This is a genomic window from Neisseria sicca (assembly GCF_003044565.1).
GTDB classification, from domain to species: domain Bacteria; phylum Pseudomonadota; class Gammaproteobacteria; order Burkholderiales; family Neisseriaceae; genus Neisseria; species Neisseria sicca_A.
Genome location: NZ_POXG01000003.1, coordinates 57,672 through 114,013, shown reverse-complemented (window position 1 = coordinate 114,013; position 56,342 = coordinate 57,672). Strand labels below are relative to the sequence as shown.

Here is a 56,342-nt window from a genome sequence, read left to right as displayed (position 1 = left end):
GCGCCCAACTGGGCAACGGCAAGTCGGTTGCGCAGCAGTTCGATGAACAAGTCTTCGCGGAAGTCGTTTTCGATGACGTTGCCGCCGTTTGCCGCATTGCCTTTGCTGTAAGCGCGGGCAATCAAATCAGTCGGCACAAAGAAGCCTGCCGCTGCGCGACCATGTCGTTTTTCCAACTCTTCCGACACTTCGCGTTCCAAGCCAGCTTTGTCCCATTTGCCGGTTGCGGCGGCAGACATGGCGCGCAGAAGGGAAAATTCACGCTGTTCTTTATCAGTCATGCCGATTTCACCGGCGGTAACGGTCGGCTTCGTCTGCATGTTTGCCATGATGGCGGCGCGTAATTGGGCTTCACTGCCACCCTCTTTAATAACCTTTTCGGCTGCTTCGATACCGCCGTGGGCGGCGTAACTGCGACCAATGGCCAGCAGTTCGGAAACGCGCGCGCGTTCGTTCTGCATACCGCGTTCGGCGGTGTTGTTGGTATCGGTTGCTGCGGCGGCAGGGATTGCAGCAGCGGAAGTTTCCACCGCAGCGGGAATTTGATTTTTATCCATGTTTCGATTTCCTTTTTCAGGGGTTGGGTTTTCAGGGTTTTCAATAAATGGTTCCGCCGATCTGCCGACACCTACTGTCGGGTCTGCCGGAACGGTTACAAAACTGATTTCATACGGCATCCAGCGGGTAACGATGTAACGGTAGTCCTCATCGTCTGCATCGGGATTGTCCAATACCATGTCTTCCACGCGGTAGCCGACGCTGATATGGCGTAGGATGCCGTCTTGCACGTCTTGGAATTTTTCCGCCGCTTTCGCACCGTTGCCAAAACGTACCAAGGCACGGCCGCGCTTGTCGGCATCAATCCAAGCACGTTCGATGACGCCGATTTGGTCGCTCCAGCCATGATTGAACAGCACCGCGCCGCCGTCGTTCAGACGGCTTAAGTCAACGGCACCCGCCGCATGACTTAATACTTCTTCGCCGAACCAGCGTTCTACCGGCTCTTCGCTGGAAAACGCCACTTCGACCGTCCGTTTTTCAATATCAACGCTTTCGCGCTGAAATACGGCAAAGCGGCTCATTTGCTGCATTTGAGCCTTATCAGGCTTCATTTTCTTCATTCGGGTTATCCTCCGATTCCGGTTCTGCCGCCGATGCGGCCGGTTTTACGTCGGCAATGATTCCTTTTCCTGCCAACATCTGGTTTTCCTGTTCGATTTGGGTGATAACATCTTCAAAATCCAAACCCATTTCCGCGCAAATATCGCGGCGGGATTTGACTGCCAGCGCCACTGCCTCTTTATGCGCATTAATATCTTTCAGCGGGTCAACCCACGACCAGCGGCGCCCCTGCCAGTTGCAGGCCTTGAACTTGTCCAGCTTGCCGGCAGGCAGCGATTTGCCGGACGGCATCTTGATTGCGCCCATTAGCAACGCCGCCTCAATCCAGCGGTCGAATACGTCATACAAGAACGCTTCGGCAAACCAGTTTTGCAACGTCATCCATGTGTCGCGTTCCTCCAGCGTCCCGCTGCGGATACTGGAAAAGTTCACGCCCTCAAGGTCGTTCGCCAAACTGTGATAAGCCACGTTCAAACCGCTGGCGATACCGCGCAGGCTGGCTTTGACGAATGCGTCGTAATTGGCGTGCGGATAATCCGGGTCGAACGGCGTAAAGTCGTAACCCTGCGGCAGTTCGTGGAACGTACCCGGCTCGACCGAATCGATTAAATCGATGCTGCCGCGCCCGTTATCGACCTCTTGCCCGTCAATCGGCGGCATGAAGTTGTCGGCATCTTCCGTCTGTTTGAAAAAGCCCATTTTCGATGCACCGACACGGGCAGCGATAATGGCCGCTTCCTGATAGCCCGACAGGTTTTGCAGGCCGATGATGGCCGAAGCCACCCATGGAAAGCCGCGCCGCTGCTCCGGGCGGTCGTGCAGGAAAATATGGCTGATTTGCGCTGCCGGCACCCGTTCGCGTAAATTGCCCGTATTCGTCTGTCCGTATGATTCGCCCGGATGCGCCGTCCGCAACCAGTACGCCACAGGACGGGAATAGCTGTTTAACTCAACCCCCATGCGCACGGCGTTACGCCCGTTTTGCTGCGGAACGTTGTATCCCGTATCCAAACGGTCAATATCCAGCACCTGCAACGCATAGCCGTAATCATTGTCAAACCCTGAAATATGACGAATCAGCACTTCGCCGTCCTGCGCCACGCTGCGAATCAGCAGCCGTTGCAGGTCGGTAAAAGACATCTGGCCGGTAACGTCGCACACGCCGCGCCGCGCCCAGCGGGAAAACGCTGCTTCGATGGCCTTGTTCGCCAAGGCATCGGGCTTTTCGGCGTTATCCAGCAAAACACGCATTTGCAGGGCAAAACCGTCGCGCCCGATAACGTTGCTTTCGACCATGTTCAAAAACTTGCGCATGTAGTCGTTGTCGCGAGCAAGGCTGCGGGCGCGGGCGCGCAGGCGGTCAAGGTCTGACCGCGCCAAAGCGTCCGCCGACCAGTTTTGCGGCTGCCACGAAGCCAGCGACCCGACCGGACGCGCCCCTGCAAAGTTGCGGCGGGCTGTTTTCGGGACGGCTTCCCGCCTGCCGAACAAACGCGCAAAAAAACCGCGCTTTTGCGGCGCGGCATTTGATTGTTTTGCCATAGCTCATCCTAAAATCGCGTGATGATACGGCCTGAACGGCGCGGGGAAAAACCCGCCGCCGCTTCCAGCCGCGTAATTTCCCGCTGCCAGAACCGTATCTGCTTCAATAAATCGGCAAGGCTGGAAAACTCCATTTCGCGGTCTTTGATTTTGTACCGCTTGGTCATGCCCCTGCCTGCCGCATGTTCCTTGTAGGCTTTTCGAAGGCTGTTCAGAATCTCTCGCGCTTCTTCAAGTTCTACCACATACTCATTACCGTTCATTTTCAGACGGCCTCTTTTGCATAAATTTTACTGACGCCTTCCTCGAAACGCTCTTCCACCAAGCCTTCCTCAATCAGCGTATCAATATCGCGGCGGGCAAGAATCCAGCCGCTCCACTTCTGCTTTCCATACACCTCATTGGCAACACCGGTCGATGTGCAACCCGGATGCGTCCGAATGTGTGATAGAACCTGTTCTTTTTCGTTCATGGTTATAGCCGTATAAAGGCCGTCTGAAATCTGCTGTTCAGACGGCCTTTTTCTTGGTTTGCACTTAAAAGGCGGCCGCAAACCTTGACCGCACCCTCTAACTTCGGACAACGTCGTATCAAGCCCTAATCTGAAATGTAGCAGAAAAGCGTTTTCTGACGTCCGGTTGACGCTTAACCGGCTGGACAGCCATCTATTCAGACGGCCTAAATCAATAATTGGTAACGAAGTTACCGCCCTTACGGCGTCTGGTTGCCGCAAAACCGCTACCGCTGTCCGCCCTCGTTTTTTTCTGTACCTGTTCGACGGGTTTCGGTTCGGCAAACAGTTCCGACTGCAACAGCGCGTTTTCGTATAACGCCCATTTTGCCGCCGACATGGTATGCGTGCCGACCGAGCGGGCGGCGTGCAGGGCATAGACTTCGCAGTCCAATGCCTCGTTTCGTACGCCGACTTTTTTCTGCCAAACCTTTTTGTGCTTGTTCATGCGGCTGGGTACTTTGACTTCGCTCAACAACTGGCCGCAGTAGTCGGCGCGGACATCTTTGTAAAAGTGCATCCGCCCTGCCCCGCTTCCTTCCAGATTGATGCGCGCATGCTCGTCTATCAGCAAGTCCTTCGCCCGCGATACGCCGACGCTGTACACCTGAACGCCGAATTTGTCGGCCTTGGTGTTTTTGTGCTTCAAGTCAATCGCCCGCGCCCGACTGAAAATCTCTTTATCGGGGTTGGTGCTGCCCTTGACCGCCATCACATTCACCGCTTTCACGCCGCGACAGCCGCGCACAAAGTGATACACCGCGTCGGAGGTATTGCCGTCCGAACTGTCTATCGATACCGCCGCGATTTTCATTCCCGCGCCGGTTTCGTGCTTGTAGGCCGTCTGAAAAATCATCTCGGCCAGTTTGCGCCACACGTCGGATTTGACGTCCACCGTGGTGCCGTGGATTTCGCCCCACCAAACCAGCCAGCTTTCCTCACCGCGCCCCCATGCGCGGATGATGACGGCCAGCCGGTCATGTTGCACGTCCACGCCCATAGTCAGAATCAGGCCGCCGCGCGGAACGGTGTTTTCGGCATAGTCTTCGCCGCGTTCTGCCAGGTCATCTTCCTTTACACCGTCGTTGGTCATCTCAAACGGGATTCCGATGGACGAATTGACGAAGGCAATCATCGGCGATATATCGCCGTTGTCCGCTTCGTATTGCGCGGTCAACCATTTTTTCATCAGTTCGGAAAACACACTGCCGGGGAACGGGCTGTATAGCTCGTTCAGGTAAAAACCTGCGGTGCCGTGAAAAGGCGCGGTCGCCTGCCACCAACCGCGACGCACATTACGGTTTTTCTGCATGTCGTTCCACACCGCGCCGCAGTTCGGGCAGGTGTAATGCGCCGTTTCCGGCAGCTTTTTGCCGAAAACAGGATGATTGCCGTTTGGGTCTTCGTCGCAAGAAAGGTAATCGAAGCTCAACACATGGGCTTCGCCGCATTCGTGGCACGGCACCATGCCGACGCGCTTATCCGACAACTCCATTTCGGCGGCGATTGTCGAGACGCCCGCAATAGTCGGCGTGCCGCCTAATACGATTTTCGGGCGGCGGTAGGTTTTGGTTCGCTCCTTCGCCAGCTTGATACTGTCGCCCTGACCGCGCAGGTTCAGGTTACAGTCGTCCGGCTCTTCCACACACACAATCGGCACCGGCGACGATTTCACACTGGCGGGGCTGTTACTGCCCACCAGCTTCAGAAAACCGCCGGGGAATTTCTTGAACAACTGCCGCTGCCCTTGCGCACGGATACGGGTATCGACTTTCTCGCGCAGGGCGGGCGTCGCTTCGACCATCGGAACGAATTTTTCGTCCATGTACTCTTTAGCCGCCCCCTCTTTCGGGAATAGAACCAATATCGGACTGGGTTCGGCATCGATGGATTTGCCCAAAAAGTTACCCAGCACACCCGAAGTCCACGCCACTTGCGCCGATTTTTGGCAAACAACCACTTGCACGGACGGGTCGTCCAGCGCATCAAGCGGGCTGTTTTCCCATGCCAGATACGGTGTTACGTCCAAAACGTATTTGCCCGGTCGGGCAGCCTCTATGCTGGAAAGATAGCGGTACTTGTTTGCCCAGTCGCGGGTTTTAATTTTGCGCGGCGGCGCCCATTTCCGGCACGCCTGCCGCAACACCCGCGCCACCGTTTCAGCCATCCGCGCCTGCATGGTTGCGGCTGTCATCTCCATCGTTTTCTGCTCCGTAATTCGATAATTTTTCCAACGCCCTGTTGATGTACGCCGCAATGGTATCAGGGTCTATTTCCACGCCCGACGTCGCCGTCAGTTCAGCCGCCAACTGCTCGGGCATTGTTAAAAATTCCGTCCGTGCCGCTAAAACATGGTCGCCCCATGCGCGCTCAAACATCGCGGCCGGCGCAAGCTGTCCTAATTTTTCGTCCCGCTCCAATTCAGCCAATTCAGCCTTCACCCTGTCCAGCCGGTCACGCGGCTTTTCCTTGTTCAGCCGTTCCAGTTCCCGCTGCAACATCCAGCGGATAACCGCAACGGTATCGTATTCATTCGCAAGCCCGTTTTTATCTGCATAGGCCGCCACCGGCAGACCTTCTTTCTGCCAGTTGGTCAAAGCCTGTTCCGTAACACCGACAATATCGGCAAGCTGTCTTTTATTCACTTTCATGTCAGTTCCTCATTAACCCAGCAAGCAACCCATACAAACCTGTCGCTTAACAGAAATCGCGGCTCGAATTACCCGCGTGACTGAAAGTCCAGGAAGTACCTTATCGGGCTGTGGCGAATGCTTTTTCGAGTTCTTCGGCAAAGACTGCCTGCTGATTACTGACGACAGCTTGTTCAGCAACCTCAAAATACCGGAGACGTTTTTCATACTGTGCCGCTGACACATACACAACCAAGGCTTTTACTTTTCTTTTTTGTCGTTTGTAAATTCCCGCAGGCAGTTTGCCGCGTCGTTTAAGCAGGGCGAAATGCGTACCATCGTTCAATCCGCGCACCATTGACCGAAACGCAGCCAGCGTGATATTGCCGAAACGGTCAAGCCTTACCGCATCTGACGGCACAATCCGATACCCCGCGGGCATCAATCCCCGCGAAACCAGAAACGCCTCGATACCTTTCGCCCGACGGCTTCCACCATAAATTTGCGCCGTCAGATATTTGCCCGCGCTTCTATCCTTTGCACCGTCCTTGAAATCGACCACGGCGGTCAATTCCTCCTTGGTCGCATACTGTCTGACAAACAGACTGTTCAACGTCCACGGCTTCGGGTTGAAGAACGAATCCCTCATTTCATCTTGCAGATTGCCGATTGCCTGTGCAGCAAGTTTGTTCACCGCATTTTTAGCGGCAAACGGGACTTGTCGGCGCCGGACATCATCCAAGCGTGCGACCATTTTGCTGACATCGACACGAATTGCCGGCATGACATCTCCAAAAAGAAAGGTCGTCTGAAATTCAGACGACCTTTAATAACAGATAAGGATTCAACGTTTCAACACACAGGACGACACATAAAGCGTCGCCCTATGTGCCGTCCTGGTTTGGAAGGGGTTACGCCCCTCCCAAATAAATTCTGATTCTACCGCCCTAAAGGGCGGGGTTTCAACCGAAAGGAAATGAGATGAAAAAAAACGCGGCATCGCGCCTGAACGCACGAAACCGCAGTTTTCCATAATTTAAACATTTCACTGCACGAAGCGCAAGCAGTTTTTAACAACCGTTTAACAGCCTGCCCGCTTCACTGCCACTTAAAGCCACACACAGCAAGGCTTTAGCGTCTTTCAAATATTTGTAGAACAAGCGGACGCAGCAGCCGCACTTCTCTGCCATCGCCTTTTCGACGCTGACCTTCTTGTACTCGTCGCCGACACCGCCTGAATAGCGCAACAGCAACACCTCCCGATGGAACGCAGGCAATTCCTTCATCACCACCCTGTCCACCGCAGAAAACACCGAATCCGCGTCCACCCCATAAGGCAGCAACGGACGCGTTCCGCCCGTATTCGCATCGCCTGCCATTGCACGGTTTGCCGCACTGGTTGCATAACCCAGTCCGTTATCATCCCGAACCGAACGCCAAAAGCCCCAACGGGCAAGCAAATCATCAATAGTCATTTATCAGTCGATTTCTTCGCGCACCGACCATCCCTAGCCCCGTCGGAGTCCGCAGGGCTTTAATTTTTAAGCGCATATTATAACAAAAATGCCGTCTGAAACCCATCAGACGGCATAATCGGACAGCAAAAAATCAGCAGCAGGACAGCTCCATCACCGTATTTTTCAGGCGCGCCAATTCAAGCATCGCACATTTGAAATCCTCGTCCGTCAAATTTTGGTTTTCATTGGAGAACATAAAGTTTTCATAGGCGTCGCTGACTACCCTAGACAGGTTGATGATTTCGTTTGCCGCCGCGCATTCCGCCAGCCCGATTGCCGATTTATCTCCGTCGTATGTCAGCAGGCGGGCGATAGCGGATTTGTGGCTTTCCGCAATCTCGCGTTTTCTGCATTGGGCATCGCTTGAATCGGCAGGCTTCTTAGGAGCAGCAGACTGATTTTCTTCCGGCGCGGGCAGCGCATCGCAGTTCAAATCATATCGCGCCTCATCAATCAGGCGGCGCACTTCAGGGCTGCGGTCGATAACCATTTTCGGAATATCCTCAATGATACGGCGGATGACCAGCGACATTTTCCAGAAGTTCAAACCGATGACCCGCTTGCCCGTTTTCCCGTGGCTGTAATCGCGGAACGTATCCGGGTGCATGACACCGTTATCATGCAGCGCAGACTCGATAGTGAAGAATATTTTCTGCATCTCATGGCGCGCATCCTCCTCTTTGATTCGGAACGGATCAGGAATCGCGGGGACGGTAAGCTGTTCGCGCGGGCGGTTGAAATGGTCATTCAATACCCGGAAGCATTCGCGTTGGTAAGTGAGCAGCCGTTCGCGGATTTCCGGTTTCACACGCTGAGCATCCACGCCGAAAAGCCAGCCGTTGAGGTAGTCTAGTGGCAGACAGAGCATTTCACGCTTTTTGCCGTCTTCTGCAACTATGGTCATCATGACCATAGTTGAATTTAAAATTTCGTTGCGTTGGATTTTTTTATGTTGTGAAACCCAATCCAAGCCGATATTTTCAACTATCGGTTTCATGGCAACGTAGTGTTGGTTGTTTTGGGAAAAAACGGCTACGGTTTGGCCGTGAAAAGAGATGTTTTGAACTTGGTTCATGATGAAAGTTTCCTTTGCTATACATTCGAAGTTGCCCGAAACGGGCGGTCGGGAGGTTCGAAAACCCTAGCAAATGGGCCGTGCTTATTCCCCGCTGAAAGCGGGTCTTGTATTCGCAGCCCTCCCGACCATAGGAAACTCCGGTGGTATCAAAACAAACAACAAAGGAAACCAAAGAATCGTATGGACGTAAAAAATTCACGCTGACGGGGTGAATGCCGTTTGCTAAGAGGTTTTCGACGCCTCGTGAAACTAAATGTAAACAGAAAGAAAATGCTTGTCAAGGGAAATATAATTTGGCATGATGAAATTCGATTAAATCACGCAAGGAAATGTAAAGATGAAACGCTTTGCAGCTTTGGTAGTTGGTTGTTTGGTATCTGCTGCTACGGTTGCGCAACCATTGGTGGACGGTATCGGGTTTCTGAAGATTGGTGATTCCGAGCAGTACGTCAAACAAATGATTGCCAAGAAACAGGGTAAGAAGCCGAGGCTTTTGAAAGGAGATGACCTTTATCCGTCGTCTTACAGATGGGTGTATGAAGATTTGGCTTTGACCGAAGATTTTACCGCTCCAATAATATTTATGAAGTTTCATCAAGGCAGGTTGTACCACATAGCAGTACATTATACGCTTGATGCGTATAACCTTAGAGATAGGGGTGATGTTGCAAGGGCTGTTGAAGATAGGTATGAGGTTTTCCATATTGCTAAGGCTTTGGTAGATAAGTACGGTACTGAATTTGCCCAGAAAGAAGAGATAAACAGCCCAAGTTGCATTCATGTAAAAGAGGCGGAGAGATTTAGCATTGTATTACCTTCCATAGAGGGCGTGGATGCGTCCATATTCGAAAACTTTTTAGATAATTTGTCAGGAAATCCGTTAAGTGAGACAGATCTATATTTGTATGATCGAAGAAGATGCCCTGATGATGCAGCATCCATTATGGTTTATGACAGAAATGTATCCGATGAAGTGGAGAAAATAGAGAATAGGCTTCAGGACGAGAAAAAGGAAAAAGAAGAAGCCGAAAAGCGGGCGATTGAGGAGGAGGAGCGTTTGCAGTGGGAAGAAAGTATTAAGAAAATTTAAGGTTAAACAGGCCGTCTGGAAGTTCAGACGGCTTTTTTTATCGACAATGAAGCAGGAAATTTAAAAAAACCTTAAAAATCAAGATTTGGACAGGGCTGGACGGGGTAGGACAACTTTTAAAACACCTTTTTTCCCTTTAAAATCATCGTTTAGACCGTTTGGACATACTTTTTTATAAAAATCCGCGTATAAGAAGAAAAAATAAAAACAAAATATGACAAGGTGTATAAAAAAGAAAAAATAAAAGCGCGAAGATAAATGTATATCTTCGCGCGTATGGGATAACTACCCTGTCCAAACCGTCCAAACGGTCTAAACGATGTTTTTAAAGGGATTTTTTCCGACTCTTACCCCGTCCAAACGGTGTCCAACCCCGTCCAAACGCCTAAAACCGGTCAGAATCCGAGGCAAGGGCAAATGCTTCTATCTGCCTGCCGTAATAATCTGCCTTTGAAACCGACCCTTCAGAACCACGTTCGGTCTTGTCGGTATTCGGCGGCGGAAACTTCTCCTGATTGTCGGGCGACAGCCACGAATGCGGCACGGCGAAAAACCGTACTTTTTTCGGCTGTCCGTGGATTGTAACCGTGCTTCGCAAATCCGCCAAGCGTTTTGCTATATTTGCATAAAAATTCTTCTGCTGCATATGGAAAGTCTTGGTATCTATGCACCATTTCTTGTATGCCGACCACAAATCGCCCGCCGCGCAGGAGATGAAGGGCAAGCCCAAATCGCCGCGCCACCAGTCGTCCAGAAAAGCTTCCCAAGAAGGCTTGTTCAGGTTGATCATCCGCCGTTTGATTTCTGTCGTCAGCGGCTTGGTATGCGGCGTGAATGCCCGCCGCGTATCACCGTCCGAATACATCAGCGGCAGCGCATAGAGAAACCGCGCGAATTCGTCCACTCCGCCATTGTCGATTTCCGCCTGCAATGCCTCGTATTGCGCGTCCGAATACTTGCGGTTGCACGACAAGACCATAAACCGCCTGTCGTTGCTTTCGATGGGGATAGACCGCTCGTCGTTCGAGAAAATGATAAAAGAATTGAAGTCGTTATGTTTTTCCGCATCGCGCCCTTTGCGCTCCACCATAATCACATCCGACGTAATCATGTTTTTCAGTTTGCCGATGACGTTCAGCCGCTCGTCTGACGGACTGATTTCCTCAAATATCGTAACCAGTGCAAACAGCAGCGACGCATTGAAGCGCGATTCCAGCGCGTTTTGGTCGAGTTGGCGCAGATACTCGCCGAAAAGCTCTTTGACGACCTTCTCGCCAAACGTCGATTTGCCCACGCCCTGCGTTTCGGAGATAAACACCAATGCGGTAGCGGGCTTTTCGGCTGGCCGCCTGAAACGGCAGGCAAGCCAGTTCAGAACCCATTCCGTGCAAGCCTCGCTCAAATTGCCGTTGCCCGAACACAAATGCCGTACCAGCCCGATAATGTTTGCACATTTCGGAAAATGTTTTTCCAATTCAGCCAGCGGCGTTTCCGGCGCGAACGGCTTTTCAGGCGCTTCAGCCTTTTTCGGCAAGCCCTTGAACGCATTGATATGGCTTAATTTCTCGTTTTTATACACCACACCTTGCGGCATATCCGGCTCAAACACATAATTGCTCATCGGACAGACGAGGCGAGCGGGCGACTTGCTCCAGTCGTCAAATTCTTCAGGTACGGCAGCCTTGACCGCCGCCAGCGACACGATGGCTTCCAACTGCCTGTCGTAGGCGTCCGTCGTCCCGTCCAGGTAGATATAGCGCGCAAGCGCGTTTTTAAAAACGGGGCTGACATCCGCCATCGCCTCCAATTTTTTCTGTTTGATTAAAATCCCCGCCTCAAGCTCCGATAGCTTGTTTCTATCGTGCAGATGAAACCAAGTCAGCACGGCAGGACGCGAAAACACTTTTTCCAACTGGCTTCGGCTGAAAGATTCCCCTGTTTCCAAGTTCAAAACCTTCTCTTTCAACCCGATTTGCGCGTAATTTTTCAACAATTCCGCCAAACGCGGATTTTCTCCGTCGTATTCCGCATCATCGCCGTCCCCGCCGCCCCCTTTCGTTGCCGTGGGCGCATTTTGCGCCGCACGCTCCTTATCGGATAGGCGCGGGAAAGGCTGCCCGTCAATGTCGTCTGAAAACGGGAAAACCAGCGTATCCGCCATCATTTCACGCACCGTCGTCAGCGGCTCGGTATCCGAAATCACGTCTGCAATATCGTAGCCCGAAGGCCACACGCCCGGATTCGGAATATTCACGATTTTGACCGTACAGCCCGACTCCTTGAGAACTTGGGCAATCCCCAGCGCCGCCTTCATGCCGGGCTGTCCGCGCCACGGCAGATACGGCATATCCGACGGCTTCACACCCGCCGCCTCATCCTTCTTCGACAGCTTTTCCCGCTGGGAATCGCAGTCAGGCCAAATCAGTACATTGCGCCCGGCAAGCGGCGACCAATCCGCCTTTTTCCAGCCGTTGCAACCGCCCAGCCAAGACACGGCAACCCAGCCCTTCAAATCAAAATACGCCTCTGCCGCCAGCTTGCACTTTTCGCCCTCGACAATCAAAACAGGCGCATCAGGCCTTTCCGCCAAAGCATCCAACCCGAACAGCGGCTGTGGATCCTTTAGGCGGCGGCTTGTCCACTTCTCTACACCCTCGCTGTTTTTCGCCCACACAAACGGCAAATCGGATTTCCCGCCGTCCTGGTCGATAAAGCGCTGCACAACGCAAAGCGGCTTGCCGTCCGCATCGCGGTATACTGCCCGCAAGCCTTCCGCCCGCTCATTTTTACAAAGACGGTAAACCTGACTGCCTTCCAGATATTTCAGACGGCCTTCATCGAACGGCGCAATAGGCTGCCAGCTTTCACGTTTCGACTTGCCCGTTTTCGGCTCGCCGTCCCATTCCTTCCTTTCTACCGCTCCGAAATTTCCGATGCGCAGACGCTCGGCGACCGCTTTTAGCGCGTCGCCCTGCCGTCCGTTGCAGAAAAGATAGGCATAGAGGCTGACCAAATCGCCGCCTGCATCGTTCGTCGCATAATCCGCCCACGCGCCCGAATGCGTATTGACCGCAAAACTGCCAAGATGCTTATCCGCGCGCGTCGGATTCAGAGCGAAGAACTCATGCCCTTTATATTTGCCTGACGGAAGCCATTCCGCAAGCAGGTTGTCCACCGCATTCAAAGCCGCATCGGCAACCGTTTTAAAATCCAGTTTGTTTTCCATATCCGTTGTCCTGCTCATTTTTTAGGCGTAAAAAAGACCTGCCCCCCCCTTGAGAGGGCAGGCTGAATCACTGATTGCGCGTTAATCAGTAATGGGGGGAAAATTAGAAATCCGTACCAAGACTACGATCTCGTTTCTGAAATCAGATCGGATACAGAAACCCGACCATTGGTAAGCAAAATTACATTTTCATAGCACCGCTTCGGTGTTACCGCCCTTCGGTTTTCGATTTGCCACAAAAACGACAGAGACAAACCCAACTTTTGGGCATATTCCGACCTTGCTCCACGCTTAGTCGAAAGCGTTTTAATAAATTCAGCGTGAGTCATATCTGCTCCATTTTCAAACATTAAACAAGTTTAGCAGTCATTAAACGCAAAAGCAAATATATTTATTATTTGTTTGTTTAGTAGAAACTAAATAGAATATAAATAATTACTGCTGGGAGATAGCTATGAATAAGTCAGAATTGAAAGAAATACGGATTGAGAATTTAAAAAAATTCTTTGAAGACAAAACCCTACCGACAAAAGACAAAAGCCTCCTGTCTCAATTGATGAGCGGCAAAGCATCTTTTGGCGAAAAAGTCAGCAGACGGCTGGAAGAAGACTACGGCATGGGAAGATATTATTTGGACTCTACGCCAAACAGTCCGATTGGTTCAGATGACGATCAACAAATCCGCTTTGAACGCCTCAACATCGAAGCGGCATGCGGCAATGGTATCGAAAACTTGCCCGCGGAAGTCGTCGATTACGTCAACGTATCGCGCCTGTGGGCAAAAGACAAATTCGGCGGAAACCTGTCCCACATCAAAATTATCACCGCACGCGGCGACAGCATGGCCGGAACTATTGATGAAGGCGACGTTATATTTGTCGATACCGCCGTTACTGAAATGGTGGAAGACGGCGTGTACCTTATTCACGTCTCCGACGGCCTGCGTGCCAAACGCCTGCAACGTACCGTTACCGGCGGCGTCAAAATTCTAAGCGACAACAAACGCTACGAAACCGAAACTGTAGAGAAACATGACCTTGAACAGCTTAAAATCTGCGGCAAAATCAAAGGCGCGTGGAAGCTCGAAGAGATGTAGCAGAAAAAAGACTGTTACCGGCAGAAGGCTATGGATTTAAAATACTTGAACAACTGATTTATTACCGCATATTGCGCGGTATAACTAAAAAGATATAATATATAAAAAAGGGCACGCATGGAGCTGACCGTCCACTTTAACGCCGAGCAGGATTTAGACCGCCTCTTTGAAAAAGACGAAGACGCGGTCGGTTATCTCGATACCGTCATTGAGATGATTCAGGCGGACTCTGCTATTTTTGATGGCTTATACGAAAACAGATACTTCAGAGAATATGGCGAACCCATAGGCCCGATTGACTTGGAAGTGAAACCCATATTGTCATTATGGGAAAAAGACATCAAAGTTTTGCGCGTCCGATTTGGCAGCGAAGAAGCCGCCGGATACAGAATAATTTACGCACCATGCCATGAAAAACAGCCAAACGGCGCGTATATCCGCCGCATAGATATATTGGCTGTTGTAAACAAGAAGACAGACAAATTTGACTATCAGGCAGAACACCCAATCACAAAACGGATTATCAAAGACTATGAAGAACTGTACTCCAACTAACGGCACATGGTTTCAAATGGGTGCAACACTCACTGTTGCCGTGGCCGCCTGCACAGTATCAACACCTACATCCGCCACCCCCGTCACCCACATAAACTGCCTGCGGATAAACGGGCAGATTAAATGCATCAAACCGATCAGCCCCAACACTACCCCCGCCGCAGAGCATATTGAACATGTACGGAAAAATCCGCGCCGCAAAGCAGCGATGGACAGGGCGGCAGCGAAAATTGCCGATAAAATAGCCCTCAAAGCAGGCGGAGAGACATTTGTCAGCCTGAGGATGAAAAAGGGGTTTACCCAGTCTGAATTGGCAGCCGCCGCAGGATTGCCTCAACCCTATCTGTCCCGCATCGAAAACAGCAAACAATCCCTACATAATGAGACTGTACAAAAACTGGCAAACGCATTAGGCGTTTCCCCGCTTGAAGTTCGCGCAGCGTTTGAACAGCAGTACGAATATATGGAGCAGGCATGATTCACTTAAATGTCCACTATTGCGATGAAATCATCCGCCATGCGGAAAATGACAAATACAGTCTGATAGGTATATTTCCCGATATATGCCATATCCCGGCGCAACAATCTATTTTAGGTCGTCTATGCCTGTCTATTTCATTTTACGCCGAAGATGAGTATATGCAGACATTGCAAACCCAACCAATCTTTTTAGAGATTGTTCACAACGACGATGTAATTTCCAATTTTGAAATCCCGCCGTATGATAGTGTCGGTCAAGAAGAAAGTATTTCATTCATGCTGCACCAAACAGTTAGCGGCCTTCCCGTTTCTAACGGTGACCGTATTTATGTAAGAATGAAAACACACAACCATATTCTCTCCGAGAGCCACCCTCTGTTTTTTTCTTGGCTTCCTTACCACTCATAACAATCCCAACACCTCAGCCTAAATTCACTTTGAAAAAACCGCCCACTGGGCGGTTTTCTTTCACCTAGACATCCAAAACCGCCTACCGCCAGTCCCGTTAGGCATTTTTTTTTGCAAATTAAATTCCCTTAAAAATCAGATAATTTAATATTTATTGAACAAACAATAAACTTTTTACTTGACTATGAATTAAGTGTTTACTAAACTACATCCATCGAAACAAACAACAGGACACAGTAATCATGAAACCCATCTACGTTAAATTCGGCACCCACGCCACCGCCGGCAAAGTCGAAGTCGCCACATGGCAGGACGGCAAACTAGCCATTCAAAAGCGCAACAGTTCCCGAGAAGGTGGCGGTATTTACAGCGAAACCGCCCGCCGCGAAGCCAAAACTCTGAAAGATGCAGTGCGACTGGTACAAAACATTTACCCCCACGAAATCGTTTCAACATAAAGCAAAAGGTTGTCTGAAAGCGTGAATCTTCAGACGACCTCCACAAAACCCCACCCCGAAAGACCCCAAAATGACCATCACAGAAGAATACTCTATCGACATCCGCGTAACCGCCGAAACCACCCACACTGCCTACGGCCACCCCGTAGAGCACTACGGTTGCGACATCATCAACACCGACGGCGAACTCATTGTCGGACTTGTTCCCGAGTACAAAACTCCCATGGCGGCAGTCAAACAAGCACTGACAGCCCTAACTCAAAACGATCTGCAAAAAGCCTGCTGATTTAAACGGAGATAAAAATGAAACATTTTTCAATTAAAAAAAATCTTTTGAAAGCCGCCGCTGCCGCAGCAGCAAACAACGACCCAAGACATTACATCAACGGCGTTTTCCTCGATAAGGAAACAGGCGAAATCAAAGCAACCGACGGTCATGTACTTTGCATTATCAAACACGAAGAACTGAAAGAAATCGATGAAGACATCTTCATTCCAAACATTGTATTGGGCGCGGTTTTAAAAGACAGAGAAAGCGACATTGCCAATATCGAAATCAGAGACGACTGCATTGCAGTGGGCGCATTAGAGTTTAAAAAGCCTGACACATCCGACTTCCCCAAAACACAAAGAATCGAAGAATACGCTAAAGATCCAGTCATGATTGAAGACGTGATCAATCAAAATCTGGCCATTGACATCAGCTTGATTAAAAAATTGGATAAATGCCAAAAAAGTTTAGGTTTCAAACACCCCATCTTCTTCCCTTTTTATCTGTCAAACAAAAACAAGGACGGCGGAATATGCTCAATTTTATTTAAATTCAAAAACTGCCGCTTCTACATCATGCTAACAAGAGCGCCGGAAGGCGGACTTTAATTGCATAAGGATTGAAAATGAAAACCCTGCTCACCCCAACCCTACTTGCCATACTTGCAGCCTGCACCACACCTCAACCTTCTCAAGAAACCGAAGCCCAACGCCTCATCCGCCAACAACAGGACGCTGCCGACTTCGCAACCCTGCAACTTGAAAAAACCTACGAACGCATGACCACAGAAGAACGTATGCGTGGCATCGTTTACGGAGAGTAAATATGGAAAACATCATCAACATCGCCACCGCCATTATTATTATTGCCGTACTGATGGCTGCACTCATCATGTTGACAGTAGAAATAATGGTACAGAACCGAATTACAAAAATACTAGAAATCCTCTTCCAAGAAGAAGAATAATGCCGCCCATCATTGCCCTGATACTAATCATCCTTCAAATCATCACCGAGCGCATCACCGGCATTAAATTCAAACGGTGGGCGGACGGCACCACGAAAGACACAAAATGACCCTGACAGACCGCATACAGCATACCCAAATTAACACCCAACCCAATATAGGCTTCCGGCATCACGACGGCAAATGGCAGGTAATCGAATACCAGCCTCCCCAATATAAGAAAAAACACTGGACAAAAAATAACGCAGGCAGACGGCGAAGCACCAAAGTTCTGAAAGAATTCACCACCCGAACAGACGCGGAAGACTACGCAGAAAGAATCAGACAACAACACAAGGCACACTAAAAATGGAAAACCTACCTACCCGCCACCGGCTCATGCTCATCTACGGCAAAACCCATATCACCCTCGAACAGGCCACTGCCGACTGGTTACCGCACATAAACGAAAAAACCGCCCGCCGCCGCGCCAAAACCCAAACCCTCCCATGGCCGGTCATCAATACGGACAACAGTCAAAAAAGCAGCCAATTCGTCAGTCTTACCGCCATCGCCGACTGGCTAGACCAACGCGAACAGCAGGCAAAAACCGAATGGCGGAAAATACATGGATAACAAAAAGGCCGTCTGAAATTCAGACGGCCTCAATTTTATTCAGAACAACCTCAAGATGATTGATGTAGATAAAATCATACAGGCAGTTTTCCTCTGCTTCTTGCCGTTCCATCCCGGATTTCCTTTTCAACCAAAACCTTTTTCCGTTCAAATTCAGCACTATTGCTGGCAGCGGCAGCAATGCCTTCTGCAATCGCTTTTTTTTCCTGACTCCCAACCTTATCGCCGAAATACGCCAAAGCAGCCTTATAAAGTGATTTTTTGAACATAATTTCCTCCTTGCGGAGCATTTTCCAATCAAACAGTTTTAGTTTACTTGGTTTTCTGTACCCAAACAACCGTAACCTGACTGCCTGACTGTATGCAATTTCAGATTCACAATTTTGCAATCACACATCCACAAAACATGCTCATTCGATATGATTTGATAATGGCGTCTTTTTTGAACCATATTTACACCATAATCTTCAATAAAATTACAATTCATTGATTCTATTGAAACATAAAACCCATCTTCAAAGCCCCTGCATGGGCGCAAGGATAAGCTGCATATCGGAGGAGGTCGTCTGAAAAAAGGAAATGCGTATTGTAGCGGTATATCGGTTAAAATACACGCTTTCCACATAGACGGCGCAAGCGATGGCAATGAACGAAAAAATCCGTTTGATTATCGATACCGACCCTGGGCAGGACGATGCCGCGGCCATTTTGGCGGCACACGGTCTGGCACGGCGCGGCTTGGTCGATTTTTTGGGCATGACCGTCGTCGCCGGCAATGTCGGTATGGATTTGACGGCTAAAAACGCGCGCATCATCTGCGACTGGGCGGGCGAGGAAGATTTCCCCGTTTACGCCGGCGCAGTCAAGCCTTTGTTGCGCGGATTGGAAACCGCGGAAGCGGTGCACGGCAAAACGGGCTTGGACGGCACAGCGTTGCACGAGCCGCGCTGTCCTTTACAAAAGCAGCACGCGGTTGCGTATTTGGTGGAAACTTTGAGCCGCGCCGAAGACGCTTCGATTACCTTGTGTCCGATAGGTCCGCTGACCAATATCGCGCTGGCGTTGAGCATCGCGCCGGAAGCCGTCCGCGCCATCAAACGCATCGTCTTGATGGGCGGCAATTATTTTGAAGCGGGCAACATGACGCCTGCCGCCGAGTTCAATTTTTTCACCGACCCGCACGCGGCGCAAATCGTGTTGCAAAGCGGCGCGCCGATTACGGTTTTGCCGCTGGACGTTACCCACAAGGCGCAAATCACTTCCGAACGCATGAATCGCCTACGTCGTCTGAAAAACGCCAACGGCAGCCGTTTGGCGGATATTCTGCAAAGTTTCGAACGTTTCGACATTCAGCAGTTCGGCTTGGAAGGCGGTCCGCTGCACGACCCTTGCGCCGTCATCTGCGCCGTGTTCCCCGAATTGTTTGCAGGCAGGATGTGCCGCGTGGATGTGGAGACGCAAAGCGGACTGTCCACCGGTGCGTGCGCTGTCGATTGGCACGGTACGACCGGCAAAACGCCCAACGCGCTTTGGATCATCGAAGTCGATGCCGACCGTATGTTTGAAGAACTGACCGCCGCCATTGCCGAACTGCCTTGATTTCCCGATTTTGATTTTTCAGACGACCTCTTTTCAGACGACCTCATCATGAACCCGAAAATTCCCGCCACAGCAGCCATGTTGGTCAAAAACTCGGAACGCTATCTGACCGAAGTATTGACCGCGCTTCAAGACTTCGACGAAGTTTTGCTGCTCGACAACGGCTCGACCGACCGCACCTTCGAAATCGCCGAACGCTTCACCAACGTCAGTTATTACAAATACGACTTCATCGGCTTCGGCCCGATGAAAAACCTTGCCGCCCGCCTCGCGCAAAACAATTGGATATTCAGCATAGACAGCGACGAAGTGGCAGACGGCGAACTGATTGCCGCCATCCGCAAAGCCGTAGCGGAAAACAAAGAACAAAACATCTTCTCGCTCTCGCGTCTGAACCACTACAACGGCCGCCTGATCAAAGCCTGCGGCTGGTATCCCGACATTATCCCGCGCCTTTACCACCGCCGTTTTACCCGTTTTTCCGACCGTCAGGTGCATGAATCGCTGATCTTGCCGCCCGATGCAAACGTCCGTCCGCTCGAAGGTCGTCTGAAACACTATTCCTTCGAAAACGCCGAAGGGCTGATTCAAAAAATGCAGCAATACAGCTCGCTCTACGCCGAAGAAAACCGCTACAAAAAAGACAGCTCACCCTTCAAAGCCCTGTTGCACGGCAGCGTATCGTTTGTCAAAAACTACCTGCTCAAACGCGGTTTCGCCTACGGCGCGGACGGTCTGACCATTTCCATCGCCAACGCTCAAGGTTCGTACTACAAATACGTCAAACTTTACGAGCGCAACCGCAACATCAGCGTCGCCCTGATTGTGACCACTTACAACCGTCCCGATGCGCTGGAGCTGGTTTTAAAATCCGCACTCGCGCAAACCCGCCTGCCCGACGAAATCATCGTCGCAGACGACGGTTCGCGCCAAGACACCGCCGAAATCGTCGAATTCATCCGCAGCCACACCGACATCCCCGTCAAACATTCTTGGCGGCCGGACGACGGCTTCCGCGCCGCCGAATCGCGCAACCGCGCGCTGGCGCAGGCAAAAAGCGACTACATCATCCTCATCGACGGCGACATGATACTCGACCCGTCCTTCGTCGCCGACCACCTCAAACTCGCACGCAAAGGCAGGCTGATACAAGGTTCGCGCGTCATCCTGACCCAAGCGCGCACCGAAGAAATTCTAGATTCCGGCGAATTGCCCGATTTATCCGCGTTCAGCCAAGGCATAGAAAAACGCCTGTCCGCCCTGCGCTTCCGCAGCCTGTCCGCCCTGATCGGCAGACAAAGCAGCCGCAAACACAAAGGCATCAAAACCTGCAATATGGGCTTTTTCCGCAGCGATGCGCTCGCCGTCAACGGCTTCGACAACCGTTTCGTCGGCTGGGGACGCGAAGACAGTGAGTTCGTCGCCCGCCTCTTCCATAATGGCATGAAACGCCACAACCTCAAATTCGCCGGCATCGCCTACCACCTCTGGCACCACGAAGCCGAACGCGACGCCCTGCCGCAAAACGACGCCCTGCTCAAAGCCACGCTGTCCGAACAAAAAATCCGCTGCGAAGACGGCATGGACGAGTTCATAAAATAAACCGTTTTGCGAGTATCTCCCCCTCAAACGTCGTCTGAAACCTTTCAGACGACGTTTTACCGTCAAGCAGCCGCTCAACCATCAAATCTTTACTGAAACCAAACACTTGCAGTGTTATACTATCAATACAACGACAAACGATTCACACACTACGGTTACACATCATGTCCCCCCGCCCGATTACCATCACCTCATACAACATGCACAAAGGCATGTCCGCGCTCAACCGCAAAGTCCAAGTGGACAGCATGGCGGAAGAGCTGCACGGCATAGGCTCGGATGTCCTGTTTTTACAGGAAGTGCAAGGTCAACACCTGACCCGCAGCAACAGGCTGCCCGATTTTCCCGAAAAACCGCATTACGACATTCTCGGCGACCGCCTCTCCTACAACCGCAGCTACGGCAAAAACGCCGTATACCCGCAGCGCCACCACGGCAACGCCATCCTCAGCCGCCTGCCGCTGGAAACCCGCCACAACCTCAACATCAGCGTCAACAAACTCGAACAGCGCGGCGTACTCCATTGCGAAGTCCTGCCCGAAGGCTGGGAAACCCCGCTCGTCTGCCTGTGCGCCCACCTCAACCTGCGCGAACCCGACCGCGCCAAACAATACCGCGCCATCTTCGAATACGTCGTGCATCACATCGACCCGCAAAGCCCGCTGATTCTCGCCGGCGACTTCAACGACTGGCGGCAAAAATCCGCCCTATCTTTAGGCAACGCCTTGAACCTGAACGAAGTATTCGTGGACAGCAACGGCAAACGCCCCAAAACCTTCCCCGCCCGCCTGCCCGTCCTCAGTCTCGACCGCGTCTATACCCGCAACCTGGAAGTCCTAGACTCCCAAATCCACAACGGCAAAAACTGGCAACGCCTCTCCGACCACTTACCCTTAAGCGTCAAAGTCAGACCCAAACTGCCTTGACCGCACCAATGCCAAAGGTCGTCTAAAAACCTGAAATCAGGAGTTTCAGACGACCTTTTTATGTCGGTAAATCAACTTCAAGCCATCATTCAATCAACTTTAAACTCAGCAAACTTTTTACGAAATCCAATACAACCCTGGCTCCCCCGAACTCAAAAATATGATTTCCCGAGGTACCAAAATGCCAAAGTTATATTGCTTGGCGTCTGTTTACACATTATCGGGTTTTAGTTAAAATTATTATATAAATAATAATCATAATCAATTTATGTTATTTTGCAGCTCTAAAGAAACAAAGCATTTTGTCCGCCATTCCTTTCCACACAATCGGTAAACTATTTCCTTTGTTTTATCAAAATGCCCTTCCCTTTCGTGAAGCAAGCGCATCCATATCAACGGTTCGAACAAACCGTTTAATCAATTGGCTGCAATCCCATTACATTCGGTTCACGTTTTATTTTCCGATGCCATCTGGAAGCATTTCAGATTTCGCCTATTTTCAAGCTGTTGCGAACAAAGGAAAATCCATCATGAAACCTGTCAAATCCGTCGAATTCCCCTCTACACCCAAAATATTGGTTTTATTTTTGAGTATGCTGTGGCATACACCGTTATGGGCGGAAAATGCTACTCCCACCCAAAGCGTGCATATGGATACCATTACCGTCAAAGCCCAGCGCAACCGGGATAAAAGCGGCCGCAGTCAAGTCTACACCCGCGACATCAGCAACCTGTACAAAGGAAAACAGGAAATCGAAACCTACCGCGGCAGCAGCGTAGCCGATTTAATCGGCGGTATGGCGGGAGTTTACAGCGGCGACGCACGCAACAGTGGCGCGCTCGATCCCAACATACGCGGCATTCAGGGCGAAGGAAAAGTGCCGGTAACGGTAGACGGCACGGAACAGGCAATCAGCGTATGGAGAGGATTTGAAGGCATATCCAACCGCAATTACATCGACCCGAACCTTATTAGCAGCGTGTATGTGGAAAAAGGCGCATCGGCAAACCGCGACATCCGCACCGGCATAGGCGGTTCGGTCAGCATGAAAACGCTGGAAATCGACGACGTCGTGCCGAAAGATCAAAAATTCGGCATGGAAGTCAAGATGGAAACCGGCAACAATACCATCAAACAGCGGGAATACGCCCACGCTGAAACTTGGGGTACGGACTACCGCCGTTATCCCAAACCCTATTCTTTCGACCGCATGGAATGGGCGATTATGCTGGACGATAGCGACCGCCAGGAACAACGTTTCGGCGGGCGAGGAAAATTATTTAAAGACAACGCCTTCCGCATTTCAGCCGGTATGCGCGGCGAAGTGTTTGACGGCTTGATTGCCTATGCATGGCGCGACAAGGGCAATTACTTTGCCGGCAGCAAGGGAGCGGAACGCTACGGCTACATCTCCGACGCCAGCTCCATGACCGAGGAAGAATTTACCAAAAAAGTTACCGATATTCAGCAATATACCGCCAATGTCGGTATGTATTACCATCCGTCCGGCGAAGTGGCCAACACATCCCTGAATATGCGCTCATGGCTGGCAAAAGGCACACTTAAACTGCCCGACAACCAAAAAATACAGCTCGGCATACGCCATACCAACACCCGTTTCGGCGAAATCATGCCGTACAGCATCCTGTTCGGCAACATCGGCGGCAGCAAGCTCAAACCCGACGGTTCCACCGAAACCGATATGAGTAGGCTCACCAAAGGCACGCTGATGGCGGAATGGCCGCAGGCATGGGTAAAACAGACCGCCGTCAATCTCGATTACTCTTGGAAACCCGAAAACAGCCGCTGGATAGATTTGAAGGCGGGGATTTGGGGAACGTTCAACAATTCGCAAACCAACTCCACGGGCGGCTATCCTGCATCGACCCTATTCCTCGACAAAGCATTCAACGACAAATACGCCGAAGACTGGTATTTCAAAGGCAAAGAGCCGGAATGGGACAAACTGCCGCCCAACACCAACAACCGTTTTACCGTCTTCAACGCTGCCGCCTACCGCGCCAAAAACAACCGCTTAGGCATCAATTTGTCCAACCGCATGAAGCTGACCGACACCCTCGAACTGACCCTGACGGGCGATTACCAACGCGAAAAACTCAAAGGCAGCAGCGACACCAGCTGGATACTCGCCCTGCCGCACGACGAATACCGCAAGCTGGTGTGGGACGACCCCGAAACCACCTTAAACTCCAATTTCGCCATGACCATGCCGCGCCAAGGAAAACGCAATGAATGGAATGTCGGCTTCAACTTCAAATACGAACCGACGCCGTGGCTGACCCTGAACGCCGGAGGCCGCTATACCGACTACCGCATGACCGATACCTTCGTCCGCGATTATCTGTCCAAACACCGCGACCGCTTGGAAGCAGAAGGCGAATTTAACGTATTGTCTGAAAACAGCCGCAATGTCGCCGCCATCGGTAGCAGACTGGCCACTCCAGAAGAATACCGCGCCCGCATGGATTTGAAAGCCAGATACGAAGCCGCATTGAAAGCCTATGAAGAAAGCCCCGAAGTGGTGCGTACGCACGCGGCATGGGACGCATACGACCAAAAATTTTGGGCATGGATAAACACCCTGCCCGTCCCCGATTACGCCTGGGCGTTGGAAAATATGCCCGAAGAAACGGAAAGACGGAAAAGCGGCTACCCTGATTTCCTCCCGTGGCCGCAAGAGCTGACCGATTTAAGCGAAGAATACAACAATTCAACCACACTGCCCGCCAATATAGAACAGGGCTATATGCCGCTTACCGACTGCACGACAGACCCTGCGGCAGGAAACTGCATTTATTGGAAAAACGGCGAAAACCCCGTTTCAGACGGCCGTCTGAAACAATTTACCGAAAAAGGCATCAATCAAGCCACCGGAGAAGTCGAAAACAAATACCAAGGCGGCACACTAATCGGTGCAAAAAGCCCCGTTGCCGAATACCGGCACCTGACCGAAGAAGAACTGCGCAACTCATGGAAAAAAAGCGGCCACGCCTTCGCCCCCATATTCTCTGCCACCGTCAAACTCGGCGACCACACCCGCCTGTTTGCCCGTTACACCGAATTCAAACGCTTCCCCAGCATGTATGAAGGCACATTCGGTTTCGGCAACCACAGCATCGCCAAGCTGTTCAGCATCCCCTTCGACCGCACCCGCTACCCGCTCAAACCCGAACATGCTAGGAATTGGGAAATTTCCCTCAGCCACGACTTTACCCGCCTGTTGCCCAAAATGCGCTATGCGGACGTTCGCCTGACCTACTTCCACAACAAAACCCGCAACGTCATCGACCGCAACTATACCACCTGGCAAATCAGCAATTACGACAAACAAGTCATCAGCGGCTTAGAGCTGCAAACCCGCTTCGACAACGGCCGTGTCTTCGGCGACTTAGGCGTGGTGCGCAACATGAAAAACGAAGTCTGCGACCACCGCGCCATCGAACAGCAATATGATGTGGAAATGTTTGTCCAAAAAGGACGCACTTTCCCCGTGCCTTACTGTCAAAACGGCGGCCTCACCGGCGGCTGGCTGATCAACCGCATCCAGCCGCGCTGGTCGGTCGTAGCCAACCTCGGCGGCCGCTTCCTAAACGAAAAACTCGAAATCGGTTCGCGCCTGACCTTCCACAGCCGCGTCGAAGACAAACAACAGCCCTCCGCCCGCTGGCGCGACTACTACCTGCAACGCGACGGCGCAAACAGCACAGCCTTCCGCAGCGACAACGGCAACGCCAACTGGCAGCCCGTTACTGTCGTAGATGCCTATGTGCGTTACAAATTCAACAAGCATTTCAGCGCGGAACTCACAGGCAGCAACCTAACCGACCGTTATTACCTCGACCCCATGAGCCGTTCCTATATGCCCGCCCCGGGCCGTACCCTGCGCATCGGTTTGACGGGAAAATGGTAATTTCATCTAACAGAAAACAGTCTCTTTGCGTACTGGCAAAACATTAAGGTCGTCTGAAAAACAATTTTCAGACGACCTTTGGAGAAGCTCTATTTTTAAGAAGCCAATACGCGCGGGAACAGGATTTCATTTTCCAAATGGATATGGTTGGTCAAATCGTCCACCATTTCGCGTGCCAATGTATACAGGCGCGTCCAGCTTCCGCAAGCGTTTTCGGGAACAGTCAGATTATTGGTCAATTCAAGCAGCTTGGCTACGGCTTGGTCGTGTTCCTCATGCTCGTGCATCATCACATTAATCGGCATTGCCGCTCCGCGACCGACGCCTTGTTTGATCATCGGAAACAGCATGCGCTCTTCCTTCATCATGTGCATCAGCAGTTCGTTTTGCATATAGGCAAGCAACTCCGGCACTTCAGCCGGAAAACTGTCGGCGTGTACTTCGGCAACTTTTTGCGCCAACGGAACCAGTTCTTCAAATTGCCCGCGGTGTACATCATGGTAGCGTTGCAGGATATGGTCGATGGTCGCACCAAACGGCGCGGTTTCCCATACGGTAAAATCAGTCATGGCAGTGTCCTTGGATTTGTGTCAGGTCGGCAAATTCAGACGACCTTTTTAAAGATAGATTTTTTATGAATGTATGAAACGAGTGAAGGATACACCTACAAAACTGATTTGTATAGATGAAACTAAATATAGATAACAAATTGAGAATAAAAGTAATTTATTTTTTAAAGAAAGACTGAAGCAGCCTGCCGCCTGAATTGAAGGCAAGAAAAACAGCCCGTCTTGATTAGGCAAGACGGGCTGTTTGGAATCTGGCAGAGAGGAAGGGATTCGAACCCTCGATACGCTATTCACGTATACACGCTTTCCAGGCGTGCGACTTAAACCACTCATCCACCTCTCTGTGGAATTAAACATATTTTGCTGTCTGATATTGTAGCTTAATCAGACAAATAAATCTATTCAATAAAAAATCCGGATAAGCCGGATAATTGATTTGGTGCCCAGGAGAAGACTCGAACTTCCACACCCGTGAGGATACTAGCACCTGAAGCTAGCGCGTCTACCAATTCCGCCACCTGGGCAATCAGGATGGAGATAAGCAAAGCGTCAACCAAAAGACTTGGTGCCCAGGAGAAGACTCGAACTTCCACGCCCGTGAGGACACTAGCACCTGAAGCTAGCGCGTCTACCAATTCCGCCACCTGGGCTTTGCTTTATTTCCTGTTTTGCGTTACAGTGATTGACTATTTCGCAAAGAAGCGGTCATTATATATTTTAGAAAAAGAATGTCAACCAATAAAATGAACAAAAATATTAAATCTTTAAATTTACGAGAAAAAGACCCGTTTTTGAAACGGGAGAAACAACGTTACGAACATCCGCTGCCAAGCAGGGAGTGGATCATTGAATTATTGGAGCAAAAAGGCGTGCCGTCCAAAATCGAAGTCTTGGCACGCGAGTTGTCGATTACGGAAGAAGAGTACGAATTTTTTGAACGTCGTCTGAAAGCGATGGCGCGGGACGGTCAGGTTTTAATCAACCGCCGCGGTGCGGTTTGCGCGGCGGACAAATTGGATTTGGTCAAATGCCGTGTCGAGGCACACAAAGACGGTTTCGGTTTCGCCGTACCACTAACGCCCACCAAAGACGGCGACTTCGTTTTATACGAACGCCAAATGCGCGGCATCATGCACGGCGACATTGTTACCGTCCGCCCTGCCGGCATCGACCGCAGAGGCCGCCGCGAAGGTACGGTTTTGGATATTGTCGAACGCGCACAAAGCAAAGTGGTCGGGCGTTTCTATATGGATCGCGGCGTGGCGATTTTGGAAGCGGAAGACAAACGCCTGAACCAAAGCATCGTTTTGGAACCTGACAGCGTCGCGCATTTCAAACCCGAATCCGGTCAGGTCATCGTCGGCGAAATCGAGACTTATCCCGAGCAAAACCGCCCTGCTGTGGCGAAAATCATTGAAGTATTGGGCGATTATGCCGATAGCGGTATGGAAATCGAAATCGCCGTGCGCAAACACCATTTGCCGCACCAATTCAGCGAAGCGTGTACCAAAGCCGCGAAAAAAATCCCCGACCATGTTCGTAAAAGCGATTTGAAAGGCCGCGTCGATTTGCGCGATTTGCCTTTGGTCACCATAGACGGCGAAACGGCGCGCGATTTTGACGATGCCGTGTTTGCCGAGAAAGTCGGACGCAATTACCGTTTGGTCGTGGCAATTGCCGATGTCAGCCATTATGTCCGCCCCGATGACGCTATCGATACGGACGCGCAGGAACGCAGCACCAGCGTTTACTTCCCGCGCCGCGTGATTCCGATGCTGCCGGAAAACCTGTCCAACGGCATCTGCTCGCTCAATCCCGATGTCGAGCGTTTGTGCATGGTGTGTGATATGGTCATCACTTATGCGGGCAATATTAAAGAATACCGCTTCTACCCTGCGGTTATGCGTTCCCATGCGCGCCTGACTTACAACCAAGTCTGGGATTGGATTTCAGACGACCTCGACCATCCGCACAAAGCCCAAATCGACACCCTCTACAAACTCTTCAAAATCCTTCAGAAAAAACGCTTTGAACGCGGCGCAGTGGAGTTTGAAAGCGTCGAAACCCAAATGCTTTTCGACGACAACGGCAAAATCGAAAAAATCGTGCCCGTTATCCGCAACGACGCCCATAAGCTGATTGAAGAATGTATGTTGGCAGCGAACGTCTGCGCGGCAGAGTTCCTGATGAAAAACAAACACACCGCCCTCTTCCGCAACCATTTAGGTCCGACACCCGAAAAACTCGCCACCCTGCGCGAGCAGCTCGGCTTATTGGGTTTGCAACTGGGCGGCGGCGACAACCCGACACCGAAAGACTACGCCGCGCTTGCCGAACAATTTAAAGGCAGACCCGATGCCGAATTGCTGCAAGTCATGATGCTGCGCTCCATGCAGCAGGCGGTTTACGAACCGCATTGCGACGGACACTTCGGCCTTGCCTACGAAGCATACGCCCACTTCACCTCCCCCATCCGCCGCTATCCCGACCTGACCGTCCACCGCGCCATCAAAGCCGTGTTGAACCAACAAACCTACACGCCAAACAAAAGCTGGCAGGCATTGGGCGTGCATACCTCGTTCTGCGAGCGCCGCGCCGACGACGCCAGCCGCGACGTGGAAAACTGGCTGAAAACCTATTACATGCGCGATAAAGTCGGCGAAATATTCGAAGGCAAAATCTCCGGCATGACCAACTTCGGCCTCTTCGTTACCTTGGACGGCATCCACATCGACGGCTTGGTACACATCAGCGATTTGGGCGAAGACTATTTCAACTTCCGTCCCGAAATCATGGCGATAGAAGGCGAACGCAGCGGCATCCGTTTCAATATGGGCGACAAAGTCAGCGTCCGAGTGGCACGCGCCGATTTGGACACCAGCAAAATCGACCTGACCTTGATCAGTGGCGGCACCAGTGGCAAAAAACGCCGCACTAAAACTACCGCCCCAACCGGCTCAAAAACCAAGCGCAAACTGACGGCGAAAGAAATCGACGACGCGATGAAAACACCTGTAAAACAGGAAAAACCCACCACCAAACGCCGCAGCAAAGCCCAGCCTGCCAACACACCGGCAACGTCGTCTGAAAACGGCAAAAAGAAAACTGCCAAAGCCAAAACGGCAACGGAAAAAGCCAAACGCAAAGACAAAAAGCCAAGCAAAAGCGTGAAAATTAAGGTGAAAAATCCGGATACCGCGACAACCAAGCGTAAAGGCAGAAGCAAGGCTAAATAGTTTGTCTTTTGGCTAACTTCAAAAGCTGTTTAACGGACAAGTGCGATAAAAAACGGCGGTTGTTCATCATCTATATTTCCACACAGCCGCCGCTTCATTACGCTTTAATCCGACACAAAAAGGTCGTCTGAAAACCTGTTTCCCAAGTTCTCAGACGACCTTTTTCTTTAATTATCGGACGAATCCCGTTATTTGACCTTAGTCGCCATCAGCGTATGCAACCGCCGGTTGTCAGCACGGGCGACGGTAAACTGCAAGCCACCGATCACGACTTTCTCGCCGCGCACGGGCAGGTGCCCCAATTCCTGAATGACCAGCCCGCCGATGCTGTCGGCTTCTTCGCTGCTGTAATCCGTACCGAAAAAGGCGTTGATGTCTTCGATTTCGGTTACGGCGTTGATACGCCAACGTTCGGTGGAGACGGCGTGGATGTTGTCCGCGCTTTCGTCTTCGTCAAACTCGTCTTCGATGTCGCCGACGATTTGTTCGATAATGTCTTCAAAAGTTACCAGACCCGACGTGCCGCCGTATTCGTCGATAACGATTGCCATGTGGTTGCGCTGCTCGCGGAATTCTTTCAAAAGCGCGTTCAGCGATTTGCCTTCGGGTACGAAAACGGCGGGACGAAGGATGGCTTTGAGGTTGAACTGCTCGGGATTAAACATGTATTTGAGCAGGTCTTTGGCGTGCAGGATGCCGAGGACTTCGTCTTTGTCTTCGCCGATGACGGGGAAACGGGAATGGGCGGTTTCGATGACGTAGGCAGTGATGCGCTCGATGCTGTCGTTTTCTTTCAAAACGTTCATGTGGCTGCGGGTAATCATGGCATCGCGCACTTCCAAATCGGCAAAGTCGAGGACTTTTTCCAGCCGCAAAAGTGTATCCGCGTCAAACACTTCCTGCTCGTGCGCCTGCCGCAGCAGGCTGAGTACGTCTTCGGCGGAATCGGGTTCGCCGGCAAGTCGGGAAATCAAACGTTCGAAAAATGTCGGTTTCGACCGGGTGTCGTCCATTTCAGTATTCGTCCTCTTGGTAGGGGTTGGGATAACCTGCCGCCTGCATCAGGCGGATTTCGAGTGCCTCCATTTCTTCTGCCTCGGCCTCTTCGATGTGGTCGTAGCCCATCAGGTGCAGCGTGCCGTGCATGGTCAGGTGGGCAAAATGCTGCTCAGCGGTTTTGCCCTGCTCGGCAGCTTCTTTCAAGACAACTTGCGGGCAGATAATCAAATCGCCGCAGAGGTCGTCTGAAACTTGATCGGGCAGAATTTCGCCTTCGTTCAAGGCGAAACTCAAAACATTGGTGGCGTAGTCTTTGCCGCGGTAATCGCGGTTGTAGGCTCGGGCTTCTTCTTCGTCCAAAAGAATCAGGCTGATGTCGGCGCGGCGGTATTCGTTTTTCAACGCCGCCCATGCCCAGCGGTAGAAATCGCGTTCGCCCGGAAGGTCGGCGGCGGTTGAGGCGTTTTCAAAATTCAGGCAGAAACGTTGCCGCTGCAACGATAAGAAGGGATATTTTTTGGCGCGTTTCATGCTGTAAGACTGTTGGTTTAAAATGTTTTTAGAGAATAAGTTTTATTTTACGGCAGTATGCACTACCATCATGCCGGTACACATTATAATTTATTTCGTTGCAACAGATATAGTTTAACGGCTTTTCCGACAGCTTCGCAGCGGAATACCTTTATCAACCACGGTGATTGCAAATGAACAAATTTCTTTTCCCCATACTGATTACCCTGACCGCCTGTTCCCCGCAAAACAAAATCGAAACGTCGACCGCCCAACCGACGGAAGCGACGGCAGAAAAAAACAGCGGTGATACGGTCAAAATGACTGGGACAGTCCATTATTCGCTCGAACAGGCAGAATTTACCGCCGACGGGAAAACCTATTTCCTCAACGGCGGCGACAGCCTGATGGACCAAGTAGAAAAGAACCGCCAGAGTTCCGGTTCATATAACGTTACCCTGAACAATGTCTGCATTCAGGGAAAAGTGCTGACCAAAGAACAAAACCAAGGCAACGGATTCGGCCCCTTGGGCAAGTACAGTCAGGCGGTTACCGTAGAAAGTTTGTGTTAGACTGTCGAACTTCCCGCCTCATGAATTAGAAAACCAGAAACTGCAAATGAACCCGAAAAAACTCGTTATCGCCAGCCGCGAAAGCCTGCTTGCCATGTGGCAGGCAAAACATATCCAAGGTCGTCTGAAAACCCTGTATCCCGACTGCGAAGTTGAAATCTTGGGTATGACCACGCGCGGCGACCAGATTTTGGACAAAACCCTGTCGAAAATCGGCGGCAAAGGCCTGTTTATCAAAGAGTTGGAACAAGCCTTGCAGGACGGTCGCGCCGATTTGGCGGTGCATTCGATTAAAGACGTGCCGATGGATTTACCCGAAGGCTTCGCCCTTGCCGCCATCGGCGAGCGCGCCAATCCGTTTGACGCGTTCGTATCCAACCAATATGCGCGTTTGGAAGAAATGCCCAAAGGCGCGATTGTCGGCACCTCCAGCCTGCGCCGCGAAGCCCAGTTGCGCGCCCGCTATCCGCACTTAGTCATCAAGCCCCTACGCGGCAACGTGCAAACCCGCCTGTCCAAACTCGACAACGGCGAATACGATGCCATCATCCTTGCCGCCGCCGGATTGCAGCGTTTGGAACTGGACGAACGCATCCGCCTGATTCTTTCGGAAGCCGACAGCCTGCCCGCCGCAGGACAAGGCGCGTTGGGCATCGAAATCGCCGCACACCGCACCGGCCTTCTCGACGTATTGAAACCCTTAAACCACGACACAACACACGCCTGCGTGACCGCCGAACGCGCCCTTGCCCGCGCTCTGGGCGGAAGCTGCCAAGTCCCGCTTGCCGCATATTGCACCGAAGAAAACGGCCTGCTCACCCTGCGAGGTCTGGTCGGACACTCCGACGGCTCGGTAATCTTGCAGGCAGACGCGCAAGCCCCCGCCGCCTACGCCGACGCGCTCGGACGCGCGGTCGCCAAAAAGCTGGCGGACGACGGCGCGCAGGAATTGATTGAAGCAGTGTTGAAAGAACAAGCCGAATAAATCGGTTCGCAAGAAAAGGTCGTCTGAAAACGCCACATCGGGTTCAAACCCGTTGAAACCGCGTTTTCAGACGACCTTTTTGCTTATAACTTTTGGTTTGCAGCACATAACCAATCAGTCTTTCCCGAAAAACGCCAATCGGAGTAGTATGCTACATTCCGTTCAATACACTGAAAACAAAGGTATAAATATGGCACGCTTAACTGTACACACTGTCGAAACCGCTCCCGAAGCTGCAAAACCCCGCATCGAAGCCGCGCTGAAAAACAACGGCTTCATCCCCAACCTCATCGGCGTATTGGCAAACGCGCCCGAAGCGTTGGCGTTCTATCAAGAAGTCGGCAAACTGAACGCCGCCAACAGCCTGACTCCCGGTGAAGTCGAAGTCATCCAAATCATCGCCGCCCGTACCAACGAATGCGGTTTCTGCGTAGCAGGCCACACCAAGCTGGCAACCCTGAAAAAACTCCTGTCCGAACAATCCATCAAAGCCGCGCGCGCTTTGGCGGCAGGCGAGTTTGACGATGCCAAACTGGGCGCGCTCGCTGCGTTCACCCAAGCTGTGATGGCGAAAAAAGGCGCGGTATCCGATGCCGAACTCAAAGCCTTCTTCGACGCCGGCTACAACCAGCAGCAGGCTGTCGAAGTTGTGATGGGCGTTGCCTTGGCGACTTTGTGCAACTACGTCAACAACGTCGCGCAAACAGACATCAACCCTGAATTGCAGGCGTTCGCCTGATTCTGACCCAAGGTCGTCTGAAAAGCGCCGGCAAAACCGTTTGCCCGTTTTCAGACGACCTTTTTCAAAACCGCTGTCTCTGTAACAGACCGCATCCCCTTTCAAACGGAACGCCCTCCCCGCGCCGTCCGCACACATTTTCAAGGATAAGATCATGAACCGTGAAACCTTATTGTCTCAAGTTGCCGAACTCGTCAAAGCCAAACTCAAACCCTTAGTGGACGAAATCGACCGCAATGGTTTGTATCCCGAAGATTTTATGCGCGAACTCGGCGCCATCGGCGGTTTCGGCGCAGTCGGTACGGAAGCGGAAGGCGGCAACGGCTTAGGTTTGGCGACGCAAACCGCCGTCCTGCGCGAAGTCGGCAAAGAATGCGGCGCGACCTCGTTCAGCACATGGTGTCAGGCGGCTTGTGCGTGGTATCTGCACCAAACGCCCAACCAAGCCGTCAAAGATAAATACCTCGCCGACATCCTGCAAGGCAAAGTCTTGGCGGGTACGGGCATGTCCAATACCGTCAAACACCTCGCCGGCATTGAAAAACACAACCTTCAAGCCGAGCGCGTGGACGGCGGCTACAAAGTCAACGGCGCGCTGCCGTGGGTATCCAACATCGGCGAAGACCACATCTGGGCGAATACCGCCCAAATCGGCGACAGCTACGTCATGTTTATCACCGGCGGACAATGGGAAGGCGTGACCCTGCAAGCCTGCCCCGAATTTTGCGCCCTCGAAGGCACGCGCACGTTCAGCCTGAATTTCAAAGACGTATTCATCCCTGACGAAGACGTAATCGCCGCGCCCAAAGAGTTCTCCGACTACATCGCCACCATCAAGTCCGGCTTCATCCTGCTGCAAATCGGCATCGGCGCGGGTGTGATCGACGGCAGCCTCGGCATCATCCGCATCGCCAACGTCGTCAACGCCGATGTCAACAGCTATCTCGACGACTGCTACGACAGCCTCAAAGCCGCTTTGGACGAAGCATGGCAAACCACCGAAAAACTGGCAGATTTGGCTTGGAACAACACGCCCGACAACCTCGCCACGCTGAAACTGCGCGCCGCCGCCGCCGAGCTGACGCTTGCCGCCGCCCAATCCGCCGCCTTACACGCCGGCGCAAAAGGCTACCTCATGCGCAGCCCCGCCCAACGCCGCGTCCGCGAAGCCATGTTCGTCGCCATCGTTACCCCCGCGTTGAAACACTTGCGCAAAGAAATCGCGGCATTGGAAGCGGCATAAGGTTTCGAAACAGAAAAAACAAAAGGTCGTCTGAAAACCTTTTGCCAACCGTTTTCAGATAACCTCAAATATCAGAAGGAACAAACCATGGCACAATACATGTGCGGCCCCTGCGGCTGGATTTACGACGAAGACCTCGGCGACCCCGAACACGGCATCGCCCCCGGCACGAAATTCGAAGACATCCCCGACGATTGGAAATGCCCCGAATGCGGCGTGGGCAAAGAAGATTTTTATCTGCTGGACTTCGTGATATAGCTTTATATAGTGGATTAACTATAAACCGGTACGGCGTTGCCTCGCCTTGTCCTGATTTAAAGTTAATCCACTATACAAACTGAAAAGGTCGTCTGAAAACGTTGGGTTAAACGGTTTCAGACGACCTTTTTGATTTTGTTGTGACGCGGCTGCGATTAAGCGTTTTCATCCCGCCAGCGTTTGAACACTAACGAAGTATTCACACCGCCGAAAGCGAAATTGTTGCTGACCACATAATCCGTTTCGATTTCGCGACCGCCGCTCAAAATATAGTCCACCTTGCCGCAGCGCGGGTCGATGTCGTTCAGATTGACGGTCGGGGCAAACCAGCCGTTGTTCATCATTTCAATGGTGAACCACGCTTCCAGCGCGCCGCACGCGCCGAGCGTATGGCCGAGATAGCTTTTTTGCGAACTCATGGGCACGAATCCGAACACGGCTTCAGTCGCCAGTGTTTCGGCGATGTCGCCTTTTTCGGTCGCCGTACCATGACCGCTGACGTAGCCGACTTTATCAGGCGTAATGCCCGCGTCTTGCAGCGCGAGCTCCATACATTTCTGCATGGTTTCTTTTTGCGGCTGGGTAACGTGGCTACCGTCGCTGTTGGCGCCATAACCGACGAGTTCGGCATAGATTTTCGCTCCGCGCCGTTTGGCATGTTCCAATTCTTCCAACACGAAAATCCCTGCGCCTTCGCCGATGACCAAGCCGTCGCGGCCGTTGTCGTAAGGACGCGGGGTCAGTTCGGGTTCGCCGTTGCGGCGGCTGGCGGCGTAAAGCGAGTCGAAAACATAAACTTCGGACGGACAAAATTCTTCGCCACCGCCCGCCAGCATCATGTCTATCATGCCGTATTTGATGGCTTCGTAGGCATAGCCTATGCCTTGGCTGCCGGACGAACACGCGCTCGAAGTCGGAATAATGCGCCCTTTCAATCCGAAAAAGATGCCGATATTGGCGGCGGTCGTATGCGGCATCATGCGCACATAAGTATTGGCGTTGAAATTGCGCGATGTGCCGGTGTTCAGAAGTTCACCCATATCGCCGATGTCTTTGGTACTGCCGACGGACGAGCCGCACGCCACGCCCATGCGCCCGTCGGTAATGCTTTCGTCTCCAAGCAAACCTGCATCCGTCAGGGCCTGCTCCGCCGCATCGACACACAGGTGCGACACGCGCCCCATGCTTCTGAGTTGCTTGCGCGTCCAATGTTCGGGCGGAGTGTAGCCTTCAATCGGCGCGCCCAATTGCGCTTCCAATTCGGGGAAACGTCTACTCCAATCCATGTATTTGACGGCATTTTTTTCCGCTTTAAACGCCGCCTGTATGCTTTGCCAATCGCGGCCGAAGGCGGTAATGCCGCCTATGCCCGTTACTACGACTCTTCTGGTATTCAACACAAACCTCCGTTCACCGCAATCACTTGGCGCGTAATGTACGCCGCTTTTTCATCCATCAGGAAGCGCACCGCATGCGCCACTTCTTCCGGCAGCCCCATACGCGCGGCGGGGACGGCTTTCAAAATTTCTTCGACGGGTACGTTTTCATCAACGATGTCCGTATCGATCAGACCTGGAGCCACGCAGTTGACGGTGATTTTGCGTTTCGCCAGTTCGACCGCCAAGGCTTTCGCCGCGCCGATCAAGCCCGCTTTGGATGCGCTGTAATTGACCTGCCCGCGGTTGCCCGTCAAGCCGGACACCGACGCCATGCACACAATCCGTCCGGCTTTGCGGCGGCGTATCATCGGCATGGTCAACGGGTGCAACACATTATAAAAACCGTCCAAATTGGTACGCAGCACCAAATCCCAATCGTCGTCTGAAAACGCGGGGAAGGCATTGTCGCGCGTCAGACCCGCGTTCAACACCACGCCGTAATACGCGCCGTTTGCCTCGATGTCGGCAGTCAGAATATCGCGGCAGGCTGCGCGGTCGGACACGTCAAACTGCAACACCCTCGCCTGTCTGCCCAAAGCTCGGATTTCTTCCGCTACGGCTTCGGCTTCATCGCGGCGGCTGCGGCAATGGACGACGATATCAAAGCCGTCCTCAGCCAAACCGAGGGCGACGGCTTTGCCTATGCCCCGGTTGGAGCCGGTAATCAAGATGGTTTCGCTCATAATGTTTCCTATTGGTTGGCGTGGTCTGCTTATTGGTCATCATCTGGACAGAGAAGGCTGTTTTCAGACGACCTTTCCGTCTTTCGGACTGTACACGTTCAAAGAGGCTTTTGCCACCAGTCCGTCCGCAGGCAGCTTGGCACGGGCATCTTCGGGCGCATCCGTCCAATGCAGCTCGCAATCGAATACACCCATACCGCCCGGGTCCTGTATCGACAGATTGGCGACCACCTTCATCTGCGTTCCGACGGGCAGGCTGTCGGCAAACAATTCCAGCTTGCGCGTGCCGAGCAAAAAGCCGAGCCGCACCGGCTCACCCGCTTCCAAAGCCTGTATGCCTGCAAACGCACCTATGCCCTGCGCCATGATTTCCATCAGCGATGTCGCGGGCAACACTCCGTCAACCAGCAGAATGTGTTTTTCCCCCACGCCGGCTTGGGCGCAAAGATGCTTCGGGCTGTATTCCGTCACACAGTCAAGCAACACCATATGGCCGCTGTGTGGCAATAAAGAAGCAACATCGTGGATGGGGCAAATTAAATTTACAGTCATAAAGGTCGTCTGAAAACAGAATACGTTAGAATAGCGCGATTATATCAGACCCTAGAATGTGTTAAGCTATTTCGTTAAAATACATCACAATGTAAACTTTTGAAAACCATCATGTCATCCAACATTTGCCGTTTTTCTTTCAATATCGCCGCTTGGCACGCTTCAAGCAGTAAAATCGCCACGCCCGAACAATGGCGGCAATGGGCTTCAGGCGCATTAGACGCCGCCGGGCTGCCCGGCCACAAACCCGCGCTTGCCTTCCTGCCCGCTCTGCAACGTCGTCGTTTGGGCAAAGCTGCGCGCCTGATTTGCGATGCCTCGTGGGAATTGGCGGAACAATATCCCGGCAGCCCGTTGGTTTACGCCTCGCATGACGGAGAAATCAACCGCAGTTTCGAATTATGGCTGGGACTGTTGCAAACCGACAGCGTTTCACCGACCTCCTTCGGACTGTCCGTCCACAACGCCCCTGCCGGACAATGGTCCATGTTGCGCGGCGACATGAGCGAACACACCGCCCTCGCCGCCGGCAGCGACAATTTTGAAACTACTTTGGCGGAAGCCTATGCCCTGCTGCAAGACGGCGCACCATCCGTGTTGGTTTTAATTGCCGACGACCCCTTGTCCGACGACTACCCCGTCCACGCCACACGCGCCCCGTTTGCCTACGCCCTGTCGCTTGTACTGACGCAGGGAGACGACTACACGCTCAGCCTCGATGTCAACAATACGTCGTCTGAAAACCCGTCCGACCTGCTGTCAGCCGATTACTGGGGCGCGCTCGACTGGATTCGTTTTTTACTTTCAGACGACCTCTCCGCAGAATGGCAACATGAAAAACGCCGATGGACATGGTGCAAAAAACCATGAAAACCCTAGACTACTGCCGCCGCTTCTTCGCCACCTTGTTCGGCTTCATCCTCTTCGGCGTTGCGGGCGTATTGTTCAAAATCGCACTTTTGCCCTACACGCTCAAGTCCACCAAAGGCGACATCAAGCGCCAGCTTGAAGCGCGGCGCATGATAGGGAAAGTCTGGCGTTTTTTCGTCGGCTATCTGCAATGGTCGGGCGTATTGAGCGTCCGTTTCAACGGCTTGGAAAAACTCGGCAGACCTGGGCAGCTCATCCTTGCCAACCATCCCTCGCTCTTGGATGTTGTTTTGCTGATCAGCCACTGTTCCGAGCCGAACGTACTGGTCAAAAAAGACCTGTTGAACAACCCCAGCATGAAAAGCCAAATCATCGCTTCCGGCTACATTCCCAACGATGAAAGTATGGAAATGTTGGAAGAAATCGACGCCGTGTTCAAAAGCGGACAAAGTTTGCTGATTTTCCCCGAAGGCACGCGCACAGGCTGGGACGGACAGGTTAAAATGCACCGTGGCGCGGTATCGCTCGGTTTGCGCAGCGCATCGGTCATCACCCCCGTGTGCATCAAAATGACGCCGCCCAATTTCAAAAAAGGCCAGTCTTGGTACAAAATACCGCCGCACAAAATCCATTATGAAATCACCGTCGGCGACGACATCCTGCCCGAAGAATGGCTGGCGGAAAAACCCCTACCCATCGCCGCAAGGCGTTTAAACGAATACCTTCAAGACTATTTCACAAGGAAAACCACATGAATAACTTAGAAAATCAAATCAAAGAATTAATCATCGACAGCTTGGGGCTGGAAGACATCACCCCTGCCGACATCGGCAGCGAAGACCCGCTCTTCGGCGACGAAGGCTTGGGTCTGGATTCAGTCGACGCGCTGGAACTCGGTTTGGCAGTACAAAAAACCTTCGGCTTCCAGCTCGACGGCGAAAACGACAACCTGCGCGACAACTTCGCCAACGTCAAAACACTGGCAGAATTCGTCAAAAGCCGTCAGGCATAAAAGGAGAAGCGATATGACCGAACAAGAAGTACACACCCTTCTGACAGATGCACTGGTCAACCTGTTTGAAATCGAACCCGAGCGCATCAAACCCGAGACCAACCTCTACGAAGATTTGGAAATCGACAGCATCGACGCCATCGACCTCATCGACCACATCAAACGCGAAACCGGCCGCAAACTGCAAGCCGAAGACTTCCGCAACGTGCGCACCGTAGATGACGTGGTTCAGGCGGTTTTGAAAGTACAGGCGCAAGATTCCTGATTCTGATTTTAATCGGCATATTTTCAGACGGCCTTGTCAATCGGCAAGGTCGTCTGAACATCAATAAACAACATCAACCTTTCTCACTTATCCATAATATATAGTGGATTAAATTTAAATCAGGACCAGGCGACGAAGCCGCAGACAGTACAAATAGTACGGCAAGGCGAGGCAACGCCGTACTGGTTTAAATTTAATCCACTATACAACTAACACTATGAAAAAACTCATTACCCTACTGCTCTTACTCCCCGCCTTGTCTGCGCACGCTGAAATTTCCCTCATCAAAAAAATGACACATGCCGAATGTATGCAAGTCATTCGTGATTCATTTGATATGTATCACGATATGGAATTTTGTGAAAAAGAGGCAAACGATGAGACTGAACGCAACGGCATAACGGCATGGGCTATGGCTGGAATGATCAACAGCAAATCAGAAATGTCGCACATCTGCCCAACGGTCAAAAAACTGTCCAAGAAACAGCAAGCTCAATTCTTTTCCCGCTATCCGGAATCTCATGAACCCAAAGAGGTGGGAAAATTCTGTACTCCGAAAAACCGTAAACGAATTGCCAAGCTTTATCCAAAATACTATAAGCTGCTCGTAGAATATGAAGACTTTGAAAAAAATAAAGATGAGGAAGAAAACGAATAACCCAATATCGCAGAAATTCTCAGAGCTTATCCTCTGAGAATTTCTGCCCCGACACCCTTACCCTGACATTTTCAGACGACCCCTCAGCGAAACTCGCCTGAAAAACAACAACCATGAAAATATTAGGAAAACTCCTGCTGACCCTCGCCAGCCTTGCCTATCCGCTCCTATGGTATTACGGCAGGGAAAACGGCGCGTTTTTCTGGCTTGCCGCCGCCATGTGCATCCTGTGGCTGATACGCGCCGCCATGCCGCAAACCGCAGCCCAACGCATTACGGCAATTATCCTTGCCGCCTTTTTCGCCGCCGTACTGGTTTTCAGACGACCCGACTCGATGTATTGGTATCCCGTCGCCGTCAACGCGCTGATGCTTGCCGTTTTCGGCGGCAGCCTGTTTGCCAAACAAACCGTCATCGAACGCCTCGCCCGACTGCAACACCCCGACCTGCCGCCCGAAGGCGTGCGCCACACCCGCCGCGTGACACAAATCTGGTGCGGCTTCTTCATACTCAACGGCGCAACCGCCGCCATTCTGGCAGGCTTGCAATATTACGACTGGTGGGCTGCTTACACCGGCATCGTGTCGTATGTGTTAATGGGGCTTTTGTTTGCCGGAGAGTGGGTGTATCGGAAAGCCGTATTGAAGGTTTAAGCCGACCAATTGCCGATTCTGACAATATTTTTGATTTAATAACTTATTACCCAACCCATGCGCCTTACCCAAATCCTATCCCCCGACCTGTCCCAACAAGACCTTATCGCCACCCATCCGAATTGGACGCGTGCTGATTTCAACCGTGCGGTTTTCCGGCTGTCAGGTCGTCTGAAAACGGCAAACGTGCAAACTGCCGCGTTGTGGTTTGACGATGCCGCGCTGTTTGCCTGCGCCGTGTTGGCGGTGTGGCATTCGGGCGGGCGGGTGTTGCTGCTGCCGAATCTGGCGCGGGACAATTTGGACTGGGGGCGGACGGCGGATGTGTTTTTGACGGATTCCGAAGATTTGCAAAGCAAGTTGGGCAGCCAAACCGAACAACGCGATGAATCCGGACAATCGTTGGATGTGCAATCCAACCCACCCGTGTGGTACCTGCCCAATTTGCTTGCACACGCATCGCCTGAAAACCCGACGCCTGCCCCTGAAAACCATCTGATTCCTGACCATGCCGAAGCGTGGCTGAAAACGTCGGGTTCCAGCGGCGAGGCGCAAGTGATTGTGAAAACCGCCGCGCAGATGCAGGCGGAAGCCTTGATGTTGGCGGACGCACTGCCGTTCGGACGCAGCGGGGAAACGGTTATCGGCAGCGTTATTCCGCAACACCTTTACGGCTTCACTTTCCGTTTCGCGCTCGCGCTGACAATGGGCTGGCCTATGGAGCGGCGGCAGGCGGTTTATCCGGAAAACCTGCTCGCAAGCACGGCGGCGCATGAAAAAGTGGTGTGGATTGCCAGTCCGGCGGTGCTCAACCGTTTGGGCGAAAACCGCAACTGGCAGAGCATCGGCCATAAAATCGCAGGCATCGTGTCGGCTGGCGGCGCGCTGCCCGAAGCCACGGCGGATTTGCTGCAACAGGCTGCCGTCCGCCCGTTTGAAGTGTACGGCAGCACCGAAACCGGCGTGATTGCGTCACGTTGTGAACGCCAAGAATGGCGGCCTTTCAAAGGCGTGGAAATCGGGCAGAACGAAGAAGGCGCATTGTGGGCATCTTCGCCGTGGTCGCCCGAACGCCGCCAGACCGCTGACTTAATCGAGCCGCAGCACGACGGTTTCCTGCTGCTCGGCCGCCAAGACCGCATCATCAAATTCGAGGACAAACGTGTGTCGCTGACCCAAATCGAACACGAACTTTTACGGCATCCGTGGATTGCCGACGCCCATTGCGGCCGCCATCCGCAACATCAACGCATCGCTATATGGGCGGCATTAAACGCGGACGGTATCGCCGCCCTGCGCGACCAAGGCAGAGCCGCCGTTGCCGACGCGCTCAAACGCCACCTTGCCGCCACGCAGGACACCATCGCCCTGCCCCGTTACTGGCGTTTCGCCGACAGCCTGCCGCGCAACGCTCAGGCAAAAATCGCCGCCGCCGATTTTCAGACGACCTTTACCGTCGCCCAAACATCGCCCGCTTGGTCAAAAACATCGTCTGAAGAAGAAACCGCCGCCGAAACCTTCATCGGCCGCGTGCCGCTCGATTTGGTCTATTTCGGCGGCCATTTCGCCACTTTCCCGCTCGTGCCCGGTGTAGTCGAGCTGCAATGGGTGCGCGATCTGGCGGCGCGTCATCCGTGGGGCAGGCAGCGCGTCGTCCGCGTGGAAAATTTGAAATACCAGCAGTTCGTCCGTCCTCATGACGAAGTGTCGGTGGAGCTAAAATACGATGAGGCAAAAAACAAATTGAGTTTTAAAGTCAGCAACGGCGACAATCCCTGCGCATCGGGGCGGATTGTGTTCGAGGTCGTCTGAAAATGCTTTTAGGTTCCGCCCTCTCCTGCGGGAAGAGGAAAACCTGCAAATCGGGGACAATCCCGCTCAAACTTAATAACAACCCATAATCAAATGAAAAGATAGAAAATATGCAACTTTTTCCAGCACTAGAACAACGTTATTCCGAAGAACACCAGTCCGCAGGCGAAGCGCAGCGTTTGGCGCAGGAAATCGCCTTTGCGCCGATTGTGTTCCAAGTATCCCGCCTGATGGTGAAATTCGGCATTTTGGATTTGCTGAACGACCATTCAGACGGCCTTACTCAAGCCGAAATCGCCGAGAAAGCCCAAATCAGCGGTTACGCCGCGCAAGTGCTGCTGGAAGCCTCGCTCTCCATCGGCACGGTACATACCCGCGACAACCGCTATTTCATCAGCAAAGCAGGCTGGTTCTTACTGAAAGACAAAATGGCGCGGGTGAACATGGATTTCACGCAGGAAATCTGTTACCAAGGTATGTTTGACTTGGAAAAAACCCTGCAAACGGGCAAACCCGAAGGGCTGAAAGTGTTCGGCAGCTGGCCGACCATTTACGAAGGCCTGTCGTCGCTGCCGAGCGTCGCGCAGGAAAAATGGTTTGCCTTCGACCACTATTATTCCGACAATTCCTTTGCCGAAGCGCTGAAAACTGTGTTCGCCAAACCGGTTAAAAAGCTGCTCGACGTCGGCGGCAACACCGGCCGCTGGGCGGAACAATGCGTCGGCTACAACGCCGAAGTCGAAGTTACCATCATGGATTTGCCGCAACAAATCGCCCTGATGCGCGAAGCGACCAAAGGCAAAACCGGCGCGGAACGCATCCATGCCCACCCTGCCAATCTGCTCGACCCCGAAGTCCCCTTCCCGACAGGTTTCGACGCGATTTGGATGAGCCAGTTTTTAGACTGTTTCAGCGAAGAACAAGTCACCGGCATCCTGCGCCGCGCCGCCGCTTCCATGAGCAGCCACACCAGCCTCTACATCATGGAACCCTGCTGGGACAGGCAGCAATACGAAACCGCCGCCTACTGCCTGACCATGACCAGCCTGTATTTCACCGCCATGGCAAACGGCAACAGCAAAATCTTCTATTCCGAAGACCTGATACGCTGCGTTGAAAACGCCGGATTGAAAGTGGCGGAAATTTCAGACGGCATCGGACGCGGGCACAGCATCTTGCGCTGCGAGAAGGTCGTCTGAAAACGGTATCTCCATGAAAACCCTAGTGTTAATCCCCCACTACAACCACCCCGCCGCCATCGCCCGCGTCGCACAGACCATGCACGGCTTCGGTTTGGACGTATTGATCGTGGACGACGGTTCGCGAGAAGAATGCAAACCCGTATTGCAGGCATTGGTTTCAGACGGCATCCACGTCCTTTACCGCCCCATCAACGGCGGCAAAGGCGCGGCGGTCAAAACCGGTTTGAAATACGCCGAAGAACACGGTTACAGCCATGTTTTACAGGTCGATGCCGACGGGCAGCACCATCTGGACGACACGCCCAAACTCTTGGCGGCGGCGGAACAAAATCCCGAAGCCGTCGTCTGCGGCTGGCCGCAATACGGAGACGACGCGCCCAAAGCGCGGCTGTACGGGCGCAAAATTACCGACTTCTGGAACATGCTGCACACTTGGTCTTGCGACATCAAAGACGGCATGTGCGGCTTCCGCCTCTACCCGCTCGCCCCCGCGCTTTCGGTCGTCCGCGAAGAAACCGTGGGCGACCGCATGGATTTCGACACGGAAATCCTCATCCGCCTGTACTGGCGCGGCGTCAAGCCGGTTTGGATTAAAACGCCCGTGCAATACGCCGCCGATGGCGTGTCCCACTTCAACACCTTCGCCGACAACGTACGCATCAGCAAAATGCACACGCGGCTGTTTTTAGGAATGTTGCGGCGGCGTGTGGACGCTCTATTCGGGAAAGGTCGTCTGAAACCATGACCGACAACACGCAAAACCATTGGGCGTCGCAGCCCGAACGCGGCAGCCGCCTGTTTCTCGCCCTAACCACGTTGATGGTGCGCTATCTGCCCGCCTTCCTGATGAGGCCGTGCATCTGGTTTGTGGTACTCTATTTCTACGCCACCGCGCCCAAACCGCGCCGCCATATCCTGCGGTATCAGACCCGTCTTCAGACGACCTATCCCGATACCGTTTTGCCGAAACACAGCGTATTCAAACAATTTATCGCGTTCGGCGAGGCAATATGCGACCGTTTTGCCGTGTGGCAGCGCAAAATCCGTTATGAAGATTTAGTACTCGAAGACCCGGACGGCGTTTATGCGCAAATCAGCGATTCGGTACGCGGGCAGATTTTCGCCTGCTCGCACTTGGGCAACACCGAAGTCTGCCGCGCGCTGGTGTCGCACCATAAAGGCTTCAGGCTCAATGTGTTGGTACACAGCAAACACGCACAGGCGTTCAACGAAGCCTTGCAAAAAGCAGGCGCGGAACATATCCGCCTGATTCAGGTCACGGATTTGGATCCCACCCTGATGATGGAGCTGAACCGCCGCATCGAAGACGGCGAATGGATAGCCATTGCCGCCGACCGCGTCCCCGTGCGCGGCGAGAAAACCGCCGACATCAACTTTCTAGGCCATACCGCCCCCATGCCGCAAGGCGTATGGCTCTTGGCGGCGCTCTTGAAAACGCGGGTGAACACGCTGTTTTGCATTAAACAAAACGGCCGCTACCATTTGAAACTGCGCCGCTTCACCGACACTTCCGACTGGAAACGCGGCAACCGCGAAGCCGCCGTTACCGCCGCCATGCAGGGCTTCGCCGATATCCTGGCGCAAGAATGCGCGCAAAATCCGCTGCAATGGTTTAATTTCTATGATTTTTGGAATGAGGAAGAAGAAAAGGTCGTCTGAACCCCTATCGAGTTTTCAGACGACCTCGGTCAACGCTGAGCTGCGAAACACATACACTTGCCGCGTTTTCTAACTTCTACACATCAAATATATTTGCCCCATCAAAGCAATGATGGTTTTGAAATTTTCCTTTTGAACAAAATACACCCCTTCCGTCTCCATGCCCTACAAACAAAGGATTTTTCAATTCGGGGAAATAGAGTTAAAGGTCGTCTGAAAACCAAACGCGGTTTCAGACGACCTTTTGTTTGCAAGATTTCCAGTCCGATGAAATTGGTCGTTTGTTAATGAAATTTTTGTTCTGCTTATGTCGGTATTTGCAGTTTCGTTATCCTGTCATCGTCAAAAAAATCGACTTTGCACGCGGTAATTTAAAAGGTCGTCTGAGAACCTTATTTTAGGATTTTCAGACGACCTTTGTTTACTTTAAAAATTCAAGCAATCAGCCGGCCATTTGTTTTGCCTGAACCGCTGTCAGGGCGATGGTGAAGACGATGTCTTCTACCAATGCGCCGCGGGAGAGGTCGTTGACCGGTTTGCGCAAACCTTGCAACAACGGACCGACGCTCAGGACGTTGGCGCTGCGTTGTACGGCTTTGTAAGTACAGTTGCCGGTATTGAGGCTTGGGAAGATCAGGACGGTTGCCTGACCGGCGACGGTGCTTTCAGGGGCTTTGGTTTTGCCGATTTCAGGCACGGTAGCCGCATCGTATTGCAGCGGGCCGTCGATTTCCAAGTCCGGGCGTTTTTCTTTTGCCAGTTTGGTGGCTTCAATCACGGCATCGACATCAGGGCCGCTGCCTGAATTGATGGTGGAGTAGGAAATCATGGCAACTTTAGGCGGGATGCCGAAGGCTTTGGCGGTATCGGCGGATTGGATGGCGATATCGGCAAGCTGTTCGGGCGTCGGATTCGGGTTGACCGCGCAGTCGCCGAAGACGAGGACTTGGTTGGGCAGCAGCATGAAGAATACGCTGGACACGAGGCTGGCGCCCGGTGCGGTTTTAATCAGTTGCAAAGCGGGGCGGATGGTGTTGGCGGTAGTATGAACGGCGCCGGATACCAAGCCGTCCACGTCGTTTTGCGCCATCATCATGGTGCCGAGGACAACGGTGTCTTGCAGTTGTTTGCGGGCATCTTCAGGGGTCAGACCTTTGGATTTGCGCAATTCGCACATCGGCTCGACGTATTGTTCGATCAATGTAGCGGGATCGACGATTTCCAAAGAGTCAGGCAGGTTGATGCCGCGTTCTTTGGCAACGGCTTCAACTTCTTCGCGTTTGGCAAGCAAGACGCAGCGGGCAATGCCTTTTTCGTGGCAGATGGCGGCTGCGGCGACGGTACGCGGTTCTGCACCTTCAGGCAGGACGATGCGCATATCGGCTTTGCGGGCAAAATCAATCAGGTTGTAACGGAATTGGGCGGGAGAAAGGCGGGAGGCTTCGCGTTTTGCCAACGCAGATACGTCTTTGAGCGCGCTGCTTGAGCCGTAGAATGTCAGTCCGGTCAGGCGGGCGACTTCTTCGCCTACGGATGCTGCCGCGCCTTCAATAATGAAGCCTTCCAAAAGACCCGGTGCGTTGGTATAAAGCTGTTTGGCAAGGTTGATTCGGTGTGCCACTTCGGCTGCGTCAGCACTATCAGATTGCAATGCCAAGACTACGCCTGCATCCAAAGACAATGCCAGCTCGACGTTTTTGCCGGACAGGAAGAGTTTGTCCGCTTCGGGGGCGATACCTTCGATAACAAGATTGTCGGTATTGAGTGCGACGGCTTTGCCGACCACAGCGTCAAACCAGTCGTCGCTTTTGCCTTGTGCCAACAGAGTTTCGGCGGATGCGTCGAGCGGTTGGAAAACTTGCGCGCCCAAAGCTTGGGCAAAGGCTTTGCTTGCTGCTGCTACGTCCAAACCGGCGGATACCGGAGCGACCAATAATTTAGCCATGATATGTGTCCTTTCTATTTGGAGGTTGTCCGTCTTGGAGGTTGTCCGTCGCCGCCGTGATGCAGACGTAACGGCAATGGCTTAATACTAACAAACAAACCGCGTTTCCAACAAGGTTAAATGTTAATGGATTGAGTGAAAATGCAATGGATTTTTAAGAAACGCATAGCGCAGAGAGAGTTAGTTAAAATCGAAACCAACCATCCCCTTCCCTTTTAATCTTTACTGATTACCGCAAACAATACCGTTTGAAATGAAAAAAGCCGAGTCCCGCAACATACAGAACCCAGCTTATATCAACCACCTGAACAGGTTTTGATGAATAATCAAAATTTAAAGAATACTTGCCTTCAAATCCAAGTTTTCAGACGACCTCTCGTTCCGGCAGACAAACCTGCCGTAGGTCAGATTCTTGAATCTGGCATCTCCATCTGCCACAACACCTAAAGGAAGCAGAAGCATTAAATAGTCGTCGAATACAAGTATCCCCGACTACACATTACCCAGCAACTGATTTTATAGTGGATTAAATTTAAACCAGTACGGCGTTGCCTCGCCTTGCCGTACTATTTGTACTGTCTGCGGCTTCGTCGCCTTGTCCTGATTTAAATCTAATCCACTATATTCCGCAACGGAAAGACAAAAAAGGTCGTCTGAAAACCTTAAATCATCAGGTTTTCAGACGACCTTTCATTTCGGCAGATTGATTAAGTCAACCCATCAAGCCTGTTTCAGCTTCGCATCGGCATCGCGCAACGCAGTGCGCAAACCTTCCTCAATAACGGGATGGTAAAACGGCATATCCAGCATTTGCGGAACGGTCATCTTCATTTGATGCGCCCATGCCAACAGGTGTGCCAAATGTTCGGCGGCAGGGCCTAAGATTTCCGCGCCGATGAAGCGGCCGGTGGCTTTTTCGGCATACAGGCGCATATGGCCTTTGTTTACCAGCATCACGCGGCTGCGGCCTTGGTTTTTGAACGATACTTCGCCGATGACAAATTCGTCGGGTTGGTATTGCGCGGCAACCTGCGCGTATTTCAAACCGATAAAACCGATTTGCGGATTGGTGAACACCACGCCGATGGTACTGCGGCGCAAACCGCCGCCGATATTCGGATAGCGGCCCGCGTTGTCGCCGGCAATCTTGCCTTGGTCGGCGGCTTCGTGCAGCAAAGGCAGTTGATTGGACGCGTCGCCCGCGATGAAGATATGCGGAATGCTGGTCTGCATGGTCAGCGGATCGGCAACAGGTACGCCGCGCGCGTCTTTTTCGATATTGATGTTTTCCAAACCGATATTGTCAACGTTCGGACGGCGGCCTACGGCTGCCAGCATATATTCGGCAACAAATACGCCTTTTTCGCCGTCTTGCTCCCAATGAACTTCTACATTGCCGTCTGCGTCGAGTTTGACCTCGGTTTTAGCATCCAGATGCAGTTTCAATTCTTCGCCGAACACGGCTTTCGCCTCGTCTGAAACGACGGGGTCGGAAATGCCGCCGATGATGCCGCCCAAGCCGAAAATTTCGACTTTTACACCCAAACGGTGCAATGCTTGACCCAGTTCCAAACCGATAACACCCGGTCCGAACACGGCGACGCTCTTAGGCAGCGTATCCCATGAGAAAACGTCGTCGTTGATGATCAAACGGTCGCCCAAAGACTGCCACTGCGGCAGGATAACGGGACGCGAGCCGGTAGCAATCACAAAGCTTTTTGCCGTGATTTGGGTATGGTCGTCGATTTGGACGGTATTCTCGTCGATAAATTTAGCCGAACCCATAATGCGCTTGTCGGCAGGCCACTCTTCCACATCGGCAACGACAAAACCGACAAAACGGTCACGCTCGGATTTGACGCGCTGCATGACCTCTTCGCCGTTGACGACGATGCTGTCTTTATCCAAATGCACGCCGAACGGGTCGGTATGTAATGCGTGATGGCGCGCCTCTGCGGCAGCAATCAAGAGTTTGGAAGGCATACAGCCCACGCGCGCGCAGGTCGTGCCGAACACGTTGTTTTCAATCAGGTAAACATTATCCGAATGTAAACGGGCATTGCGAAACGCGCCCATGCCGGCAGTACCGCCGCCGATTACGACGACATCTGCTTGAATTTTTTTCATAATCTTTGTCCTTTTTTGTTGAGCGTCCGAAGCGGTATCAGCGTGAAGCGTATCAGGTTTTCAGACGACCTATTTAATAAACTATCAAAAATAAAAAATCGATAGTTATTTTTAAAATATTGATTTAAAACAATAATCTCAAATTCTACTTGTAAATATAGAGCTATTCAGAACGACCGTGTAGCGTATCGTCTGAATAACTCTATTTTTCTGTTCAGACGGCTTTTTCAAACCGTCTTAAGCATCAAGCAATTAGTTTTTAGCCAAGTAAGCTTCCAAATCTTCGCTACCGCCGATGTATTTGCCGCCGATGAAGACTTGAGGAGCAGTCATCTTGCCGGTAATGGCGCGAACGGAAGTAACAGTTGCATCTTTGCCCAATACGATTTCTTCGTAAGACAGACCTTTGTCTTGCAAAGCTTTTTTAGCTTTAGCGCAGAATTGGCAGCCGGGTTTGGTGAAGATGGCAACAGACTCTTGAGCTTTCCAGTCAGGGGCGATGAATTTCAACATAGTGTCAGCATCAGACACTTTGAAAGGATCGCCCGGCTCTTCAGGCTCGATGAACATTTTTTCAACCACGCCGTCGTTAACCAGCATGGAGTAACGCCAAGAGCGTTTGCCGAAGCCCAAGTCTTCTTTGCCGACCAGCATGCCCATGCCTTCGGTGAATTCGCCGTTGCCATCAGGAATCATGTAGATGTTGTCAGCTTCTTCTTCAGCAGCCCAAGCGTTCATCACGAAAGTATCGTTTACAGATACGCAGTAGATTGCGTCAACGCCGTTTTCTTTGAACGCGCCGAACAATTCGTTGTAGCGTGGCAGGTGGGAAGAAGAACAAGTCGGAGTAAATGCGCCGGGCAGAGAGAATACGACTACTTTTTTGCCTTTGAACAAATCATCGGTGGAAACATCTTTCCAAGTGTCGCCCACGCGGGTACGGAATACGACGGAAGGTACTTTTTGACCGGTACGATCTTGCAAAGCCATTTTGGATCTCCTTGAAATTTTAGGTTTAGGGAATGATACGAGTGAATGTGTGCATTCTAGCGCAGGGAGTTTGATTTGTATAATTTATAGTTCAAATAATATTAATTACCTGAAACTATGAAACCCAACCTGCGAATGTTTCATTTAAATAGAGGTCGTCTGAAAGAAAACAAGCCCCTGGCCTGGAATTATTTTTCGGAATCGTGTGCATCGGGCAATACGACTTCACGGATGCTGCTTTCTACTTTGTCTTTCAACATAAAGCGGTCTTCGTCTTTGCCGGGGCGAATCGGGGCGGCAAAATCAATACGGATGCGCAGTTTTTTCATGGAAACGATGCGCCAAAGTGAGCGCACCAAATCAACTTGTGCATAAGACGGCACAGTCGTCCTTTTACCGGCATCATCATAATAGCGCAGCGTAACCGCCTGAACAGGCGCGTCGGCATCAATGGCGGATTGGAAGAGCGCGGCTTTGAACGGCAAAATATCCAAGCCCAAAGAAGTCCGCGCTTCGGGGAAAAAGCTGACATTCTGCCCGGCTTTCAACGCGGCGCAAATGGCTTGGTTAATCGGCTCGACATCGCGTCGGGAATTTCGATTGATAAACACCGTGCCTGCGTTTTGCCCCATTTTGCCCAAGACCGGCCAGTCTTTGATTTCCTGCTTAGCGATAAAGCTGCTCGGATACACCGCACTCATGGCGAAAATATCCAGCCAAGACACATGGTTTGCCGCCACCAAAACACCCTTCACATTATCAGCAGGCGGCATGCCGATTTCCAATTCGATATCCAAGGCTTCCAGCGCGCCTTTGCCTAAAGTGATGACCGCATGATCGCGTTCGGCAGGATTGCCGGCATCGATACGGCGCAAATGCCTTCCGGTTCGGAACAGCCATCCCGTCAGGCGGAACAACCTGCCTAAACGGGTAAAAAACGGTGCTTTTCGTGAGTGCATAACTGTTTTTCTTTTCGTCTTATGTGTATCAAATCATATCAATAAAATTTTCAGACGACCCAGATGACAAAGAGGTCGTCTGAAAACAGGTTCATACATTATTTTTGGCAGTTCGGACAATAAAACGTCCCGCGCTGCCCCAAAACTTCCTTCTGCACCAAACCGCCGCAACGGACGCAGGGTTCGTTGTGCCTGCCGTACACCGTATATTCCTGCTGAAAATAGCCGCTTTTGCCGTCGCTGTTGACGAAGTCGCGCAACGTGCTGCCGCCGGTTTCAATCGCGCGCTGCAACACTGCCTTGACCGTCTCTACCAACACAACGCATTCTTTTTTCTTAACCTTGTCCGCAGGACGGGTCGGCGATATGCCTGATTTAAATAGGCTTTCGTTCGCATAAATATTGCCTACACCGACCACGACGGCATTGTCCATCAGAGCCAATTTGACCGCACGTTTTTGCGTTTTGAGCTTTTGATACAGATAATCGGCGGAAAAGTCGTCTGAAAGCGGCTCAGGACCCAGTTTCTCAAGGAGCGGATGATGCTCGGCAATGCCTTCGTACCACAAAATTGCGCCGAACTTACGCGGATCGTGATAGCGCAACACCGTTCCATCCGCAAACACAATGTCCACATGATCATGTTTGTCAGGATGATCAATCCGTGCGTCGCCGTCCGTAAAAATCCGTAAGCTGCCCGACATACCCAGATGAATCAACAGAATACCCGTTGCAAAACCGATAATCAGATATTTCGCCCGACGACGACAGCTCAATACCTCCTGCCCCGCCAAAAGCTCCGCCAACTGCGGATTGACCTGCCAGCGCAACTTGGTTTGGCGCAACACGACATCCGCCACCTTTTTACCTTGAATATGCGGGCTGATACCGCGCAAAGTCGTTTCCACCTCGGGCAATTCCGGCATTTTCTTTATCCTCAAGCTAATACAGTCGACATCGACTTTTCAGACGACCTGCGATTCTACCGATGCCAACGCAGCCTGACAATTTGCAACCAATCGGCTTTGCAGGAAGCAAGCAGCAAATCCAAGGCAAAATGACAAATATAGAAGAGGCTATTTTTATGGAGTCAAACCTGCTGTTTTCAAATGTTCAGCCTCGAAAGGTCGTCTGAAAACCAGTTATGTCGGTTTTACCAACGCTGCATTTCTCAATCCGAAATCCGCGCCGCACCCAAAGCCACCGTCTGCGTTCCCAATATTTTTTCAAACTCCGGCAACGGCGTAACCCCCGCCATACGCTTGATCAAAACCAAGCCGTACACCGCCGCGCACTGCGGCCACCACCTGTCCCCCGCCTTCTCCATAAAACGCCAAAACCGCAGCCCTTTTTGCGAATTCACAGCAGGCAGGTACACCATAAACTGCCCAAACTCCACCTCAAAATCCAAATCCGCCAACCGCCGCTTCAAAGCAGGCAAAGTCAGACAATGCTCCTTTTTAGGCAGGTGCGTTCCATCAAACCACTTGCTGAAAAACCACAAAGATTTCGGATTAAACCCCGTCAAAACCAACCGCCCTTCAGGTTTCAACACCCTGGACGCTTCATGCAGCACTTGCGTCAGTGCGGCAGTTTCATGGCTGTGCGGCATCAGCAGCACATCAATAGAATGACTTTCCCAAGCCATAGCATCCGCCGCCATCAATACATCACGAGGCACGGCAACCACGTTTTCAGACGACCCCAACCATTCGCCACCTTGCTGAACGACGGTTTGTCCGTCGAAATATTGTAAATGCTGCTCAAAAAAAGCAGCTTCGTTTTGAGCAACATAACGCCCCATAGCCGTATTTTCAAACCATACATCCATAGTCGTTATCCTATTAACTGTTTCATGCGTTCATTTCTACTGTCCGATAGAAAAATACAATGCAATCGCCGTATTTATGCCACAGATTTTAACATTAAGACTCAAGCATATGTAAATTTCACCCCCTTTACCTTGACGGCTACATCTTCAAACAGTACCATCGGGTAGACTAAATTTAACCTTATATCATTGATAATTATTGATTCATCATGGCAAAACTGAAAACCATCGCACTTACCATTTCAAGTTTATCCGCAGCTTCAGGCGCAGCATACGCTCAAAATGCCACACCAGATCAAGTAGGTATGGCAATGATGCGCCTCAATTCCTCTCTTTTGGATCAAGCCAAAGCGCAAACTTTCGGAACGGGCAGCCTTTGGGCATCGTTGCGCAAGGATTTTCGCATGAACGAGGTCAATTCCGAACTTGTTCGCCGCCATGAGAGCAAATTCGCTGCCAATAGTGCCTACTTCGACCGCACCATTACCCGCAGCAAACCCTATATGTACCATATTGCCAACGAAGTCAGAAAACGCAATATGCCTGCCGAAATCGCACTGCTGCCGTTTATCGAAAGCGCATTCGTTACTAAAGCGAAATCTCACGTCGGCGCATCCGGTTTGTGGCAGTTTATGCCTGCAACAGGCCGTCACTACGGCTTGGAAAAAACCCCTTTATATGATGGCCGTCACGATGTCTACGCAGCAACTGACGCGGCATTGAATTACTTGCAATACCTGCATGGATTATTCGGCGACTGGTCACTTGCATTGGCTGCCTACAACTGGGGCGAAGGCAACGTCGGTCGTGCCGTCAATCGCGCCCGTGCGCAAGGCTTGGAGCCGATTTACGAAAATCTGCGCATGCCTGTCGAAACACGAAATTACGTTCCCAAACTCTTGGCTGTACGCAATATCGTTGCCAATCCGCAAACTTTCGGCATGAACATCAGCGAAATCAACAATCAGCCATATTTCAAATCTTTGAGCATCGACAAGCCGATTGACAACAGCACTATCGCCCGCTTTGCCAATATCAGCGAAAGCGAATTGCTGACACTCAATCCGGGATTTAATGCACCTGTATTCATCCCAAAAAACAATCGTCGCCTGTTGCTGCCTGTTGATTCTGTAGCCTCTTTCGAGAAAAACTACCGAAACGCAAATCCTGATACCTTGTTGTCTTGGAATGTATACACATCCCGAAACAATACCAGCTTGAACGCCATCGCTGCAGAAACCGGCATGAGCGTTGCAGAAATCAAACGACTGAACGGCTTGGGTAATAATTCCCTGTCTTCCGATCGCAGTATTTTGGTAGCCAAGAATGAAGCGTCTAATTCTGCCACACCTGCTGCGCTCTCATTCATCGATGTCGATAACAGACCGGATACTTACCGTTCCAATATGCCGGAAATGGCGCCTATTCAAACGGCAAAAGCAAATATTCCTACAACGAATTTTGCAAACATCAAGCCCGTTGCCGAAACACCTACTGATTATGTAGCTCTAGGCAAAAAAGCAGTATCCGAAACTTTGGTTGCACAATCAGCCCCTGTTATCGAAGAAAGCAAAGTCACTTCCGCAGCTTCTACGGTTGTCGCCAAAGCAGATATCACTGCCGCACCTGCAGCCACTCAAACCACCTCTTCAGCAGATTTGGGATCAACCAATATCAAAGAAGAGCGTATTCCTGAAATATTTGCCCAATTTGCTCAAACTGAAGGCAAGCCTGCCGTTGTCGAGCAAACTGCTGCGAATACAACTACTGAGTTGACTACTGCTCAAGCGAATGCGACGCAATCTACTGAAACAGCTGATGAACTGATGGCATTGGTGGACTCTAATGTTCGTACTCAAACTGAAAATACAGAAAATACAGTAGTCGCACAAGCCACCAGCGAGCAAAATGTTGCATCCGACGCAGTCAAAGCACGTAGCGAACGTATTGCCGCCAATACCGCCAAACAACAAAGCCGCACTGAGGCACGTTTGGCTCGTGCGGGCAATCAGCAGCAATCTCAAACCGCTGGTGCCGGCATGCACCGCGTAGCCGATGGTGATACGCTGTTTAATATCTCCCGTCGTTACAACTTGAGCGTTGCTGATTTGATTATCGCCAACAACATCAAAGGCAATAACATCCGTAAAGGTCAGCTGTTGCGTGTTACCGCAGCACCCGCCAAAACTCGAAACAGCATCCGAAACGTTTCTTATACCGTTCGCAGAGGCGATACTTTAAACACTATCGCCAACCGCTTCAATGTTGATGTAAACGATATCCGCCGTTGGAATCGAAATACCAATGGTGTGACACCAGGTCAACGTTTGAAATTAATCGGCAGTTAAGATTATTCTTCATACAAAAGTCGTCTGAAATTTTTCAGACGACTTTTTATTTGCCAATAAACTCAATATTCTCAACATCACCACTATACTTCCCTTTAAAGAGAAAGTTTTTATAGTGGATAAAGTTTAATCCCGATGCCAAATTATAGTGGATTAACTTTAAATTAGAACAAGGCGACGAAGCCGCAGACAGTACAGATAGTACGGCAAGGCGAGGCAACGCCGTACTGGTTTAAAGTTAATCCACTATAAAAGGACGTCTGAAACCCTTTTTCAGACGTCCTTTTTGCTTAAATCAAGCCTTCCAGTTTTGGATTACCCTCTTTCGGAATCGGGCGTTTATTGCCTTCACTGTCGATGGCGACATAAGTGAAGACAGCTTCCGTAACAAGTTGGCGATCTTCAGTAAGATGATCGTTCATCAATGTTTTTACCCAAACCTCGATTTTCAGTTGTAACGACGTATTACCCACGCTCACGCAGCGACCGTAGCAACAGACGACGTTGCCCACTTTCACAGGGCGGATGAAATTCATTTCCTGAACAGCTACGGTAACAATGCGACCTTGTGCGATCTCCGC

Annotated in this window: 57 protein-coding genes and 3 tRNA genes (2 of these 60 cut by a window edge); 33 read left to right on the top strand and 27 right to left on the bottom strand. The window is 51.7% G+C overall.

The features are described 5' to 3' along the window. The 9 genes from DBZ16_RS07655 to DBZ16_RS07615 all read right to left on the bottom strand — a co-directional run. Positions 1–1,121, bottom strand: partial view of a phage major capsid protein gene (locus DBZ16_RS07655; RefSeq protein ID WP_107813555.1) — the 5' portion only. It extends 772 nt beyond the left edge of the window; the window shows 1,121 of its 1,893 coding nt (coding positions 1–1,121); its start codon is at positions 1,119–1,121; its stop codon lies off the left edge, out of view. Beyond that, entirely contained in the window at positions 1,102–2,664 is a 1,563-nt protein-coding gene (locus tag DBZ16_RS07650) for a phage portal protein (RefSeq protein WP_107813554.1), read from the bottom strand. The genes DBZ16_RS07655 and DBZ16_RS07650 overlap by 20 nt, the downstream gene beginning before the upstream one ends. Positions 2,665–2,672: 8 nt before the next feature. Continuing rightward, positions 2,673–2,927, bottom strand: a complete 255-nt coding sequence (locus DBZ16_RS07645) for a hypothetical protein (protein WP_107813553.1) — start codon at positions 2,925–2,927, stop codon at positions 2,673–2,675. Between the two features lie 2 nt (positions 2,928–2,929). Then, complete coding sequence (locus tag DBZ16_RS07640) at positions 2,930–3,136, bottom strand: hypothetical protein (RefSeq protein WP_107813552.1); 207 nt, start codon at positions 3,134–3,136, stop codon at positions 2,930–2,932. A 211-nt stretch (positions 3,137–3,347) separates the two neighbouring features. Next, complete coding sequence (locus DBZ16_RS07635) at positions 3,348–5,375, bottom strand: phage terminase large subunit family protein (RefSeq protein WP_107813551.1); 2,028 nt, start codon at positions 5,373–5,375, stop codon at positions 3,348–3,350. Next, entirely contained in the window at positions 5,335–5,826 is a 492-nt protein-coding gene (locus DBZ16_RS07630; protein ID WP_107813550.1) for a terminase small subunit, read from the bottom strand. The genes DBZ16_RS07635 and DBZ16_RS07630 overlap by 41 nt, the downstream gene beginning before the upstream one ends. A 100-nt stretch (positions 5,827–5,926) precedes the next feature. Then, positions 5,927–6,589 (bottom strand): hypothetical protein, encoded by a 663-nt coding sequence (locus tag DBZ16_RS07625; RefSeq protein ID WP_107813549.1) that lies wholly within the window; start codon positions 6,587–6,589, stop codon positions 5,927–5,929. 286 nt (positions 6,590–6,875) lie between these two features. Beyond that, a complete protein-coding gene (locus DBZ16_RS07620) occupies positions 6,876–7,280 on the bottom strand; it encodes a molecular chaperone DnaJ (protein ID WP_107813548.1) in 405 nt (134 codons plus the stop codon). A 133-nt stretch (positions 7,281–7,413) separates the two neighbouring features. Further along, positions 7,414–8,397: a phage antirepressor N-terminal domain-containing protein gene (locus DBZ16_RS07615; RefSeq protein ID WP_205836784.1), complete on the bottom strand. Its 984-nt coding sequence runs from the start codon at positions 8,395–8,397 to the stop codon at positions 7,414–7,416. A 340-nt stretch (positions 8,398–8,737) separates the two neighbouring features. Here DBZ16_RS07615 and DBZ16_RS07610 point away from each other — a divergent pair, with 340 nt between their 5' ends. Further along, positions 8,738–9,490, top strand: a complete 753-nt coding sequence (locus DBZ16_RS07610) for a hypothetical protein (protein ID WP_107813546.1) — start codon at positions 8,738–8,740, stop codon at positions 9,488–9,490. Between the two features lie 385 nt (positions 9,491–9,875). On the opposite strand, the gene DBZ16_RS07605 is transcribed toward DBZ16_RS07610, so the two are convergent. Then, positions 9,876–12,716, bottom strand: a complete 2,841-nt coding sequence (locus DBZ16_RS07605; RefSeq protein WP_107813545.1) for a DUF5906 domain-containing protein — start codon at positions 12,714–12,716, stop codon at positions 9,876–9,878. A 454-nt stretch (positions 12,717–13,170) separates the two neighbouring features. On the opposite strand from DBZ16_RS07605, the gene DBZ16_RS07595 reads away from it, so the two are divergent. The 11 genes from DBZ16_RS07595 to DBZ16_RS07550 all read left to right on the top strand — a co-directional run bounded on the left by DBZ16_RS07595 (position 13,171) and on the right by DBZ16_RS07550 (position 17,565). Continuing rightward, positions 13,171–13,812, top strand: coding sequence for a S24 family peptidase (locus DBZ16_RS07595; protein WP_107813544.1), 642 nt, complete (start codon positions 13,171–13,173; stop codon positions 13,810–13,812). A gap of 117 nt (positions 13,813–13,929) precedes the next feature. Continuing rightward, the gene (locus DBZ16_RS07590) at positions 13,930–14,367 is read left to right on the top strand and encodes a hypothetical protein (protein ID WP_003757627.1); all 438 of its coding nucleotides are present in this window, start codon (positions 13,930–13,932) and stop codon (positions 14,365–14,367) included. A gap of 16 nt (positions 14,368–14,383) precedes the next feature. Further along, positions 14,384–14,845, top strand: a complete 462-nt coding sequence (locus tag DBZ16_RS07585) for a helix-turn-helix domain-containing protein (protein WP_107813754.1) — start codon at positions 14,384–14,386, stop codon at positions 14,843–14,845. Beyond that, on the top strand, positions 14,842–15,255 hold the full coding sequence (locus DBZ16_RS07580; protein WP_003757624.1) for a hypothetical protein: 414 nt from the start codon (positions 14,842–14,844) through the stop codon (positions 15,253–15,255). The genes DBZ16_RS07585 and DBZ16_RS07580 overlap by 4 nt, the downstream gene beginning before the upstream one ends. Before the next feature lie 242 nt (positions 15,256–15,497). Continuing rightward, positions 15,498–15,713: a hypothetical protein gene (locus DBZ16_RS07575; RefSeq protein ID WP_040668329.1), complete on the top strand. Its 216-nt coding sequence runs from the start codon at positions 15,498–15,500 to the stop codon at positions 15,711–15,713. Between the two features lie 70 nt (positions 15,714–15,783). Next, a complete protein-coding gene (locus DBZ16_RS07570) occupies positions 15,784–15,999 on the top strand; it encodes a hypothetical protein (RefSeq protein WP_003757621.1) in 216 nt (71 codons plus the stop codon). 17 nt (positions 16,000–16,016) lie between these two features. Then, complete coding sequence (locus DBZ16_RS07565) at positions 16,017–16,592, top strand: hypothetical protein (protein ID WP_107813543.1); 576 nt, start codon at positions 16,017–16,019, stop codon at positions 16,590–16,592. A 17-nt stretch (positions 16,593–16,609) separates the two neighbouring features. Continuing rightward, positions 16,610–16,807 (top strand): hypothetical protein, encoded by a 198-nt coding sequence (locus tag DBZ16_RS07560; RefSeq protein WP_003757617.1) that lies wholly within the window; start codon positions 16,610–16,612, stop codon positions 16,805–16,807. Positions 16,808–16,809: 2 nt separating this feature from the next. Beyond that, positions 16,810–16,950, top strand: coding sequence for a hypothetical protein (locus DBZ16_RS14985; RefSeq protein ID WP_003757615.1), 141 nt, complete (start codon positions 16,810–16,812; stop codon positions 16,948–16,950). Positions 16,951–17,056: 106 nt separating this feature from the next. Then, complete coding sequence (locus DBZ16_RS07555) at positions 17,057–17,296, top strand: hypothetical protein (RefSeq protein ID WP_107813542.1); 240 nt, start codon at positions 17,057–17,059, stop codon at positions 17,294–17,296. 2 nt (positions 17,297–17,298) lie between these two features. Next, a complete protein-coding gene (locus DBZ16_RS07550; protein WP_003757610.1) occupies positions 17,299–17,565 on the top strand; it encodes a pyocin activator PrtN family protein in 267 nt (88 codons plus the stop codon). Positions 17,566–17,639: 74 nt separating this feature from the next. Here DBZ16_RS07550 and DBZ16_RS07545 read toward each other — a convergent pair whose 3' ends face one another. Next, on the bottom strand, positions 17,640–17,834 hold the full coding sequence (locus DBZ16_RS07545; protein ID WP_107813541.1) for a hypothetical protein: 195 nt from the start codon (positions 17,832–17,834) through the stop codon (positions 17,640–17,642). Between the two features lie 370 nt (positions 17,835–18,204). On the opposite strand from DBZ16_RS07545, the gene DBZ16_RS07540 reads away from it, so the two are divergent. The 4 genes from DBZ16_RS07540 (at position 18,205) to DBZ16_RS07525 (ending at position 25,624) form a co-directional block, all read left to right on the top strand. Further along, positions 18,205–19,164 carry a nucleoside hydrolase gene (locus DBZ16_RS07540; protein WP_107813540.1) on the top strand — a complete coding sequence of 320 codons (960 nt, stop codon included), beginning with the start codon at positions 18,205–18,207 and terminating at the stop codon, positions 19,162–19,164. A 48-nt stretch (positions 19,165–19,212) separates the two neighbouring features. Further along, positions 19,213–20,766, top strand: coding sequence for a glycosyltransferase family 2 protein (locus DBZ16_RS07535; RefSeq protein WP_107813539.1), 1,554 nt, complete (start codon positions 19,213–19,215; stop codon positions 20,764–20,766). Positions 20,767–20,930: 164 nt separating this feature from the next. Next, entirely contained in the window at positions 20,931–21,692 is a 762-nt protein-coding gene (locus tag DBZ16_RS07530) for an endonuclease/exonuclease/phosphatase family protein (RefSeq protein ID WP_107813538.1), read from the top strand. Positions 21,693–22,222: 530 nt separating this feature from the next. Beyond that, positions 22,223–25,624 (top strand): TonB-dependent receptor domain-containing protein, encoded by a 3,402-nt coding sequence (locus tag DBZ16_RS07525; protein WP_107813537.1) that lies wholly within the window; start codon positions 22,223–22,225, stop codon positions 25,622–25,624. A gap of 95 nt (positions 25,625–25,719) precedes the next feature. Here DBZ16_RS07525 and dnrN read toward each other — a convergent pair whose 3' ends face one another. From dnrN to DBZ16_RS07505, 4 genes are all read right to left on the bottom strand, one after another. Then, entirely contained in the window at positions 25,720–26,193 is a 474-nt protein-coding gene (dnrN, locus tag DBZ16_RS07520; protein ID WP_003757595.1) for an iron-sulfur cluster repair protein DnrN, read from the bottom strand. A 252-nt stretch (positions 26,194–26,445) separates the two neighbouring features. Then, positions 26,446–26,536: transfer RNA gene (locus tag DBZ16_RS07515), tRNA-Ser, on the bottom strand. 94 nt (positions 26,537–26,630) lie between these two features. Beyond that, positions 26,631–26,717 (bottom strand) — tRNA-Leu (locus DBZ16_RS07510). Between the two features lie 39 nt (positions 26,718–26,756). After that, positions 26,757–26,843 (bottom strand) — tRNA-Leu (locus DBZ16_RS07505). Positions 26,844–26,936: 93 nt separating this feature from the next. Between DBZ16_RS07505 and rnr the strand changes: the two genes are divergently transcribed. Next, on the top strand, positions 26,937–29,429 hold the full coding sequence (gene rnr / locus DBZ16_RS07500; protein ID WP_107813753.1) for a ribonuclease R: 2,493 nt from the start codon (positions 26,937–26,939) through the stop codon (positions 29,427–29,429). Positions 29,430–29,617: 188 nt separating this feature from the next. Here rnr and DBZ16_RS07495 read toward each other — a convergent pair whose 3' ends face one another. Beyond that, positions 29,618–30,442 (bottom strand): HlyC/CorC family transporter, encoded by an 825-nt coding sequence (locus DBZ16_RS07495; RefSeq protein WP_003779152.1) that lies wholly within the window; start codon positions 30,440–30,442, stop codon positions 29,618–29,620. A gap of 1 nt (position 30,443) precedes the next feature. Beyond that, the gene (ybeY, locus tag DBZ16_RS07490; RefSeq protein ID WP_070656185.1) at positions 30,444–30,959 is read right to left on the bottom strand and encodes an rRNA maturation RNase YbeY; all 516 of its coding nucleotides are present in this window, start codon (positions 30,957–30,959) and stop codon (positions 30,444–30,446) included. Positions 30,960–31,132: 173 nt separating this feature from the next. On the opposite strand from ybeY, the gene DBZ16_RS07485 reads away from it, so the two are divergent. The 5 genes from DBZ16_RS07485 (at position 31,133) to DBZ16_RS07465 (ending at position 34,735) form a co-directional block, all read left to right on the top strand. Then, positions 31,133–31,510 carry a hypothetical protein gene (locus DBZ16_RS07485; RefSeq protein WP_107813536.1) on the top strand — a complete coding sequence of 126 codons (378 nt, stop codon included), beginning with the start codon at positions 31,133–31,135 and terminating at the stop codon, positions 31,508–31,510. A 46-nt stretch (positions 31,511–31,556) separates the two neighbouring features. Beyond that, on the top strand, positions 31,557–32,495 hold the full coding sequence (gene hemC, locus DBZ16_RS07480) for a hydroxymethylbilane synthase (protein WP_107813535.1): 939 nt from the start codon (positions 31,557–31,559) through the stop codon (positions 32,493–32,495). Between the two features lie 190 nt (positions 32,496–32,685). Then, positions 32,686–33,234 carry a carboxymuconolactone decarboxylase family protein gene (locus DBZ16_RS07475; RefSeq protein ID WP_107813534.1) on the top strand — a complete coding sequence of 183 codons (549 nt, stop codon included), beginning with the start codon at positions 32,686–32,688 and terminating at the stop codon, positions 33,232–33,234. A gap of 154 nt (positions 33,235–33,388) precedes the next feature. Next, a complete protein-coding gene (locus tag DBZ16_RS07470) occupies positions 33,389–34,477 on the top strand; it encodes an acyl-CoA dehydrogenase family protein (RefSeq protein WP_107813533.1) in 1,089 nt (362 codons plus the stop codon). Between the two features lie 87 nt (positions 34,478–34,564). Next, complete coding sequence (locus tag DBZ16_RS07465) at positions 34,565–34,735, top strand: rubredoxin (protein WP_003744701.1); 171 nt, start codon at positions 34,565–34,567, stop codon at positions 34,733–34,735. 155 nt (positions 34,736–34,890) lie between these two features. On the opposite strand, the gene DBZ16_RS07460 is transcribed toward DBZ16_RS07465, so the two are convergent. The 3 genes from DBZ16_RS07460 to DBZ16_RS07450 form a co-directional block, all read right to left on the bottom strand. Continuing rightward, a complete protein-coding gene (locus tag DBZ16_RS07460; RefSeq protein WP_107813532.1) occupies positions 34,891–36,135 on the bottom strand; it encodes a beta-ketoacyl-ACP synthase in 1,245 nt (414 codons plus the stop codon). Further along, positions 36,129–36,857: a 3-oxoacyl-ACP reductase FabG gene (fabG, locus tag DBZ16_RS07455; RefSeq protein WP_070513238.1), complete on the bottom strand. Its 729-nt coding sequence runs from the start codon at positions 36,855–36,857 to the stop codon at positions 36,129–36,131. Before fabG ends, DBZ16_RS07460 begins: the two co-directional genes overlap by 7 nt. 63 nt (positions 36,858–36,920) lie before the next feature. Next, positions 36,921–37,409 (bottom strand): thioester dehydrase, encoded by a 489-nt coding sequence (locus DBZ16_RS07450; protein ID WP_430914360.1) that lies wholly within the window; start codon positions 37,407–37,409, stop codon positions 36,921–36,923. Between the two features lie 111 nt (positions 37,410–37,520). Between DBZ16_RS07450 and DBZ16_RS07445 the strand changes: the two genes are divergently transcribed. The 10 genes from DBZ16_RS07445 (at position 37,521) to DBZ16_RS07400 (ending at position 45,561) form a co-directional block, all read left to right on the top strand. Further along, positions 37,521–38,279 carry a beta-ketoacyl synthase chain length factor gene (locus tag DBZ16_RS07445; protein WP_107813531.1) on the top strand — a complete coding sequence of 253 codons (759 nt, stop codon included), beginning with the start codon at positions 37,521–37,523 and terminating at the stop codon, positions 38,277–38,279. Continuing rightward, on the top strand, positions 38,276–39,034 hold the full coding sequence (locus tag DBZ16_RS07440) for a lysophospholipid acyltransferase family protein (RefSeq protein ID WP_107813751.1): 759 nt from the start codon (positions 38,276–38,278) through the stop codon (positions 39,032–39,034). The genes DBZ16_RS07445 and DBZ16_RS07440 overlap by 4 nt, the downstream gene beginning before the upstream one ends. Continuing rightward, complete coding sequence (locus DBZ16_RS07435; RefSeq protein ID WP_003685586.1) at positions 39,031–39,291, top strand: phosphopantetheine-binding protein; 261 nt, start codon at positions 39,031–39,033, stop codon at positions 39,289–39,291. Before DBZ16_RS07440 ends, DBZ16_RS07435 begins: the two co-directional genes overlap by 4 nt. A gap of 13 nt (positions 39,292–39,304) precedes the next feature. Beyond that, positions 39,305–39,556, top strand: coding sequence for an acyl carrier protein (locus tag DBZ16_RS07430; RefSeq protein WP_107813530.1), 252 nt, complete (start codon positions 39,305–39,307; stop codon positions 39,554–39,556). Positions 39,557–39,773: 217 nt separating this feature from the next. Next, positions 39,774–40,214 (top strand): hypothetical protein, encoded by a 441-nt coding sequence (locus tag DBZ16_RS07425; RefSeq protein ID WP_107813529.1) that lies wholly within the window; start codon positions 39,774–39,776, stop codon positions 40,212–40,214. A 113-nt stretch (positions 40,215–40,327) separates the two neighbouring features. Then, positions 40,328–40,867 carry a hypothetical protein gene (locus tag DBZ16_RS07420; protein ID WP_107813528.1) on the top strand — a complete coding sequence of 180 codons (540 nt, stop codon included), beginning with the start codon at positions 40,328–40,330 and terminating at the stop codon, positions 40,865–40,867. A 57-nt stretch (positions 40,868–40,924) separates the two neighbouring features. Beyond that, positions 40,925–42,679, top strand: a complete 1,755-nt coding sequence (locus DBZ16_RS07415) for an AMP-binding protein (RefSeq protein ID WP_107813527.1) — start codon at positions 40,925–40,927, stop codon at positions 42,677–42,679. Between the two features lie 110 nt (positions 42,680–42,789). Further along, positions 42,790–43,878 (top strand): class I SAM-dependent methyltransferase, encoded by a 1,089-nt coding sequence (locus DBZ16_RS07410; protein ID WP_107813526.1) that lies wholly within the window; start codon positions 42,790–42,792, stop codon positions 43,876–43,878. Positions 43,879–43,891: 13 nt separating this feature from the next. Then, a complete protein-coding gene (locus tag DBZ16_RS07405; protein ID WP_107813525.1) occupies positions 43,892–44,626 on the top strand; it encodes a glycosyltransferase family 2 protein in 735 nt (244 codons plus the stop codon). After that, the gene (locus tag DBZ16_RS07400) at positions 44,623–45,561 is read left to right on the top strand and encodes a glycosyl transferase family 2 (RefSeq protein WP_107813524.1); all 939 of its coding nucleotides are present in this window, start codon (positions 44,623–44,625) and stop codon (positions 45,559–45,561) included. Before DBZ16_RS07405 ends, DBZ16_RS07400 begins: the two co-directional genes overlap by 4 nt. Positions 45,562–46,003: 442 nt before the next feature. Here the strand turns inward: DBZ16_RS07400 and pta are convergent, their stop codons facing one another. From pta to DBZ16_RS07370, 6 genes are all read right to left on the bottom strand, one after another. Continuing rightward, positions 46,004–47,506, bottom strand: a complete 1,503-nt coding sequence (gene pta / locus DBZ16_RS07395; protein ID WP_107813523.1) for a phosphate acetyltransferase — start codon at positions 47,504–47,506, stop codon at positions 46,004–46,006. A 720-nt stretch (positions 47,507–48,226) separates the two neighbouring features. After that, positions 48,227–49,633 (bottom strand): dihydrolipoyl dehydrogenase, encoded by a 1,407-nt coding sequence (locus tag DBZ16_RS07390; RefSeq protein ID WP_107813522.1) that lies wholly within the window; start codon positions 49,631–49,633, stop codon positions 48,227–48,229. 252 nt (positions 49,634–49,885) lie between these two features. Continuing rightward, entirely contained in the window at positions 49,886–50,623 is a 738-nt protein-coding gene (locus tag DBZ16_RS07385) for a redoxin family protein (RefSeq protein WP_003740760.1), read from the bottom strand. A gap of 188 nt (positions 50,624–50,811) precedes the next feature. Then, entirely contained in the window at positions 50,812–51,582 is a 771-nt protein-coding gene (locus DBZ16_RS07380; protein ID WP_107813521.1) for a 1-acylglycerol-3-phosphate O-acyltransferase, read from the bottom strand. 98 nt (positions 51,583–51,680) lie between these two features. After that, positions 51,681–52,508 carry a bifunctional DNA-formamidopyrimidine glycosylase/DNA-(apurinic or apyrimidinic site) lyase gene (gene mutM, locus DBZ16_RS07375; RefSeq protein ID WP_107813520.1) on the bottom strand — a complete coding sequence of 276 codons (828 nt, stop codon included), beginning with the start codon at positions 52,506–52,508 and terminating at the stop codon, positions 51,681–51,683. A gap of 245 nt (positions 52,509–52,753) precedes the next feature. Next, a complete protein-coding gene (locus DBZ16_RS07370) occupies positions 52,754–53,413 on the bottom strand; it encodes a class I SAM-dependent methyltransferase (protein WP_107813519.1) in 660 nt (219 codons plus the stop codon). 209 nt (positions 53,414–53,622) lie between these two features. Between DBZ16_RS07370 and DBZ16_RS07365 the strand changes: the two genes are divergently transcribed. Continuing rightward, positions 53,623–55,761: a LysM peptidoglycan-binding domain-containing protein gene (locus tag DBZ16_RS07365; RefSeq protein ID WP_107813518.1), complete on the top strand. Its 2,139-nt coding sequence runs from the start codon at positions 53,623–53,625 to the stop codon at positions 55,759–55,761. A 290-nt stretch (positions 55,762–56,051) separates the two neighbouring features. Here DBZ16_RS07365 and yciA read toward each other — a convergent pair whose 3' ends face one another. Next, positions 56,052–56,342: the 3' portion of an acyl-CoA thioester hydrolase YciA gene (yciA, locus tag DBZ16_RS07360; protein WP_107813517.1), read on the bottom strand. Its footprint extends 147 nt past the window's final position; the window shows 291 of its 438 coding nt (coding positions 148–438); its start codon lies beyond the right edge, outside the window; it ends in the stop codon at positions 56,052–56,054.

What these genes read in the sequence shown, in the direction of transcription:
- DBZ16_RS07590 (WP_003757627.1), top strand. Translation starts at nt 13,930, where the DNA reads ATGGAGCTGACCGTCCACTTTAACGCCGAGCAGGATTTAGACCGCCTC.
- dnrN (WP_003757595.1), bottom strand. Translation starts at nt 26,193, where the DNA reads ATGACTGATTTTACCGTATGGGAAACCGCGCCGTTTGGTGCGACCATC.
- mutM (WP_107813520.1), bottom strand. Translation starts at nt 52,508, where the DNA reads ATGCCGGAATTGCCCGAGGTGGAAACGACTTTGCGCGGTATCAGCCCG.
- DBZ16_RS07450 (WP_430914360.1), bottom strand. Translation starts at nt 37,409, where the DNA reads ATGACTGTAAATTTAATTTGCCCCATCCACGATGTTGCTTCTTTATTG.
- DBZ16_RS07485 (WP_107813536.1), top strand. Translation starts at nt 31,133, where the DNA reads ATGAACAAATTTCTTTTCCCCATACTGATTACCCTGACCGCCTGTTCC.
- pta (WP_107813523.1), bottom strand. Translation starts at nt 47,506, where the DNA reads ATGGCTAAATTATTGGTCGCTCCGGTATCCGCCGGTTTGGACGTAGCA.
- DBZ16_RS07425 (WP_107813529.1), top strand. Translation starts at nt 39,774, where the DNA reads ATGAAAAAACTCATTACCCTACTGCTCTTACTCCCCGCCTTGTCTGCG.
- DBZ16_RS07405 (WP_107813525.1), top strand. Translation starts at nt 43,892, where the DNA reads ATGAAAACCCTAGTGTTAATCCCCCACTACAACCACCCCGCCGCCATC.
- DBZ16_RS07400 (WP_107813524.1), top strand. Translation starts at nt 44,623, where the DNA reads ATGACCGACAACACGCAAAACCATTGGGCGTCGCAGCCCGAACGCGGC.
- DBZ16_RS07615 (WP_205836784.1), bottom strand. Translation starts at nt 8,397, where the DNA reads ATGAACCAAGTTCAAAACATCTCTTTTCACGGCCAAACCGTAGCCGTT.
- DBZ16_RS07605 (WP_107813545.1), bottom strand. Translation starts at nt 12,716, where the DNA reads ATGGAAAACAAACTGGATTTTAAAACGGTTGCCGATGCGGCTTTGAAT.
- DBZ16_RS07620 (WP_107813548.1), bottom strand. Translation starts at nt 7,280, where the DNA reads ATGACTATTGATGATTTGCTTGCCCGTTGGGGCTTTTGGCGTTCGGTT.
- hemC (WP_107813535.1), top strand. Translation starts at nt 31,557, where the DNA reads ATGAACCCGAAAAAACTCGTTATCGCCAGCCGCGAAAGCCTGCTTGCC.
- DBZ16_RS07380 (WP_107813521.1), bottom strand. Translation starts at nt 51,582, where the DNA reads ATGCACTCACGAAAAGCACCGTTTTTTACCCGTTTAGGCAGGTTGTTC.
- DBZ16_RS07565 (WP_107813543.1), top strand. Translation starts at nt 16,017, where the DNA reads ATGAAACATTTTTCAATTAAAAAAAATCTTTTGAAAGCCGCCGCTGCC.
- DBZ16_RS07410 (WP_107813526.1), top strand. Translation starts at nt 42,790, where the DNA reads ATGCAACTTTTTCCAGCACTAGAACAACGTTATTCCGAAGAACACCAG.
- DBZ16_RS07560 (WP_003757617.1), top strand. Translation starts at nt 16,610, where the DNA reads ATGAAAACCCTGCTCACCCCAACCCTACTTGCCATACTTGCAGCCTGC.
- DBZ16_RS07625 (WP_107813549.1), bottom strand. Translation starts at nt 6,589, where the DNA reads ATGCCGGCAATTCGTGTCGATGTCAGCAAAATGGTCGCACGCTTGGAT.
- DBZ16_RS07475 (WP_107813534.1), top strand. Translation starts at nt 32,686, where the DNA reads ATGGCACGCTTAACTGTACACACTGTCGAAACCGCTCCCGAAGCTGCA.
- DBZ16_RS07635 (WP_107813551.1), bottom strand. Translation starts at nt 5,375, where the DNA reads ATGGAGATGACAGCCGCAACCATGCAGGCGCGGATGGCTGAAACGGTG.
- DBZ16_RS07535 (WP_107813539.1), top strand. Translation starts at nt 19,213, where the DNA reads ATGAACCCGAAAATTCCCGCCACAGCAGCCATGTTGGTCAAAAACTCG.
- DBZ16_RS07630 (WP_107813550.1), bottom strand. Translation starts at nt 5,826, where the DNA reads ATGAAAGTGAATAAAAGACAGCTTGCCGATATTGTCGGTGTTACGGAA.
- DBZ16_RS14985 (WP_003757615.1), top strand. Translation starts at nt 16,810, where the DNA reads ATGGAAAACATCATCAACATCGCCACCGCCATTATTATTATTGCCGTA.
- DBZ16_RS07390 (WP_107813522.1), bottom strand. Translation starts at nt 49,633, where the DNA reads ATGAAAAAAATTCAAGCAGATGTCGTCGTAATCGGCGGCGGTACTGCC.
- DBZ16_RS07640 (WP_107813552.1), bottom strand. Translation starts at nt 3,136, where the DNA reads ATGAACGAAAAAGAACAGGTTCTATCACACATTCGGACGCATCCGGGT.
- DBZ16_RS07575 (WP_040668329.1), top strand. Translation starts at nt 15,498, where the DNA reads ATGAAACCCATCTACGTTAAATTCGGCACCCACGCCACCGCCGGCAAA.
- DBZ16_RS07370 (WP_107813519.1), bottom strand. Translation starts at nt 53,413, where the DNA reads ATGGATGTATGGTTTGAAAATACGGCTATGGGGCGTTATGTTGCTCAA.
- DBZ16_RS07470 (WP_107813533.1), top strand. Translation starts at nt 33,389, where the DNA reads ATGAACCGTGAAACCTTATTGTCTCAAGTTGCCGAACTCGTCAAAGCC.
- ybeY (WP_070656185.1), bottom strand. Translation starts at nt 30,959, where the DNA reads ATGAAACGCGCCAAAAAATATCCCTTCTTATCGTTGCAGCGGCAACGT.
- rnr (WP_107813753.1), top strand. Translation starts at nt 26,937, where the DNA reads ATGAACAAAAATATTAAATCTTTAAATTTACGAGAAAAAGACCCGTTT.
- DBZ16_RS07525 (WP_107813537.1), top strand. Translation starts at nt 22,223, where the DNA reads ATGAAACCTGTCAAATCCGTCGAATTCCCCTCTACACCCAAAATATTG.
- DBZ16_RS07430 (WP_107813530.1), top strand. Translation starts at nt 39,305, where the DNA reads ATGACCGAACAAGAAGTACACACCCTTCTGACAGATGCACTGGTCAAC.
- DBZ16_RS07570 (WP_003757621.1), top strand. Translation starts at nt 15,784, where the DNA reads ATGACCATCACAGAAGAATACTCTATCGACATCCGCGTAACCGCCGAA.
- DBZ16_RS07595 (WP_107813544.1), top strand. Translation starts at nt 13,171, where the DNA reads ATGAATAAGTCAGAATTGAAAGAAATACGGATTGAGAATTTAAAAAAA.
- DBZ16_RS07465 (WP_003744701.1), top strand. Translation starts at nt 34,565, where the DNA reads ATGGCACAATACATGTGCGGCCCCTGCGGCTGGATTTACGACGAAGAC.
- DBZ16_RS07365 (WP_107813518.1), top strand. Translation starts at nt 53,623, where the DNA reads ATGGCAAAACTGAAAACCATCGCACTTACCATTTCAAGTTTATCCGCA.
- fabG (WP_070513238.1), bottom strand. Translation starts at nt 36,857, where the DNA reads ATGAGCGAAACCATCTTGATTACCGGCTCCAACCGGGGCATAGGCAAA.
- DBZ16_RS07555 (WP_107813542.1), top strand. Translation starts at nt 17,057, where the DNA reads ATGACCCTGACAGACCGCATACAGCATACCCAAATTAACACCCAACCC.
- DBZ16_RS07530 (WP_107813538.1), top strand. Translation starts at nt 20,931, where the DNA reads ATGTCCCCCCGCCCGATTACCATCACCTCATACAACATGCACAAAGGC.
- DBZ16_RS07545 (WP_107813541.1), bottom strand. Translation starts at nt 17,834, where the DNA reads ATGTTCAAAAAATCACTTTATAAGGCTGCTTTGGCGTATTTCGGCGAT.
- DBZ16_RS07610 (WP_107813546.1), top strand. Translation starts at nt 8,738, where the DNA reads ATGAAACGCTTTGCAGCTTTGGTAGTTGGTTGTTTGGTATCTGCTGCT.
- DBZ16_RS07580 (WP_003757624.1), top strand. Translation starts at nt 14,842, where the DNA reads ATGATTCACTTAAATGTCCACTATTGCGATGAAATCATCCGCCATGCG.
- DBZ16_RS07420 (WP_107813528.1), top strand. Translation starts at nt 40,328, where the DNA reads ATGAAAATATTAGGAAAACTCCTGCTGACCCTCGCCAGCCTTGCCTAT.
- DBZ16_RS07495 (WP_003779152.1), bottom strand. Translation starts at nt 30,442, where the DNA reads ATGGACGACACCCGGTCGAAACCGACATTTTTCGAACGTTTGATTTCC.
- DBZ16_RS07435 (WP_003685586.1), top strand. Translation starts at nt 39,031, where the DNA reads ATGAATAACTTAGAAAATCAAATCAAAGAATTAATCATCGACAGCTTG.
- DBZ16_RS07550 (WP_003757610.1), top strand. Translation starts at nt 17,299, where the DNA reads ATGGAAAACCTACCTACCCGCCACCGGCTCATGCTCATCTACGGCAAA.
- DBZ16_RS07540 (WP_107813540.1), top strand. Translation starts at nt 18,205, where the DNA reads ATGGCAATGAACGAAAAAATCCGTTTGATTATCGATACCGACCCTGGG.
- DBZ16_RS07645 (WP_107813553.1), bottom strand. Translation starts at nt 2,927, where the DNA reads ATGAACGGTAATGAGTATGTGGTAGAACTTGAAGAAGCGCGAGAGATT.
- DBZ16_RS07440 (WP_107813751.1), top strand. Translation starts at nt 38,276, where the DNA reads ATGAAAACCCTAGACTACTGCCGCCGCTTCTTCGCCACCTTGTTCGGC.
- DBZ16_RS07445 (WP_107813531.1), top strand. Translation starts at nt 37,521, where the DNA reads ATGTCATCCAACATTTGCCGTTTTTCTTTCAATATCGCCGCTTGGCAC.
- DBZ16_RS07385 (WP_003740760.1), bottom strand. Translation starts at nt 50,623, where the DNA reads ATGGCTTTGCAAGATCGTACCGGTCAAAAAGTACCTTCCGTCGTATTC.
- DBZ16_RS07650 (WP_107813554.1), bottom strand. Translation starts at nt 2,664, where the DNA reads ATGGCAAAACAATCAAATGCCGCGCCGCAAAAGCGCGGTTTTTTTGCG.
- DBZ16_RS07585 (WP_107813754.1), top strand. Translation starts at nt 14,384, where the DNA reads ATGGGTGCAACACTCACTGTTGCCGTGGCCGCCTGCACAGTATCAACA.
- DBZ16_RS07415 (WP_107813527.1), top strand. Translation starts at nt 40,925, where the DNA reads ATGCGCCTTACCCAAATCCTATCCCCCGACCTGTCCCAACAAGACCTT.